This is a genomic window from Desulfoluna sp. CLI2B (genome assembly GCF_056847375.1).
The window spans coordinates 3360974-3418644 of sequence record NZ_CP186557.1 but is presented as its reverse complement, the minus strand read 5'-3'; the positions used below and the strand labels follow the sequence as shown (position 1 = coordinate 3418644).

53 protein-coding genes and 1 riboswitch (2 of these 54 running past the window's edge) are annotated in these 57671 nt (G+C 56.3%); of the genes, 10 read left to right on the top strand and 43 right to left on the bottom strand.

Translation table 11 applies throughout. The features are described 5' to 3' along the window. Positions 1 to 1077, top strand: the 3' portion of a protein-coding gene (gene dbpA / locus ACOYW2_RS16165) for an ATP-dependent RNA helicase DbpA (protein ID WP_482767168.1). The gene continues 303 nt to the left of window position 1, outside the view; the window shows 1077 of its 1380 coding nt (coding positions 304–1380); its start codon lies beyond the left edge, outside the window; the stop codon is at positions 1075 to 1077. A 561-nt stretch (positions 1078 to 1638) separates the two neighbouring features. On the opposite strand, the gene ACOYW2_RS16160 is transcribed toward dbpA, so the two are convergent. The 14 genes from ACOYW2_RS16160 to ACOYW2_RS16095 all read right to left on the bottom strand — a co-directional run bounded on the left by ACOYW2_RS16160 (position 1639) and on the right by ACOYW2_RS16095 (position 10724). Further along, the gene (locus ACOYW2_RS16160; RefSeq protein ID WP_482771042.1) at positions 1639 to 1962 is read right to left on the bottom strand and encodes a hypothetical protein; all 324 of its coding nucleotides are present in this window, start codon (positions 1960 to 1962) and stop codon (positions 1639 to 1641) included. Positions 1963 to 2032: 70 nt separating this feature from the next. Next, positions 2033 to 2200 carry a hypothetical protein gene (locus ACOYW2_RS16155; RefSeq protein WP_482767167.1) on the bottom strand — a complete coding sequence of 56 codons (168 nt, stop codon included), beginning with the start codon at positions 2198 to 2200 and terminating at the stop codon, positions 2033 to 2035. Between the two features lie 4 nt (positions 2201 to 2204). Beyond that, positions 2205 to 2939: a sulfatase-like hydrolase/transferase gene (locus tag ACOYW2_RS16150; protein ID WP_482767166.1), complete on the bottom strand. Its 735-nt coding sequence runs from the start codon at positions 2937 to 2939 to the stop codon at positions 2205 to 2207. Between the two features lie 245 nt (positions 2940 to 3184). Further along, positions 3185 to 3496, bottom strand: a complete 312-nt coding sequence (locus tag ACOYW2_RS16145) for a hypothetical protein (protein WP_482767165.1) — start codon at positions 3494 to 3496, stop codon at positions 3185 to 3187. A 465-nt stretch (positions 3497 to 3961) separates the two neighbouring features. Continuing rightward, on the bottom strand, positions 3962 to 4168 hold the full coding sequence (locus ACOYW2_RS16140) for a hypothetical protein (RefSeq protein WP_482767164.1): 207 nt from the start codon (positions 4166 to 4168) through the stop codon (positions 3962 to 3964). Further along, a complete protein-coding gene (locus ACOYW2_RS16135) occupies positions 4152 to 4424 on the bottom strand; it encodes a hypothetical protein (protein ID WP_482767163.1) in 273 nt (90 codons plus the stop codon). Before ACOYW2_RS16135 ends, ACOYW2_RS16140 begins: the two co-directional genes overlap by 17 nt. Beyond that, positions 4421 to 4588 carry a hypothetical protein gene (locus tag ACOYW2_RS16130; protein ID WP_482419055.1) on the bottom strand — a complete coding sequence of 56 codons (168 nt, stop codon included), beginning with the start codon at positions 4586 to 4588 and terminating at the stop codon, positions 4421 to 4423. Before ACOYW2_RS16130 ends, ACOYW2_RS16135 begins: the two co-directional genes overlap by 4 nt. Positions 4589 to 4661: 73 nt before the next feature. Then, positions 4662 to 4823, bottom strand: coding sequence for a hypothetical protein (locus ACOYW2_RS16125; RefSeq protein ID WP_482767162.1), 162 nt, complete (start codon positions 4821 to 4823; stop codon positions 4662 to 4664). A 363-nt stretch (positions 4824 to 5186) separates the two neighbouring features. After that, positions 5187 to 6293, bottom strand: coding sequence for a patatin-like phospholipase family protein (locus ACOYW2_RS16120; protein WP_482767161.1), 1107 nt, complete (start codon positions 6291 to 6293; stop codon positions 5187 to 5189). A gap of 570 nt (positions 6294 to 6863) precedes the next feature. Further along, positions 6864 to 7631 (bottom strand): ABC transporter ATP-binding protein, encoded by a 768-nt coding sequence (locus tag ACOYW2_RS16115; protein ID WP_482767160.1) that lies wholly within the window; start codon positions 7629 to 7631, stop codon positions 6864 to 6866. Beyond that, positions 7628 to 8467 (bottom strand): ABC transporter permease, encoded by an 840-nt coding sequence (locus tag ACOYW2_RS16110; protein WP_482767159.1) that lies wholly within the window; start codon positions 8465 to 8467, stop codon positions 7628 to 7630. The genes ACOYW2_RS16115 and ACOYW2_RS16110 overlap by 4 nt, the downstream gene beginning before the upstream one ends. 107 nt (positions 8468 to 8574) lie before the next feature. Next, positions 8575 to 9696, bottom strand: a complete 1122-nt coding sequence (locus ACOYW2_RS16105) for a CmpA/NrtA family ABC transporter substrate-binding protein (protein WP_482767157.1) — start codon at positions 9694 to 9696, stop codon at positions 8575 to 8577. A gap of 326 nt (positions 9697 to 10022) precedes the next feature. Beyond that, the gene (locus tag ACOYW2_RS16100) at positions 10023 to 10370 is read right to left on the bottom strand and encodes a peptide chain release factor family protein (protein ID WP_482767156.1); all 348 of its coding nucleotides are present in this window, start codon (positions 10368 to 10370) and stop codon (positions 10023 to 10025) included. Positions 10371 to 10472: 102 nt separating this feature from the next. Then, positions 10473 to 10724, bottom strand: coding sequence for a hypothetical protein (locus tag ACOYW2_RS16095; RefSeq protein WP_482767155.1), 252 nt, complete (start codon positions 10722 to 10724; stop codon positions 10473 to 10475). 521 nt (positions 10725 to 11245) lie between these two features. Here ACOYW2_RS16095 and ACOYW2_RS16090 point away from each other — a divergent pair. Continuing rightward, positions 11246 to 12136, top strand: a complete 891-nt coding sequence (locus ACOYW2_RS16090) for a LysR substrate-binding domain-containing protein (RefSeq protein WP_482767154.1) — start codon at positions 11246 to 11248, stop codon at positions 12134 to 12136. Here the strand turns inward: ACOYW2_RS16090 and ACOYW2_RS16085 are convergent. Next, positions 12108 to 12401 (bottom strand): hypothetical protein, encoded by a 294-nt coding sequence (locus ACOYW2_RS16085; RefSeq protein ID WP_482767153.1) that lies wholly within the window; start codon positions 12399 to 12401, stop codon positions 12108 to 12110. The genes ACOYW2_RS16090 and ACOYW2_RS16085 overlap by 29 nt on opposite strands. A gap of 1210 nt (positions 12402 to 13611) precedes the next feature. Between ACOYW2_RS16085 and ACOYW2_RS16080 the strand changes: the two genes are divergently transcribed. The 3 genes from ACOYW2_RS16080 to ACOYW2_RS16070 all read left to right on the top strand — a co-directional run bounded on the left by ACOYW2_RS16080 (position 13612) and on the right by ACOYW2_RS16070 (position 22382). Further along, on the top strand, positions 13612 to 20655 hold the full coding sequence (locus ACOYW2_RS16080; RefSeq protein ID WP_482767152.1) for a LamG-like jellyroll fold domain-containing protein: 7044 nt from the start codon (positions 13612 to 13614) through the stop codon (positions 20653 to 20655). Between the two features lie 43 nt (positions 20656 to 20698). After that, positions 20699 to 21790 carry a hypothetical protein gene (locus ACOYW2_RS16075; protein ID WP_482767151.1) on the top strand — a complete coding sequence of 364 codons (1092 nt, stop codon included), beginning with the start codon at positions 20699 to 20701 and terminating at the stop codon, positions 21788 to 21790. A 64-nt stretch (positions 21791 to 21854) separates the two neighbouring features. Then, positions 21855 to 22382, top strand: coding sequence for a hypothetical protein (locus tag ACOYW2_RS16070; RefSeq protein WP_482415532.1), 528 nt, complete (start codon positions 21855 to 21857; stop codon positions 22380 to 22382). Between the two features lie 84 nt (positions 22383 to 22466). Here the strand turns inward: ACOYW2_RS16070 and ACOYW2_RS16065 are convergent, their stop codons facing one another. The 3 genes from ACOYW2_RS16065 to ACOYW2_RS16055 are packed head-to-tail and all read right to left on the bottom strand — an operon-like array spanning position 22467 to position 24622. Further along, positions 22467 to 23147 (bottom strand): 4Fe-4S binding protein, encoded by a 681-nt coding sequence (locus ACOYW2_RS16065; RefSeq protein WP_482767150.1) that lies wholly within the window; start codon positions 23145 to 23147, stop codon positions 22467 to 22469. A gap of 21 nt (positions 23148 to 23168) precedes the next feature. Further along, the gene (locus tag ACOYW2_RS16060) at positions 23169 to 24017 is read right to left on the bottom strand and encodes a HoxN/HupN/NixA family nickel/cobalt transporter (RefSeq protein ID WP_482767148.1); all 849 of its coding nucleotides are present in this window, start codon (positions 24015 to 24017) and stop codon (positions 23169 to 23171) included. Between the two features lie 5 nt (positions 24018 to 24022). Continuing rightward, the gene (locus ACOYW2_RS16055) at positions 24023 to 24622 is read right to left on the bottom strand and encodes a DUF1007 family protein (RefSeq protein WP_482767147.1); all 600 of its coding nucleotides are present in this window, start codon (positions 24620 to 24622) and stop codon (positions 24023 to 24025) included. A 453-nt stretch (positions 24623 to 25075) separates the two neighbouring features. Then, a riboswitch (cobalamin riboswitch) is annotated at positions 25076 to 25272 on the top strand. 147 nt (positions 25273 to 25419) lie between these two features. Between ACOYW2_RS16055 and ACOYW2_RS16050 the strand changes: the two genes are divergently transcribed. Further along, positions 25420 to 26262, top strand: coding sequence for a helix-turn-helix domain-containing protein (locus ACOYW2_RS16050; protein WP_482767146.1), 843 nt, complete (start codon positions 25420 to 25422; stop codon positions 26260 to 26262). Between the two features lie 163 nt (positions 26263 to 26425). Here the strand turns inward: ACOYW2_RS16050 and ACOYW2_RS16045 are convergent, their stop codons facing one another. From ACOYW2_RS16045 to ACOYW2_RS15935, 23 genes are all read right to left on the bottom strand, one after another. Then, positions 26426 to 27868 (bottom strand): pilus assembly protein TadG-related protein, encoded by a 1443-nt coding sequence (locus ACOYW2_RS16045; protein ID WP_482767145.1) that lies wholly within the window; start codon positions 27866 to 27868, stop codon positions 26426 to 26428. Between the two features lie 521 nt (positions 27869 to 28389). Next, a complete protein-coding gene (locus tag ACOYW2_RS16040; protein ID WP_482419037.1) occupies positions 28390 to 28677 on the bottom strand; it encodes a hypothetical protein in 288 nt (95 codons plus the stop codon). A gap of 3 nt (positions 28678 to 28680) precedes the next feature. Next, positions 28681 to 29580 (bottom strand): tetratricopeptide repeat protein, encoded by a 900-nt coding sequence (locus ACOYW2_RS16035; protein WP_482767144.1) that lies wholly within the window; start codon positions 29578 to 29580, stop codon positions 28681 to 28683. Next, a complete protein-coding gene (locus tag ACOYW2_RS16030) occupies positions 29570 to 30481 on the bottom strand; it encodes a type II secretion system F family protein (RefSeq protein WP_482767143.1) in 912 nt (303 codons plus the stop codon). The genes ACOYW2_RS16035 and ACOYW2_RS16030 overlap by 11 nt, the downstream gene beginning before the upstream one ends. Before the next feature lie 449 nt (positions 30482 to 30930). Then, the gene (locus ACOYW2_RS16025) at positions 30931 to 31884 is read right to left on the bottom strand and encodes a type II secretion system F family protein (protein WP_482767142.1); all 954 of its coding nucleotides are present in this window, start codon (positions 31882 to 31884) and stop codon (positions 30931 to 30933) included. Further along, positions 31881 to 33230, bottom strand: coding sequence for a TadA family conjugal transfer-associated ATPase (locus tag ACOYW2_RS16020; RefSeq protein WP_180143583.1), 1350 nt, complete (start codon positions 33228 to 33230; stop codon positions 31881 to 31883). The genes ACOYW2_RS16025 and ACOYW2_RS16020 overlap by 4 nt, the downstream gene beginning before the upstream one ends. Further along, positions 33227 to 34432: a CpaE/TadZ family protein gene (locus ACOYW2_RS16015; RefSeq protein ID WP_482767141.1), complete on the bottom strand. Its 1206-nt coding sequence runs from the start codon at positions 34430 to 34432 to the stop codon at positions 33227 to 33229. The genes ACOYW2_RS16020 and ACOYW2_RS16015 overlap by 4 nt, the downstream gene beginning before the upstream one ends. Before the next feature lie 3 nt (positions 34433 to 34435). Next, positions 34436 to 35245, bottom strand: a complete 810-nt coding sequence (locus tag ACOYW2_RS16010) for a type II and III secretion system protein family protein (protein ID WP_482767140.1) — start codon at positions 35243 to 35245, stop codon at positions 34436 to 34438. Further along, entirely contained in the window at positions 35151 to 35882 is a 732-nt protein-coding gene (locus tag ACOYW2_RS16005) for a pilus assembly protein N-terminal domain-containing protein (RefSeq protein ID WP_482767139.1), read from the bottom strand. The genes ACOYW2_RS16010 and ACOYW2_RS16005 overlap by 95 nt, the downstream gene beginning before the upstream one ends. 11 nt (positions 35883 to 35893) lie before the next feature. Next, positions 35894 to 36946 (bottom strand): Flp pilus assembly protein CpaB, encoded by a 1053-nt coding sequence (gene cpaB / locus ACOYW2_RS16000; RefSeq protein WP_482767138.1) that lies wholly within the window; start codon positions 36944 to 36946, stop codon positions 35894 to 35896. 179 nt (positions 36947 to 37125) lie between these two features. Continuing rightward, the gene (locus ACOYW2_RS15995) at positions 37126 to 37512 is read right to left on the bottom strand and encodes a TadE/TadG family type IV pilus assembly protein (RefSeq protein ID WP_482767137.1); all 387 of its coding nucleotides are present in this window, start codon (positions 37510 to 37512) and stop codon (positions 37126 to 37128) included. Between the two features lie 41 nt (positions 37513 to 37553). Beyond that, the gene (locus ACOYW2_RS15990) at positions 37554 to 38027 is read right to left on the bottom strand and encodes an A24 family peptidase (protein ID WP_482767136.1); all 474 of its coding nucleotides are present in this window, start codon (positions 38025 to 38027) and stop codon (positions 37554 to 37556) included. A 5-nt stretch (positions 38028 to 38032) separates the two neighbouring features. Then, positions 38033 to 38245, bottom strand: coding sequence for a Flp family type IVb pilin (locus ACOYW2_RS15985; protein WP_092212348.1), 213 nt, complete (start codon positions 38243 to 38245; stop codon positions 38033 to 38035). A gap of 286 nt (positions 38246 to 38531) precedes the next feature. Then, positions 38532 to 40307 (bottom strand): Lcl C-terminal domain-containing protein, encoded by a 1776-nt coding sequence (locus ACOYW2_RS15980; RefSeq protein WP_482767135.1) that lies wholly within the window; start codon positions 40305 to 40307, stop codon positions 38532 to 38534. A 108-nt stretch (positions 40308 to 40415) separates the two neighbouring features. Next, positions 40416 to 43361: an Lcl C-terminal domain-containing protein gene (locus ACOYW2_RS15975; protein WP_482767134.1), complete on the bottom strand. Its 2946-nt coding sequence runs from the start codon at positions 43359 to 43361 to the stop codon at positions 40416 to 40418. A 357-nt stretch (positions 43362 to 43718) separates the two neighbouring features. Beyond that, positions 43719 to 43967 (bottom strand): hypothetical protein, encoded by a 249-nt coding sequence (locus tag ACOYW2_RS15970; RefSeq protein WP_482767133.1) that lies wholly within the window; start codon positions 43965 to 43967, stop codon positions 43719 to 43721. Between the two features lie 553 nt (positions 43968 to 44520). Beyond that, a complete protein-coding gene (locus tag ACOYW2_RS15965) occupies positions 44521 to 45483 on the bottom strand; it encodes a hypothetical protein (protein ID WP_482767132.1) in 963 nt (320 codons plus the stop codon). A gap of 1554 nt (positions 45484 to 47037) precedes the next feature. Next, positions 47038 to 48390 (bottom strand): glycerate kinase type-2 family protein, encoded by a 1353-nt coding sequence (locus ACOYW2_RS15960; protein WP_482767131.1) that lies wholly within the window; start codon positions 48388 to 48390, stop codon positions 47038 to 47040. A 22-nt stretch (positions 48391 to 48412) separates the two neighbouring features. After that, entirely contained in the window at positions 48413 to 48631 is a 219-nt protein-coding gene (locus ACOYW2_RS15955) for a tetratricopeptide repeat protein (RefSeq protein ID WP_482767130.1), read from the bottom strand. A gap of 690 nt (positions 48632 to 49321) precedes the next feature. Continuing rightward, entirely contained in the window at positions 49322 to 49981 is a 660-nt protein-coding gene (locus tag ACOYW2_RS15950; RefSeq protein WP_482767129.1) for a GntP family permease, read from the bottom strand. Next, on the bottom strand, positions 49933 to 50667 hold the full coding sequence (locus tag ACOYW2_RS15945) for a GntP family permease (RefSeq protein ID WP_482767128.1): 735 nt from the start codon (positions 50665 to 50667) through the stop codon (positions 49933 to 49935). The genes ACOYW2_RS15950 and ACOYW2_RS15945 overlap by 49 nt, the downstream gene beginning before the upstream one ends. Positions 50668 to 50695: 28 nt before the next feature. After that, complete coding sequence (locus tag ACOYW2_RS15940) at positions 50696 to 51535, bottom strand: MBL fold metallo-hydrolase (RefSeq protein WP_482767127.1); 840 nt, start codon at positions 51533 to 51535, stop codon at positions 50696 to 50698. 25 nt (positions 51536 to 51560) lie between these two features. After that, positions 51561 to 52253 carry a FadR/GntR family transcriptional regulator gene (locus ACOYW2_RS15935; protein ID WP_482767126.1) on the bottom strand — a complete coding sequence of 231 codons (693 nt, stop codon included), beginning with the start codon at positions 52251 to 52253 and terminating at the stop codon, positions 51561 to 51563. A 1448-nt stretch (positions 52254 to 53701) separates the two neighbouring features. On the opposite strand from ACOYW2_RS15935, the gene ACOYW2_RS15930 reads away from it, so the two are divergent. The 3 genes from ACOYW2_RS15930 (at position 53702) to ACOYW2_RS15920 (ending at position 55617) form a co-directional block, all read left to right on the top strand. Continuing rightward, a complete protein-coding gene (locus tag ACOYW2_RS15930) occupies positions 53702 to 54145 on the top strand; it encodes a hypothetical protein (RefSeq protein ID WP_482767125.1) in 444 nt (147 codons plus the stop codon). A 126-nt stretch (positions 54146 to 54271) separates the two neighbouring features. Further along, complete coding sequence (locus ACOYW2_RS15925; RefSeq protein ID WP_482767124.1) at positions 54272 to 54625, top strand: Imm8 family immunity protein; 354 nt, start codon at positions 54272 to 54274, stop codon at positions 54623 to 54625. After that, on the top strand, positions 54622 to 55617 hold the full coding sequence (locus ACOYW2_RS15920) for a hypothetical protein (protein ID WP_482767123.1): 996 nt from the start codon (positions 54622 to 54624) through the stop codon (positions 55615 to 55617). The genes ACOYW2_RS15925 and ACOYW2_RS15920 overlap by 4 nt, the downstream gene beginning before the upstream one ends. 185 nt (positions 55618 to 55802) lie before the next feature. Here ACOYW2_RS15920 and ACOYW2_RS15915 read toward each other — a convergent pair whose 3' ends face one another. Both ACOYW2_RS15915 and ACOYW2_RS15910 read right to left on the bottom strand, forming a co-directional pair. Next, a complete protein-coding gene (locus ACOYW2_RS15915) occupies positions 55803 to 57053 on the bottom strand; it encodes a tyrosine-type recombinase/integrase (protein WP_482767122.1) in 1251 nt (416 codons plus the stop codon). Positions 57054 to 57126: 73 nt separating this feature from the next. Continuing rightward, positions 57127 to 57399: a hypothetical protein gene (locus ACOYW2_RS15910; protein ID WP_482767121.1), complete on the bottom strand. Its 273-nt coding sequence runs from the start codon at positions 57397 to 57399 to the stop codon at positions 57127 to 57129. Between the two features lie 221 nt (positions 57400 to 57620). Between ACOYW2_RS15910 and ACOYW2_RS15905 the strand changes: the two genes are divergently transcribed. Continuing rightward, a protein-coding gene (locus ACOYW2_RS15905) for a hypothetical protein (RefSeq protein ID WP_482767120.1) crosses the window boundary here: on the top strand, positions 57621 to 57671 show its 5' portion. 351 nt of this gene lie beyond the right edge of the window; 51 of the gene's 402 nt are visible here — the first part of the coding sequence; its start codon is at positions 57621 to 57623; the stop codon falls past the right edge of the window.

Here is a 57671-nt window from a genome sequence, read left to right as displayed (position 1 = left end):
ATCGTAACCATCTGCGGAGGCGTTCCCTTCAGGCCCCAGCAGGTCTCCCTGGAGCACCAGGCCCATATCGTTGTGGGAACCCCGGGTCGCATCGAGCAGCACCTGCTTCGGGGGACCCTTTCCCTGAAGCATCTCACCACCCTTGTGCTGGACGAGGCGGACCGGATGCTTGATGTGGGCTTTGAAGAGAGCATCATGGCCATCATGGATTATGTGCCGGGAAGGCGCCAGACCCTTCTTTTTTCGGCAACCTTTCCGGAGTCCATCCTGGGGCTGAGTCGCAGATTCCAGACCGAGGCAGAGCACGTGTCCGTGGATGTTGCCCATGAAGAAAATGCTATCTGCCAGCGTTTCTATGAAACAAGCTGGGACGCCAAGCCCGAGGCCGTGGCCGGGATTTTGACGGCCTACAATCCGGTGTCGTGCCTTGTTTTCTGCAACACCAAGCTGCATTGCAAGGCCCTTGCCTCCTCGTTGCAAAAGAAGGGGTTTTCAGCCCTTTCCATTCACGGGGACATGGACCAGAAGGAGCGCACCGAGGTGCTGGTGCGCTTTTCCAACGGAAGCTGCCCCATTCTGGTGGCAACGGACGTGGCGGCAAGGGGCCTGGACATCAAAGGACTCGATGCGGTGATCAACCACGACCTTCCCTTTGAGACCGAGGTGTATGTCCATCGCATCGGCCGCACGGGACGTGCCGGGGAGGAGGGACAGGCCTTTTCCTTGCTGACCCCCAAGGAGAGGTTTCGCCTGAAGGAGATCAACGCCATGCAGGAAACCGATTTTGAGCCGTTGGATGCCGCGGCCCTTCCTGTCATCGACGGCGAGGCTCCGGCCTCTCCCATGGTGACCCTGTCCATCAACGGCGGGCGAAAGAGCAAGCTCCGGCCCGGGGACATTTTAGGGGCCCTGACCAAGGATGTGGGCATCCCGGGAAAGGCCGTGGGCAAGATCGACTGCTTTGATTTTTATTCGTATGTGGCCATCCGTCGCAGCGAGGCCCACAAGGCCGAAAAAGGCCTTGCCGGGAAAAAGATCAAGGGGCGGCAGTATATCATTTACCGGCACGGGCAGTAGGGGCACGGTGAAGAGCCCTTTTGGGCAAACCCCTCATGCAAAAGCCTCCGGCACAAGAGCCGGAGGCTTTTTTTGTTTATGGGATACCCCATGTATCGGTTTTTGTTTTTGGGTAAGCACGCCGAGGGCGTGTGCAAGGCGCTCTGTTAGTTACCGGCCCCCCAGCTTCGGTCGAGGTTATCCCACTCGGGGACCTGCATGATGGCTTCACGCGGGTCAAAGGGAAGTTTTTTGGGATCTAAGCGGGGTTTGGACGCTTCAACAGACTCCGGCCGTGCATTTTCGATGTTCTTAGGGGAAGTTGTTGCTCCTTGTCCGGGTACGCAGATTTCATCATGAGGTGGCGGGCCTTCATGATGCTGAACATGGGCTTGGTCGTAAACAGCTGGAGCATGTGGGGATTGACCTCCCGCGGGTCGTTGTAGAGATCGTAGAACTCGGCCCCGCTGAGACCCGGTACGGCGTTGCGCCAGTCCCGCTTGTAGCGGCCTTTGACCGTGGCGGCGAGTTCGTCCCCGGTGTAGATAAAGACGTAATCACGCCTGCTGTGGGTATCCCCTTTCAAGAAAAGAGCCGTCTGGTCCACCCCGTCGATGATGCGGTCCGTGGGGATGTACTTCGTGGCCCCTCCGAGACGGGCAAAGGTGGTGAACAGGTCGGTCTCGTGGATGATATCCCCCACAATCTGGCCCGGCTCGATCCGCGCGGGCCGGGCCATCGGGCATGGGCGGTGACGCGTACGCCCCCTTCAAGGAAGTCTCCCTTGCCCCCGCGATAGAGGGTCTCAACCATGCCGGGGGGGCCGTTGTGGATCATGGGGCCGTTGTCGGACATGAGGATGACCAGGGTGTTCTCTTCAATACCCAGGGCCTTGAGCTCTTCCATGAGTTGGCCGACGTACACGTCTAAGCGCGCCAGGCCCTCCTGCAACAGGCCTGCAGAGGCCGTTATCTTTTCAGGAAATCCGGTAAAGGGCGTCAGCGTCACTGTCGTAGAAGGGCTTTTTTGCCTCTACATTTTTTTTCATGAACACGCTGAGTCGTTTCTGGGATTCGCCGTCAATGGCGATGTAGTCTTTCAGGTTGGGGGGCGTGCCCCACTCGTTGACCGGTCCGTCTTTCACCCCCTCAAGGGCCCAGAGTGTCTGTCCCTTGGGTCGCCAGCCCTTGTCGTGCGTAGGGGTCGTCCGGGATAATCAGGTGGTTGAGGCTGCCCAGCCAGATGCCTCCGGCTCGCTCGATGTCGGGGATATATAAGCTTGGGACCTGGTTGTAGGGGGTCCAGAGCGCTTCGTCAAAGCCCTGCTTGTTCATGTAGCTCGATTCAACATCCCCTAAATGGGACTTGCCGTAGAAGGCCGTGGCGTACCCGGCCTGGCCCAGCACCTCTGCCATGGTCACCTCGTCAGCTGCCAGCCCGCCGTATTCGTAAGGGAACCCCACATTGTACATGCCGTTTCGTACGGCGTGCCGACCGGTCATTACCGCGGCTCGGCTCGGGGTGCAGGAGGGCTCGGTGTACATCCTGGCAAAGTAGATTCCTTCGGCCGAGAATTTGTTCATGTTCGGTGTTTCCCAACCGCGGGTCTTCTGGATCTGGGGGACCCCGATTTCCCCTGCGGCGGTGTCGTCCCACATGATGTGGATGATGTTGGGCGGGGTGCCGTGTTTCTCCTTTAACTCGGCCAGTTTCTTGTCCAGTTCTTCGTCTTCAGTGGCCCATTTTTCACCGTGTTGCGCTTCCAGGACGTAGTATTCGGCGTCGTGGATGATCGCTTTGGATTTGGCCTTGGCCGGGCCGCAACAAAACAACACGGAAAGGCTCAAGGCAACAACCACGTTCAACAACTTGTGCCTGCTCATGGTCCATCCTCCTGTGCTTCGGATGATCGTTTATAGCTGTGACGATGGTCTTATTCTGAAAGCATCACGCGGACAGCGTATGCTGAAGAAAGTAGGGTGCCGAAGGGTGCAGGGAGGGGCGTCAGCAAGAAAATCCTCCGGGGCAAAGCGGGTGCCTTGAACGCAGGACAGCAAATCTGTTCGCGGCACATCATTCCAGGGCGTGAACGGACAACGGGTGCAGCTCGGCAATGAGGGGTCGGGCGCTATTGAGCTGGCAGCCTTACGAAGGCGACATCATAGGTGGCGTTCTGGATGGCATGGTAATATTCCCCTTCCAGGGCGTCTTTCTCCTTGTTGTATTTCAGAAAATAACGTGATCCCGGGTAGTGCCTGTCCTGAAATTCAATAAACAGGTGGACCCTGTTTTGCCGGACAGTCCAATTCGCCTTGTGGACATGGATGCTGCGGGGATTGAAATAGGACGAATGCATCGCCCCGTCGGGGCCGATGTCGCTGATGGAAAGCCGATAGGGTGCGTCCTGCCTGACCCATTGCCCGTTCAGCCGCTGGGCCATGGACAGCTCCCTTGTCTCCGCAGACGATACCTTTACGGGGGTATGGACCAGGAACAGGGCAAGGACTGAGAGAGAGCGCCATCAACCCGATGGGTGACATGTTTTTTGTTCGTTTCATCGCTGTTCGTCTCTTTTCTGGAAGGGTGGCTTGTGAAGGGCATGGGACCCTTTCGGATCCCCACGATGGCCGGGATGATGCGGTTCAATGCCTTGGATATTTTTCAGAACTGCAGGGGTAAATGAGGTGCTCTGCGTGAAGGTGGGTGAAAATTTTATAAATATTTACAAGAGTTTTTGGCGGATGTCAATGCGCTGAGGGACGACTGATGGGTGTCGGGACGTCGCTTACGGAGAGCTGATCCGTGCAAGGGCGTTGATCCTTTGGGGAGGCGGCATTGTCACGGCCCGTCCATGCCGCCTTTGCTCCCTTCAGGTACCAGGCCTGCCGGTGCCCGGCGCAGGCCTTCAGCGCCCAGGTATCCCAGCCTGTTCCATGATAACCGTGGGCAGGCCTGCCGGGTTGTTTCCGCCGTCTTCCCGCTCGACAAACCCGAAGCGTGCGTAGAGGGCCCGTGCGGCGCGCCCTTCGGGTACCGAGTCGTCAAAGGTCTGGACGACAGTGTTTTTTTCTGGGTTGAGGCGGGCCAGAGCCTTTTCAAGGAACAGCGCCAAGGCCTCTTCCCCGATGGGCCCCAGAAACGGCAAGCCATGCGACCTCGTTGGTGGCCGGGGAGATGACAACGCCTCCGGCAAGGGGGGCGTCCGTCTCCAGCCGAAGGCAAAAGGCGTTTTCGTCTTTGATGGCCTGCTTCAATGCGGCTTGGAACGAGGCGTCGTCGGCCATGGGCCCGAAGAGCGGCTCAACCTCCCGGGCCAGGGCGAGCCAAGCCCCAAGATCCGATGCGATGGCTGTGCGTACGTCGGTCATGCCTGTATCTCGCAGGCCATCTCATAATAGTGATTGGCGTTGAATTCGAATTCGTTGATGATATCGAGGCCGAGCTTTCGCGTATGCGCCGCGTGGGACCTCGGGTTGTTTTTGTTCACAAAGGTGACCAGCACCGGGTACCGTTTTGCCATGGTCTCTTTCATGAGGTGAAAGACGCTTTCCAGGACGCCCTGGCCCCTGAGGCGCTTGTCGACGCAGATGGGACCGTACTGAAAATCACCTCAGCACCCGGCCGTGGTAGGTCAGCTCGGGGAGCCCTTTGATCATGTGGGCGAACATGGGCCATACCGACCAGAATTCCCAGGAGGCCGCCATGGCGTAAGCCACCACCTCGTTCTCCTCCTTTGCAATGAACAGCCCCTGTTCCCGGGTGATCAACGCGTCCAGTTGGGCCTCGGTAAAGGGGGTGGTGACAAAGCCGTCATTTTTATCTGCCTCGTCGATGGAGTCAACCTGGTATCTGTAATGAAGGCGAAACCGTTAGCTCGATATCCGATGGGTCAGCAATCTTTACTTCCACTGTCATTCCTTCCGTTGTTGCGTGTGTCCTGTCTGGCAATCCGGACGCAGATGGCCCGGCTTATCACTGTATGGCTGTGCGGGCGACACCCTTCGGAAACAAAGGGGGGATTCGCCTGATTGAACCCGCATATTTCTTCAATACCTTAGAACCATTCATGGAATAAACCTGTTTTTTTATGAAAAAGCAAAAGGAGGTCAGGGGCCTACCCGACGTGATCGTTAGAATGTCGAAAAAAATTGATCTTGCTTTAAGTCCACGGTGGACCGTTTCCCGATGGACTCGTAGTTCTCCGAGAGCCAGGCCTCTGCAGTGGCGCGGCCCCGGTTGAACAGGTCCGTGAGGAATCCCCAGTCGCTATTGAATTTGCTGGAGACCTTCAGGTCACACAGGATCCTGTCCGCCCGTATGGAGTGCATCAGCATGTGCTTCAGGCGGCCCTTGTACTCGTCTTTGAGCCAGCCTTCCTCTATGAGCTTGGTGATAAAGGCGATGGCCCGCAGCTCTTTGAGCAGGGAGGCGTTGAAGGTGATTTCGTTCAGGCGATCCGTGATGTCGCTGGCGTCTGTGGGGAGTTCTTCCCGGTCCATGGGGTTGATGTGGATGATCACCACGTCCCGGGTGTCGGTGTGGTAAAACAGGGGGAAAATTGCCGGGTTGCCCATGTAGCCGCCGTCCCAGTAGTGATCGCCGTTGATCTTTACGGCCTGGAACAGCTGGGGCAGGCAGGCCGAGGCCATGACCACATCCAGGGTGATCTCGTCTGTGGTAAATATCCGGACTTTTCCGCTCCTGACCCTGGTGGTGCTGATGAACAGCCTGGTCTCCTGGCAGCGGTTCAGTACCTGGAAGTCCACGGCTTTGTCGAGGATATCCCGCAGGGGGTTGATGTTCATGGGGTTGAACTGGTAGGGAGAAAAGGCCCGGGTCATGAGCTCGAACATGTTGAATGAAAACGAGGTGTCCATGTTCCAGGTGCCGCTCCATGCCTCCCAGGGGGCCTGTTGCATCGGGCTCATGATGCGGGCGGTGTCGCTGATGGTTTTCCAGAAGTCGTACAGCGCCTGCCTGGCGCCGTCGTCCCCGCCGACCATGTTGCCGTAGGCATACACCACAGCATTCATGGCCCCTGCGCTTGTTCCGCACAACCCGTCGATTCTCAATCGTCCGTCCTCAATGATCCGATCCATGACGCCCCACGTGAACGCGCCGTGGGCTCCGCCACCCTGAAGGGCCAGGTTGATGGTTTTTTCATGGCTGCCATTTTTTTCCGGGATCGGGCATCCGCAGTCGTCACTGGCGGGGGGCTTGTTTTCCGGCCTGCTCATAGGGGCTCCTTATTTTTTGAAAGAGGCAAGGGATGGCCTTGCCCAGCGGCAATGACGTCTTCGTGTGGTTCACGAGCGGTTTTTTGGCGATGAGTCCGTAGGAGATGTGGTGACAGTGTGTTGATAAATGGGTGTGGTGTATTCTTGTATTTAATTTAACATGTTACTCGAAGCGTTCTCAACGCCTGCGAAAAAAAACCTTTCCGCTGTTTCAATGGATTGCCCGAAGGATGAGCAAACCGAGAGTTACATTTTGTGTCTTTGAACTATCTAATTATTCAGAGGGTAACTGCTTGTAATGATTTCCTATAAGTGCGTAGTTATTAGGGCCGGTGCAAAGGGTTTTACCGAAAAGAAAGAGACCTTTGAACTGCCTGAGCCCGCAAACACCTCTGGAGGATAAGCACTCCTCCTCGGAACGCCCCAAGACGAACAAAAAAAGCCGCACCCTTTGAGAAAAAGGGTGCGGCTTTTTTTGTGATGATTCAGGCGATACCGGTGACGGTTCTCAACCAGCTTTCAATGTGGCACACCTTGCCGCCGGAGGTATGTCGCTTAATTCTTGACCTCTTATCGCTCGGGCTCCAGCTCTTTGAGGATATGGTCCGTCAGCTCTCCGAATCGGGGCATGGAGCGGCGCCGTGGGCGCTCTAAGTCCACGTCCAGTGTGTTTCGAATCCTTCCCGGGCTTCCGGTCATGATCACGATGCGATCGGCCAGGAAGACCGCTTCGTCCACGCTGTGGGTCACCAGGACAATGGTTTTGCGGGTCATCTCCCAGACATTGAGCAGCTCCTGCTGCAGGAGGATGCGGGTGTGGGCGTCCAGGGCGCCGAAGGGTTCGTCCATGAACAACAGGTCCGGGTTGGTGGCCAGGGCCCGGGCAATGGCCACCCGCTGCTTCATGCCCCCGGACAGCTCATGGGGGTAGGCACCGGCAAAGGGTGTCATGCCCACCATGTCAAGGAACTCCATGGCCCTGCCGTGGCGGGTCTCCTTGTCCGCACCGGCAAACCTTAATCCCGACGCCACGTTGTCCCGGGCCGTGAGCCAGGGAAACAGGGAGTATTCCTGGAACACGAGGCCGATGTGTTCACACGGTTTGATGACAGGGGCGCCGCGGTAGTGCACCGTGCCTTCGGTGGCCTTTTCAAGGCCCGAGGCGATGCGCAGGATGGTGGACTTGCCGCACCCCGAAGGCCCCACAATGCAGGTAAACGAGTGCTCCTCCATGGCCAGGTTGACGTCGGTGACCGCCGTGACGGTTTCTCCGCGCCTCGTGGTAAAGGTTTTGGACAGGTTCTCTATGGTGACGATGTTCTGTGGTGCGTGGGTCATGGGTTGGACTGCCTTTGCCAGCTGAATTTTTGCGTTTCAATGCGGTGAAAAAGCCTGTCCATCAGGGCCCCCACAACGCCGATGGAGACCATGCCCGCGATGACGATATCGGTTGCGGCCAGGGTAAAGGCGTGGGTGATCATGTAGCCGATGCCGGACAGGGAGCCCGGGAGCATCTCTGCGGACACAAGGCACATCCACGCGATGCCCAGGCCAATGCGCATCCCGGTGATGATGGACGGCATGGCAGCCGGAAGGAGCACCCGGGTAAACACCTGGGCCTCGCTTGCCCCCAGCACCCGGGCCGAGTCGATGAGGGTGGGGTTGACATGCCGTACCCCGTGGATGGTGGAGGTGAGGATGGGGAAAAATGCTCCGATGGCGATGATGAAGAGCATGGCAAAGGTGATGTTGTTCAGGGTCACAAAGAGCTGGCCTGTCTCTACTCCCGTGAGGGTGGCCAGGCTGGAGACGCCGAACCACGCCATGACCAGGGGGACCCAGGCCAGAGGAGGGATGGGCCGGAAGAGGTTTAAGAACCCGTTGAAAAATCGAAAGGCAAAGGCGTAGTACCCCATGACAATGCCTAAGGGCACGGCGATGAGGGCCGCCGCCGAGTACCCGATGAGCACGCGTGTGAGGCTCACCAGGACGTTGTCTATCAGAGAACCCATGCTGATGAGGTCATGGGTGGGGTGGGCCAGAAGCCCCGCCACCTGGTCCATGCCCGGCAGGATGACCTGGTTGGCGATGCGCTGGGAGAGAAAGGCCCAGGCCAGGGCAAAGAGGGTTGGGGCCAGAAAGGGCAGGGAAAGGGATATGACGTTTTTTTTCATGTTGATTCCAGACATCTCACCAAGGGCCGTGGTGCTGTTTTTTGAGCTGAATCGTTACAGGCCTTGTCCCAAAAAGCGGGGAACAAGGCCTGTGGCAACCCGAATGCTTACTTTTTGACAAAGGAAAAGTCATAGAGGAGGGGCGTTGCGCTCTTTAAATCCTCCCCTTTGAGCACGCCGCGGAATTTGTTCATGCGGTTGAGCATGGCAAGGAAGACATCTTCGCCTTTGAGCCAGTTTTCCGTGGGATCCGTGGTGTAGATGATGGACGATTTTTCAACGGCCTTGGCGGGCACGCCGATCCATTTTGCTGAAATCTGGGCGGTTTCAACCTTCTCGGCATTGCACCAGGTGGCGGAGGCTGCCAGGAGGTCTGTCATGGCCTGGACCACGGCGGGGTGGGATTTGATGAGGCTGTCGCTTGCGCCCAGGGCGCAGCAGGGAAAGTCCGTCCACTGGCCTTTCGGGGGCAGGTCCCTTGAGTTGAGGGCAACATGACCGACCTTACGGAACTCTGCGACGGCAGGATGGGGGGCAGGGCCAACCCAGCAGTCCACCTGACCGCTCACAAGGGCGGGGATGAGGTTGGCCGTGGACTTCAGGTCCACCATGAGGATGTCCGCGTCGATGTCGTTGGGGTTGCCCGTGGTGGTGAAGCCCGCCTCCCGAAGAGCTCCTTCAAAGACGATGCGGGGCGCGCTGGTGGGGGAGTGGTAGCCGATTTTAAAGGGCACCTTGGAGGCCTTGATGGCAGCAGCCACCTCGTCGTACCCGCTGATGGTGCTTCCCTTGGGAAAGACCATGCTCAGGCCGTCCACATGCAGGGGGCAGAGCATCTTGACCTTGGTGCCTTTGTCGATGCCGCTCATGAAGGCTGTGCTTGAGGCAAGGCCCAGATCCAGGCGGTTCATGGCAAAGAGGGTGGATGTCTCGGATCCGTTTTTGGAGACAATGAAGTTGATGACGGCAAGGGGGGTGCCGTCGGCGGCCATGAGTTTGTATTTTTGCTTGGGCACCATGGGGGCAAGGTATGCACCGCATTCTTTGAAGGCATCTCCCCTGTCGGCGGCAACCATGAGGGGGGTGTGGTGCGTGGTGAAGATGTATCCCATGTAAAGGCTCGGGATCTTTTTGGGGGCCGCGTAGGCTGCGGATGCCAGGCACAGGGCCACGATCAGGGTGGTCATGGCTGTTCTGGCAAGGGTTCGTGCAAGGGGACGGGTGTTCATCGGTATGCCTCCGGTCATGGTGCTTTGGTCCTTGTCTCACATGGATAAAGCGGGGTGTTTGTTTTTTCGGGCTCTACTGCCCCTTTGGGCGCATGCGAGACAGCTGAACCCGCTTTCGGACTGGGGAACGGTGGGGTTGCTGCACGTGGTTTTCAAGGGGAATTGCCCGTGGAATGGGAAGGAAAATAGGAAACTCGGGAAGGGAAGTCAAAATGCTTATATTGATGTTCTGTTGAAAACCGATAGAAATTTTCAATGATGATGCGGTGAAGGGGGCTGCTTTGACGGGAGCCGCCGGGAGGGGAGTGAACCTCGGGGTTACGGTATCAGGGGGTGGTCTTGGAGCGGCTGCGACGTTTTCGTCTCTGTTTCTGGCGCCTGATTTTTTCGGCTGCCGCATCAACCCGTGATGTGCCGTTGAGGGTCTCGTCGATTTTATCCACAAGGAGCCTGAGCCCCAGGAACCGGTTGAGGGTTTGGGACCGTTTGGCACCGTATTTGACGATGATCCCCGTGGGACGGTGCTTCAGGTGAACGCAGGAGGCCACCTTGTTGAGGCGTTGCCCGCCCCGGCCCGATGAGCGGATGAAGGTCTCTTCGATGTCTCCGGGTTTGATCCCCAGGGCGTCCATCCTTGCCTTCAATTCTTTGAGTTTTTTATCTCCCGGCCCCATGGTGTCCTGTGCGTATCTGGCGTTGTGGTGTGGGGGTGCCTTTTCCGTACCGTTTACGGGGCACCCCTTCTTCAGTCCGTGACCGCGCCCAAAGGTACCTCGTTACAGAGCGCCTTCCACAACGGCGCCGACTCCCTTGATTTTGGCAATGGATCCATTGCCGGGGCAGGCCACGGTGAGGTTGCCGTCCCGGTCCACGGCAATGCCCGTGGGCCTGCTCAGCCCTTCGGCCACCAGGGTTTTTGTTCCGTTGGGGCAGATGCACTGGATGGTGCCGTGGGAGCCTTCGCAGCATACAGCTTTGCCGTCTTTGACGGCAGACCCGGTGGGTCCGCAGCGGCAGGGACTGTGCAAAGTTATTCGGGTACATCAGGATCACCTGGCCGTTTTCCGGGGTCGGCGATATAGAGGTTTCCGCGCGCGTCGCACTGGCGACGGGGGACGGGGGGGCCTGGACCGCTTGGTAAAGGAGATCTTCGCAGCCGATGCCCGTGGGGCCGGAGACGTGTCATCGGCACGGCAGGCCGTGGAGAAGGACGTCAAGGCAACGGCAAGTCCCAGGAGAAAACAGCAACGTGTGGCAGTGTGTGAATAGCTCATCTTTGTCTTCCTCGTTTCATGGTCTTGCCCGGATACTTCACGAGTCGAGTGTTTCCATCGTCAAGGCGTAAGAGCTTCAGATGTCGCGTTTTATCTCATCGCCAGGATTCGATGGTTTTCTCATGAAAGGTCCAGGTTGGGTTGCTTCCTTACATACAATGTGGTGTATTGATACGTCTAATATATGTTTGTGTGGTGATTCATATGAATTTCAAATCGATCTTCCCTTGAGGCAACCTCTCTCGGTTTCAATGGGAGCGAAGGAGCAATTTTGTATGGAACTGAGGCAACTGAAATACTTTCTGGCTGTGGCCGAGGAGCTGCATTTCGGCAACGCGGCCCGTCGCATGAATATCTCGCAACCCCCCTTGTCCCAGCAGGTCAAGCAGCTGGAAGAAGAGCTCGGGGCAAAGTTGTTTGAGAGGACGAGTCGGTCGGTGGCCCTGACCCCGGAAGGTACTTTTTTCAAGGAGGAGGCAAGAGCTATCCTGGAAAGGCTGGAGCGGGCAGGCGATACCGTGCGGGCCATGGCCCGTGGTGAGGAGGGGGCGCTCTCCATCGGCTTTGTGGTGATCATCAACCAGAGCCTGTTGCCGGAGGTGATCCTGGACTTTCAGCAACGGTTTCCGAAGGTTCGGCTGGACCTCAAGGAGATGACCACTTCCTGCCAGCTGGAGTCGGTAAGGAACGGGAGTCTGGATATCGGGTTTATCCGGTACCACAATCAGGACCTGAGCGGGCTCTGCAAGAAAACATACATCAAGGAAAACTATGTTCTGGCCCTCTCGGACCGGCATCCCCTGGCCAGGCGATCAAAGATCAGCCTGGGGGAGCTCACCGACGAGCCCCTGGTCATGTTCAAGCGAGACAACCTGCCGGCCCTGTATGACGAGATCGTTCAAACGTTTACCCGGGCCGGGATGAGGCCCCGCATGGTGCAGGAGACCAACCGGCGCCTTACGGCCATTGCCCTTGTGGCCGCAGGCATGGGGGTGAGCCCGGTGCCGGAGTCCACCCGTCGCCTGGGGCGCGAAGGGGTGACCTACCTCCCCATCGTGGAGTCCTTACCGGAGATTGAGGTGGCGGCGGTCTGGGCAGACAAGGGGGGCACCAGTGTTCTGGACTCTTTTGTGGCGGTTATGGAGTCGCATCGCCACCGGGTCTGAAGGTGGCCCAGCCACCAACGGTGCCCGCCGCAAAGAGGCCTCCCACGGTTAGGGCGGCCGCGGACATGACCACGAACCTTGGCGCGATGGGGATGGAGGTCACCACAACCCCTGCAATGACGAGAACCTCGGGAATGAGAACAAGGCCCCTGAGGATATAGATTCCGCTGATGATGATCAGCATCTGACGCAACCAGGGCAGGCGTCTGACGGTTCCGGCCCCGGACAGGGCGTAGAGCCCGAACAGGATCAGGAATCCGCTCACGAAAAAACTCGTTCCTATCAAGGCGGTTCTATTGCCCACAAGGGTCTCCGGGGCTCCGAAATAGAGGCTGATACCGGATATTTCACGAGTCGAGTGCACCCATATTCAAGGCATCAGAGCTGCAGATGTAGTGGTTTACCTCAAGGCTCTGATAACGCAGAAGATGGGTGCACTCGGCTCGCCCGAAGGGTGAGAAAATCGAGCAGACAACCGTGAAGTATCTTTTGTGTTTTTGAACTGTCTGAATCTCTAACAGTAAGAGCCTGTAATGATGATTAACGGCTTCGGTTTGGCCGTTTTCTCATGAAATATCCGGTAGAGGGAGGGGGAGAGGGATAGCCCTGCTTGAAAAATCGCCAGTGCAAACTGGAAGATACCCGATGCAAGCAAGATCTTCTGTGTCGTTGTCATGGATGCGGCTCCCTGTGGTGTTTTTTTGCTTGGCTCTCCTTGATGAAGGCAGGAGAGTCATTTTTTTATGTGCTCATAAAACTAACATGTTAACTCAGTATGGGACAATGGTGTGTCCTGAATAGTTAACTTTCTTATTGCTTGACCTTCAGATGTCAGGGATTTGCCGGATTTGTTGTTTTTGCGGGATGTTCCTTCATGGGTGATAGCTGCTGCCGATGCCCGACGGGTCCTGTGAGTATTCCAGAAATATAACGTGAATGACGCATTTGATTTCTGTCTGCGATTAATGATTGATTCGTTAAATAATCTATGTTAGTGCTTACGAGAAATAGTTAAGTTCGCTTCAATGTCCTGTGATGCTTTTTATGTCCAACCTGTTTAAATGCTGCTTTATCTATTGCAGCGCTGGGGCGCTCGGTGTCCCCTGTTTCGCGGATAACATGTCTGATGCGAAATTCTCCGCGAGCCTTAATGAACCCTGCGGTTTTATATCCCGGATTAAGATAAAAAACCTCCCGGCAGACTTTCCTGATGCCTTGCCATGAAGGCTCCTCGCCCCGGTACGATAGGGGCGGGGGGCTGCCGGTGGCGGGTCGGTCCCTGTCGCCCACGGTGGTACTTACGGGATGAAATTCATTGTTCTACAGTGCGAAATACCCCAAAAAATAATCTGTTCGCGAAATTCGCCGATGCGTGGGGCATGGTGGCGGCCGCTGCCCTGCGCCGACACGCGCCGGGACTGTTGCGACGCACACCCACAACCCAACGTCGGACTCTTTCTATGGAGGGCAAAGGCATGGCGGTTTATTTCAAGAATCTTGTCACGTTGTCGTACTTGGGCCGGGTCGTGGTTTTTGGAAACAGGAACACGACGGATGAGAGCTCCAAGGAGATCTTTTTCAACGTCCTGGACCTGCAGACCACCTCTGAAAACGACGCCTTTGACTGGACCGGCTTCAAGCCAGTCGTGTTCACCAAACAGCTTCGGCCCGCCGGCATGAGCCTGATCACCCTGGACGAATCCGAGTCCCTGTCCATTTCGCCTGCCGAGGCCCCTTTTCGCGTGGTCTCCGACGAGAAGTACATCTCCATTTTTCGCCAGTCCACCTACGGCACCCTTTACGTGAACCGGTTTACCCTGGTGAGTAGCCCGTCGCGGCGGGACCCCGACGTCACGGAGTTCTCCCTCCAGCCAGCTTGGGAGGTGCGTTTTGAAAAGAGCGGCAAGGAGGATGTGCCCGCCAACGAAAAAGACATCCAGGCGTATCTGGACCCCGAGGGCAAGCCCTTCCTTGAGCCCACCATCGAGCTGAGCATGGTGACGGACATGACCGCAGGGGAGTTTGACGTCTCTCTGTTGCCCGTGATGAATTCGGATCGGTTCTGCTGGCAGTTTACCGTGCTCAACAACACCTCCAAAAAAATCGACCTTTACAACATTCCCGCCGATGGAAACAACCTCTTTGACCTCACCGGGAAAACCGTGGGCACCGACAACAAGCTGCACCCGGACAAGAGCTTTTCGGTGAAGGTGACAAACGGGTCGGATGTCTCCTTTGATGTGACAGGCGCTCCGGCCGCCTCTTTTTACACCAAGCAGGAGAAGGTGGTGGGCCCCGAAGGGGAGACCTCTTCCGTTAAGCGCTCCGGCCGGTTCATGATGGCCTTTGCAGGGACCCACGGAGGCACGGTCTCCACGGCCCTGGTGGATTCTGCGGTGTCGGCGGCCGGGACCCTGGCCGATATCCCGGACGAGCTGACGGCCTCCCTCATCAGCGAGGCCAACTACACCCTTGCTTTCAGCGACATTGCACGGGTGGGGCTTGCTTCTCCTTCGCCCAACCCCTTGGAGATCAGGGGGGCGTTTCAGTTCAACACCTGGATCTACCCCAAGGCCGCCACCGCGGGAAAGCAGTTTATCATCGGGAGCATCGACGACAGCGCCGAGGCATCCTCCGCCCCCTACCTCGCCCTGGTGGACGGGGCGCGGCTGGAGGTGGGGTTCGGTGACGGCACGAAGCGCATCTCCTGCCAGACCCTTCAGCCCCTGGTGTCGGTCAACAACTGGTTCCATGTGGAGGTGACCTACAGTGGCAAGGGGGCCAACCCTTTTACCCTGACGATTAACAGCAGCGGGGCCCCTTTAAGCGATGTCACCGCCGATGCCGAGCCCTCGGGCACGGCCCTTTCATCCATCGGCGCCCAGGGAAGCGGCTTTGTGGGGCTCATCGACAGGACTGTCGTTTCCGTGGGCGGAAGCGAGGTCTGCTCTTTTGAGTTCAACGAGGTCGACTACGGGCAGTCGCCGCCGGTGACGCCCAACAGCACCTCGGGTTCCACGGTGAAAGGCGAGGTGTACGGTGCCACCCTGGAACCGTCCAACAGCCCGCTGGGCACGAACACCACCGGGGAGCTGGTCATCGACAAGGACAACCTGAGCATCTACGCCGGGGTGGCGGATTTTCTGACCCCGGCATCGTCTCCCTATCTCATGGAGGGCTCAGACGGCCTGGTACACCTCTACTATGCCGACCACGACACCGATGAGTTTGCCGTGGCGCACTACGCCCTGGACACCTCCCGGGCCTCCTTTTACGCCAACTGGGCCGCGGACGCCGCCCATGACAGTCAGGAGGGCCTGGTCACCTTCATGGCCGTGCGGCCGGGCTCCTACGTGAACAGCGCCACGATTTCTGTTGCCAACTCCTTTTCCACGGCACACTGCGATGTCACCATGACCCATACCGTGTCAGGTACCACCGAGACCTGGAAAGGGGTCCCGAGGTCCCTGGACCGCCTGGTGGCGGTCTTTGCAGGGGATGCCTCGGGGTCGCCCAACGACAGCACTTTAAGCTCGGGGGCCACGGTGTTTTTTGATTACGCGGGCCTTTATCCCGGCGTCTGGGCTCCTTCGGACAATGCGAGTTCCCCGGAGCACTTTGTCTTTATGACCCGTTTTGAAAGCGGGCTGCCCCTGGGCTCGGTGGAGATCCTCGACAACGCCTCGGCTGTCCCGGGCACGGTGAACGTTAACCTCACCATCAACCCCGATCACTGGGCCGCAAATCCCTCGGGGAGCCAGTCCATCACCCAGGCCTGGACCGCAGTGCCCGTGGGGGCCAGGCAGTTCGTGGACGTGATGAACGGCAGCGCCTCCTCCTACGACTACAGCGATGCCGGTTTTTCCAACTGCGACGTCAAGTACCTGGATGCCAGCCTGAGCCTGAGGGCCGAAGCCTCGAACCTTTTGACCGTGTTTGTCCAGAAGAGCCACATCAGCGATTTTGCGGTGCAAATCGCCGGGACAGGCCAGGCCGACTGCGACATGACCGTCACGGCCGGTGGGGCAAGCTATGCGTTTCCAGGGATCAGCCGGGACCAAAACGAGATGGCGCTCCTGCTCAACGGCCAGGGGGAGGCAGGCCACTATCCCGACGGGTACCTGGCCAACGTGGCACCCTGGGTCATGGCCGTCACCGACGGGCTGCTGGCCCACGTGTCCAATCAGGACAGCAAGGCCCCCACCGAGAACATCCTGGCCGGGGCCATGCTCTTTGCCCAGTTTTTCACCGGAAACATCGACTCCGAATCCCGGGTCGTTCCCCTTGCCCAGACCACTGCCACCATTCAGCAGCAGGGCAAAAGCCAGAAAGGCTCAGATGTAACGGTGCTCTCCGAGGGCTCCGGGCTTTTTGCCGCCGTGGCCGACACCACACCCACCAACGGCGCCGTGGCCGTGGTGAAAAACACCGCCCAGGCCCCGGCCCTTACCCAGGGGACCGACGGCGGATGGATCAAAGAGCCCAACCGCTTTGCCCTGGAGGTCAACAAAACAACCTCGTCCCCCAATTACGTCTCCTTTGATGTCTCCAGGGGGCACATGCCCAGCGAGGTGCTGGCCATTGACGGCGATGTCACCCTGGAGGCCTGGGGCCGTCCTGTTCCCCCCACGGGCGGGGAGACCATTTCAAAGCTGCTGAGCTACCATGTGCACGGCAACGTGGACAACCCGGACAAGGACTTTCAGTACATGATGGGCTACGAGAACTGGTATGTGCCGAGTTTCCGGGCCAGCACCACGGTCTACTCCTCCATCATCCTCAACGAGGGCACGCCCAACGACATCACCCTCCACGGTTTTGTCCGCATCGATTCGTCGGCCCGGGACGACGGCGACCTCTTCGGCATGACCACCAACCAGCTGGTGAAGGAGTACCTGCGGGTCTATTCGGATACCTCCGGCAGCCTGAGCGTCTCCTTTGCCGGAACAAAAAGGATCTCCGGGTCGGCCCCCACCGACACCTGGACGGCCGTGGGCATGACCCTGCGCACCGTCAGCGACACCGAGGTGGAAATCATCCTCTATGTGGACGGGAAAAACCAGGGTTCGGCCACGGTGACCCAGAATTTCACGGATTCCCTGGGTACGCTCTACGGAGGCGGGTACCTGGACACCGGCATGCAGATGAAGATCAATCAGCTCGCCCTCTGGCCCCGGGCCCTGGATCCCATCTCCATGGAGCGCCTGGCCGAAAGCGGGGTCTCCCAGGTAGTGAACCCGCCCCTGGTCTGCCTGAACTTAAACGACGGCCTGGACACCATGGTGGCCAGCAACTCCAGTTACCTGGGCTCCGAATACAACGGCACCTACCAGAATCTGGACAACTCCTCCTGGAGCCAGGACGGGGGGCTCTTCATGAGCCCCTTTGCGGCCAACGATCAGGAGGCCCTGGTGGCAAAGGACACCGGCAGCAAGGCCTGGACCCATTCGGCCTTTGTCTTCCGTCAGGGCTTCTGCCTTGAGATGATCGACGAAAACTACGTGGATTGCGGCGGCGACTCCAGCCTGAAGATCGTTGAAAAAGGGGCCATGGAAGCCTGGGTGAAACCGGCTGAAGAGGCGGGGATCTATCGGATCATCGCCTCCAAGAACGGAAGCTACACTCTGGGGCTTTACCCCGACGGCACTGCCTTTTTCGAGCTCTCCATTGAGTCGGGGGATGCCGCTCACACCCTCACCGTCAAGGCCTCTTCAGCCATCGCGGGCGGGCAGACCGGTTACCTGACGGCCACCGCCGAGATTCGGAGTATCGATCAGGAGTACGTGGACGGTCAGCCGGCCAAACCCCAGAAATACGGGGTCTACCTTGATCTCTACGTGGACGGCGCCCTGTCCGGTTCCTTTAAAAAAGAGGACTTCGACAAGCCGGTCCAGACCAGGGAGTCCGACGAGCACCTCTACCTGTGCGGTTCCCCCAAGCTTAACCAGATCTACCATGGCAAGATCGGTGAGGTGCGGTTCTGGAACCGGGTGCTGGAGGCCGATGAGATTCAACAGGCCTTTCTTACCCACCGTCCGCCCGTTAATTCCGACGGCCTGATCTCTTACTGGCGTTTCTCCGAGATGAAGGGGCAGACGGCCTTTGACAGCAAGGACGTCAACAACGCCACCATCACCAGCGGGGAGCTGTGGCAGCTCTTCCCGGAGATCGCCACCACCGTCTTTTACGTGGACGGGGGCGAGTCCAACGTGGAGCACGTGCCCGTGGCGGACCTGGGCGGCTACGGCGACCAGGGCACCTTCACCCTGGGGACCTCCCTGGTGAGCAATGCGTCCCGGTACCCCCTGAAGGGGGGCATGGACGAGGTGAGGATCTGGAAGGCCCAGCTCACAGGGGAGCAGATCTCCGACAACATGAACCGGACCCTCTCCGGCGCGGAGACGAACCTGGCCGCCTACTGGCGCTTTGACAGCGGGTCGGGCCTGGAGGTGGGGGACCGCACCGGCCGCGGCAACACCGGCACCTTTGTTCCGGCAGATGTTGCCACGGGCCCGGCCTGGATTGCTTCGGACGCTCCCATCAGCAATGAGGCGCCCGTGGTCTACAATGCCCTGAACGGCATCAAGACCCTGGCCCTGGCCCGCATCACGGGGCAGCCCTCGGTGATTGAGTACAGCGATCTCCAGGTCAACGCCTACGGCGATGTGTTCAGCGTCATGAAACGGGCCTATATTTATGAGGACAAAGGAAGCGGCCAGCAGGTGCTCTACACCGGGTTCAAGGTGGGGGATCTGGACACCATCTACATCGGCCAGGTGCAGACCAAGCCCTCGGTCATCGGATTCATCGAAGGAGCGCCCCCGCTGCCCAGCGAGAACCAGACCTTCCCGTATTGGAACTATCCCGCCTCGGATAACAGCAACTATGCCGGGGCCACCTCCGTGGATATGACCGAGGCCAGCGAGGTGGAGTACAGCTTTTCCGCATCCCAGAACGACGGCTCCCGTCTGACCTTCGGAAGTAAGCTGGGCATCATCAGCGAAGGGGATGTGAAGAGTTCGGTGGGCCTGGGCGTGGAGGCGGAGACCACCCTGTTCGAATACGGGATCTCCGGGGGCGGCAAGCACAGTTTTGAACTGGCCAACTCCACGATCCAGGAGAGTTCCCTGAAGAACCGGACCTCCATCAGCAAGATCAGCGCCTTCCGGCCCGGGGGCTCCTGGGAGAGCATCTCCGATATGGTCAACGATGCCGTGGGGCTCCGGTTTATCACGGACAACGCCGGGGTGGCCATCGTCAAGTCCGGCACCGCGGACCTTTACATGCTGGCCATTAAGGGGACCCGCACCCCTGTGCGGTACAGCGTGGTGCCCAACGAAGACATCCCCGAGGACATGAACCTCATCCCCTTTCCCATCAACAACCGCTACATCAAGCAGGGCACCCTGGACGGCAAGATCGGCCTGGAAAACGATCCGGACTACCCGGACGCCAACCTGGTCCGGGGCAGTTACTTCAAGCCTGTGGAGGCGTACTCCCTCAAGCGCAAGATCGAGCGCAAGGAAAAAGAGCTGGAGGGCTACTACGAGCAGTTCGCAACAGACGGCGGCATGACCATCGAGGACTTTACGGCCAAGATCAAGGACAACCCGGCCTTTGACTGGTCCCGCAAGATCTCCAACCGCAATATCGTCAACACCTACGTCTGGTCGTCCAGCGGGGCCACCTACGCAGAGCAGACCTCGGTGATGGATACCTATTCGGAGACCTTCTCCGGGGTGGAGCTGGTGGACAACGGGGGCGGGCTTTTTGTGGAGACCAAGATCAACAAGCCCATCGGTCCCTTGGCCGAGTTTGACCTGATGTTCAGCGTCAGCCTCGAAAAGACGGCCACCAAGGCCAAGGAGGCGTCCCAATCCTTTGACCTGAGCTGCTCGGCCAACGCGGAAAGCACCCTGGTGGCTCCCATCGTGAGCGAGCAGGGCGGCAACCCCCACCTCGACGGCATGACCACCGAGCTGGCACCGGGCAAGGTGGACGGCTACCGGTACCTCGCCTTCTACCTCACCCCGTCCGAGGAAAATTTCCAGACCCTCTTTTCTACGGTGATGGATCCTAACTGGCTCCACAACAGCGTGGATGCCAACGCCGTGGCCCTGAGGCAGGCGTCGGTGGCCGAAAACGGCTGCTGGCGCATTTTGTATCGGGTGACCTTTGTGAGCCGGATCCCGGCGAAATTCCAGCCCGTGAAGTCCGAGACCCAGCCTCCCAACATCGATCCCCCGGCCAACCTGGATTTCAACGTGTGGCTGACGCAGATCGTGGAAAAGCTCGTGGACACGGACACGCCCACCCCCGAAGAGATCGGCAGCGCCGTGGCCCAGACCCTGGGCACGGACTCTTCGAATGTCGGTGTGCTGGGGGCTGTTTTGCCCTGGTGGACGGCGTTTCTTACCGCCGCGGAGACCTACGGCTCCAAGGAGTACAAGGCCTTGCTCACCCTGAGGGAGGACCTGTTGCGCTACATGATCGAGAAGTACGAAGCAGACCAATTGTGATGTGGGGTTTACCCCACCAACAGACAACCAAGGAGGCGTCAAAATGGCAGACTCAACATGGGATGGCTTGCTCCTGAGAACCTCATTGTCCGACGACGGGAGCCTGCCCAGGAAAGTGACCTCGAGTTCCCCGGACGTGATCTGCTCGGGTTCCGTTCCCCCGGAGAATCCCGATCAGTACGTGGACCCGGCCAATTACAGCAACGGGTACTCCAATAAGATTTTTAACAACGTGAGCAACTACTTCTACATCCGGGCAAAGAACATCAGCAGCACAGCCCAGGAGAAGTTCCTGCACGCCTACTGGGCCCAGAGCAACCTGATCCTGCTGCCGTCCATCTGGAAGGACAACTACATGCGCACCTCCTCCAACGCGGACGGGGTGAAGGTCAAGGCGGAGAACAAGGGCGATATCGTGGCCAACACCGAAGACGCTTTTCGCTGGGAACCCACCACGCCGGACCCCGATACCCACTATTGCATCGTGGCCCAGGCGTCGGACTCCATCGACCCTTCCGTGGGCGTTCCGGAGGATAACTTCGAGAGCGCCGCGGCCTGGTCCGACTGGCTGGCCCAGAGGGGAAACTGGGCCTGGCGAAACACGGTCTACGTGGCTTCAGACAGCCCGGACCTCACCCAGACCACAGGCCACAAGATCCAGATCCCCGGAGACCCCGTGGATCCTCCGCACCTGTACAACCTGTACATCAAGTGCACCAACGTGCCCGTGGGATGGTCCTTCCAGTTTACCAGCGGCACGGTCATCGAGTTGCCCCCTGGCTACGAAAACCCTGTGGACACCCTCACAAAGCCCAAAGCCGATGTGACCAACCCCAACGACAACATCGGGGGGCACTGGTACCTGCCCGCCCAGTTCATGACCAATATTTCCGTGAGCGTGTGGTTCAACGGTATCCCCCCCAACTCCGACACCAAGTGGCAGCTGAAGATCAACGAGGTTACCGACGACGACACCCTGAGCCTCTACACAACGGCCCTGCCCATTATGATGCATGACGAGCCCCACCCCAAGGTCCTGGAGTGGCTGGCCCACAACGAGCTTCACGCCACGTCCCGGGACATTCCCATCGGCAAGGAAGTGGAGTGCGGCAACATCAACTTTGACCTGATTTAACGACAGGCACGGCCATGGGCATGCCATGACTCTTTCGACCCTATAACACGCAAAGGAGAAGGCCATGAATACCATAGACGCAACCATCAGGTTCAAGGGGATCGATGTGGTCGCCGGGGCCACGGGAAGTTTCTTCAGTCTGGCCGGTAAGCAGACGGCAAGCTACGCAGCCGTGACATCGGTTGCCCCGGATGAAAACGGGGATGTGGCCATTGATATCGCAGCGCAGGTCAGTGACGCCCCGGATTTTCAGGCCCACTACGCCTACAGCCAGCTCTCGGCTCCGGAAAACCTGGTTTTCAAAGTTGTGTTCAGCGGGGAGTACCCCATGGACGGGGAGTTCCAGATCGCGAGCAGCAATTTCGACGGATTCAACGTCAACCGGGGGCCCGTGGAGAACAAGGAGCTCAACGCCAGCACCACGGCGACCTTTGACACGGATCTGGATTTTTGTATCTGGCTCGGGGACCTGCCTATCTCGGGTACGGCAAGCGTCTCCCTTAAGTTCTACAAAATCGTGAGCGACCCCAGCGGCATTGACAAGCAGGTCAAGATCGCCGAGAGCGTCCTGACGTTGAACAACAAGACATGATGCCCTCCCTCGGGGCCGGTTGTTTACGGCCCTGTGCATAAAAAACACCTCTTCGGGCATGGGCCCGGGGAGGTGTTTTTTTGTTTAGTCCGTCCGGGGGAATGAAAGGGGCATGGGCCGTGTTGACTCGACCAGGGAGATGGCCCCGACGGGGCAGGTGGTGACGCAGAGGCCGCAGCCTGTGCAGGCATCGGGATGAAATACCACCTGATCGTTCTCAAAAATACGGGCTCCGAACACGCATCGGTCCACACACTCCCCGCAGTGAACGCAATCGTTCATCTGCGTGACAGCGACATAGTCTGAGTGGGCGATGAGTTCCTTTCGCCCGGAGTCGCGAATGATCTGCAGCTCATGGCAGCAACACGGGCAGCAGCTGCACAGGGCATACAGCGCATGGTCCGGCCTGTACAGGGCCAGGTGAACGAGGCCGCATCGGTTGGCGTGTTTCAGGATTTCCTTGGCTTCAGAAAACTCAACACGGCGGGCTTCCCCTTTTTCAATGCATGCCTCGGCCATTTCGTCGAAGAGCAGGCAGACCTCAAGGGGGTTGTTACACCGTTTGTATCGGACCCTGCATTCGCACGCCTGAACCGCTACGACTCTTGCCGTGCGCACGATCTCCGTTACCTGCTCTGTGGGGAGCACCCACTGTTTTTCCTGAACCGATTCGGAGACGGGAATCACCCGTGATGAGTGAGAGATCCTGCGTGCCTTGAGCCATTTGTCATAGGTTGCGAGGCGTTTCGAGAGATAAGAGTCCATGGGCTCTGCTCCCCATCAGGGTTAAAGCCCGGTGAGCATCAAGGCCCCGAGGGCTGTGAGCGCCGTGCCGGAGACGGCGGTGAGGATTCCCGGGAGGCGTCTGGGCCGTGCTGAGGTGGTCTTCAGTCCGGCGTTTTTTCCTGCCACCACAAGGATCACGGCGGCGGAGATGGTGGCGGCCATGCCCAGGGTGATACCAAAGGCCATGAGGATGCCCAGGTGGGTGAGGTGAAGGCCCATGGCAAGGAGCATGACCGTGACGACACCTGGGCAGGGGACCATGCCGAAGGCAACAGCGGCCAGAAGGCCCCCGGCTTTTGGGGCACTTTCCTGATGGAGCTTGGGCCGTGCCGCTTCGTAGATGCCGGAGAGCAGGAGAAAGAGCCCCAGGAGGATGACAAGGGTAAAGCTCACCTGGCTGGTGAGCCGGGTGGCGTCTTTGAGGCCGGTGGTCATGCGGATTTCAAGGAACCATTTGATGCACAGCACGGTGAGGATCCCGGAGAGGCCGTGGCTGAAGGCGACGATGTTGCCGAAAAGGACCCCGTCTTTGGCTTTGCGGTTTCCGTGGAGCATGTAGGCGGTGGCAACAGCCTTTCCGTGGCCCGGACCGGCTGCGTGGATGGCTCCGTAGAGGATGGCAAGTCCCAAAAGCGGTGCCAGGGCAAAGAGGTCGGGGGCGGCGGCAAAGGATTTCAGGGTGGCGGCCATCTCGTTTCTCATCTGGAACTGGATGAGGATGAGCTTGTGCATGAGGCGTGCCCCAAGGCCCGGCGCAGTATCCGGGGGGCCGAAGGCGTGGGCCGCAAGGGGGCTTAAAAGAACCCATGTGAAGAGGGCAGGGGCTGCAGAGCGGATGCGTGGTGTCATGGGTGTTACTCCTTACCGGAGATGGAAACAACGGCTTCGATGGGGTGAAGCATGCCGAAGTAGTATGATTCTTCCGTGTTCTCCCTCAAGGTGAACCCCATGCCCTGGGGCACATCCCCGGAGAAGGTGAGGGGGGCGTCTTCTGAGAGAAAGAGGGCCGAGTAGTTGGTGGGATCGTACTGACTTAGCCGCAAAGGCTCTCCCTTTTCAGGCTGCGGGGAAATGGGGATTGAAAAGCGATACACCACGATGCCGTCCTGGGCCTCGCAGTTGAAAGAGGCAATGGTGACGGCGTGATTTTTGGTTCCGCTGTGGGTGATGAAGGTGAAGTAGTGTTGCTCGGAGAGGTAATCAAAGGCCTCGGATTTAAGCGTGTTCAGCTCTTTGGGGGAGAAGGTCCCGTCGCCGTTGGTGTCGTAGTCTTCCAGAATCATCGCTGAAAAGCCGTCGTCAAAGGCCCAGTCTACATCCAGGCGAACCGGTTGCTTTGCCTCGAAGCAAAGGGTCATCCGGCTGGTGATAAAAACATGGGGGTGAGCCCCTGGAAAGGACAACGGGGCAAGGGTAAAGATAAGGGCCAGGGCAAATACTAAGGGAATGCGCATGAAGACGGTTCCTGCGTGTTAAAGGTTACTTCGAATCGTTTCGGTTCTATATAAAGTGGGTGGAACAGGGAGCGCAAGGGAAAAAGGGCGGTGGGCCGAGTTCGTCGATCCCGGGTTTTTCGCCGGAGACTTTCGCCGTAAACATTTGTGGTTAACGGATGTTGCCGTGAGCCGTCCCCTGGGGACGGCTGCCTTCGTTGGAAAACAAAGGGTGATACTTGCCGGTAACGCGCATATTGTCCTGTGTTTGTCGAAATTTATCTTTGACCCGTGTGCCGCTTTTCTCCTTGACAAATCAACGGCGGGGTCATTATAACTTCATTTACTCAGGTGATGAAATAGATTGCCTGGTACGATACACGCCCTGCGGATGAGATGTTTCCCGCATGCATCAGTGGTGGGCTCCCGATGTCATTTCTTTACGCTGCATAAATATAGATTGATACAACCTAAAAATTTGTTTGACGTTCAGGTTCCCCGGTCTCGTGATGTCCCGAGACCCGGGCTAAGAGGGAATCCCGTGAAAATCGGGAACGGTCCCGCCGCTGTAACTCCTGCAAACCTTTCAACGCGTTGTGCCACTGGGTCAAACCGGGAAGGCCGTTGAAAGGGGGGGAAGTCAGAAGACCTGCCTGGATGTATCGGCACGGAAAGGAATGATCCATGATCGTTCCGAAGGCCTCGAGGAAGGTCTTGTGCAGAGTGTGAGTCTGTGGTGAGGATGAAAACGGTTCCCCATATCGATGCATGCATCGGTATGGGGTTTTTTTATGGGATTTCTTGAAGCAGGTAGCACGATGAATGAACGAGAGTTGTTGAAACGGCACCTGCCCTTCGGCAGGCTTTCTCCTGAGGCCCTTGATCGCGTGGTCTCGGCGTTTCAGTCCTATCGGTTTGCCGAGAAGGAGAAACTGGTTGTGCAGGATGAAGTGGCGACCTGGGTTGGCTTTGTGGTGTCCGGGAGCATTGAGCTTCGCATCAAGCGGTTTACCGGAGGGGATCTCTCCTTTGGGTCCCTTCGGCGCGGGGATTTTTTCGGGCTGATGTCCTTTGAACCCAAGGGGATGTCCATTGCCAGCGCCGTGGGTGCCATTCCCGGGGTTGTGCTCATGGCCAGGCGCGAGGCCTTTCATCAGATGCTGGAGACGTTTCCGGCATTGAAAACCTATTTTTACAAGATGTCCCTGGACAGGGTCTGGACCGCCTACCAGAGCCTTTACCAGGGAAAAGCCGCCGAAGGCCCCGGTCCTTCCATGCCGGGGTGCGCCGCCCTGGAGGTCCAAAAATCCATCGATTTCATCGACCGAAATTTCATGAATCCCATCACCCTGGAGGAGGCCGCCAAGGCCAACGGCATGAGCAAGTTTCATTTTTCGCGGATTTTTAAGGACAAGACAGGAATGTCCTTTAAAGAGTACCTCAACATGCGGCGAATCCATGTGGCGAAAAAACTGTTCATGGCGGACAACCTCAACGTGTCGGAGGCCTGCTACCAGGTAGGCTTCAACGATCAATCCTATTTTTGCAGGGTGTTCCGCAAGCTCGAAGGCTATACCCCGTCGGAGTTCAAAAAAATATGCACCGGGCAGTTTCCTGCCCGGAAACGGGGGGAATCCCATGCCAAGGTGGTGTCGGGGTGAATGCCGGGAAGGGACTGACTTGAATGATAAGGGCAAGTAAGAGGTCTCGGTTGGCCCGGAGACTCCAGGCGTGCTTATGTCGATGGCATATGGAAGGCTGCTATGTCTTGACCATGGTGCATAAATGCACCCTACGGGCCGTGGTTTTTTGCATTGGCTGGGGTTAATGGACCTTATCGTCGGATAGCTCAAGGCGGCCGTGCATGAGAAGGGCCGCACTGCAGGGGGGGCCGAAGGTGCCGTTGATATAGTTCTTTTCTGATGAGAATATGCCAGAAGTGTGCCCTCTGAACAGAATCTGCCCCTGTGCAATGATATTCAAAAAGTTTTCATGGGTGGCAACTCCATTCCAACTTGTGTCAACGTACTTAACAGAAAAGTTTTTTTCTGTTCGGAACACAACCCCTTTATACCCATCAAGAAAAATGCGGCTTGAACTGCCGCATTCAGGCGATCCGATATCTTTTCTACAATATATGTATGCGCTGTCATGGCCGTTTCCTCCCATGGTGAAATCAAGGGCATTTCCCCTTGCGTCAAAGTCAATTTTAAGCTCAGAGGCAACAGTAAAATTATAGGCATCGTAATCGTTGTCGCTACACGTTGCGAAAAGAAACAAAGTCGCCTCATCATCAGCGTTTTCAGCACTGAAATAGTATATTTGGCCATTATGGTCTCCACGATGGAGGCCGAATACATAATCAGTTTTATTATCAAGCCCATGGCGGTAGAGGGTATTGCCGTGTTCGACAGGTATTTCTGACTTACAATCATAATCTCCGTCAATTTCAGGCCATTGATCTACGGTGTACACGATGCCGTTGGCTCTAAAATAGTCCCAGTCAATGGGGCGAACATCCAGAACTGGTCGTGCTCCCTGGAGCCCTGAGCGGCAGTTGACGATTTTTCTTCCTGCGGTGACGAGGGTGTTACCGGTTATCTCCACCGGCCTGATGAATGCAACATCTCCGTTTGCATGAACGCTTCCCATGTTTCTGAATATAAGCTGATTTCTGCGAAAATTGTCTTGGCTTCGAATGTCCGATATTTGGTTCTCCCCGTGGGCCAGGATACCGAAACGCCGCCGAAACGCCACGGAAGCCACGTGGACGTCGACATTTTTTTTCTTTTCCAACTCTCCCATAAGAAGGGATTCTCTGACAGTCAGGGACACTTTGACGGCGTTGACGTACTCGTCGGCGGGAAAATCGGGTTCTCCTTCGGCTGCAAATTCTTTGTAGACGAGAAAATCATCGTAGGCGTCGTTCTCATCGTAGTATCCCCGTGTGATCTCCACCTCGTAATTTTGCGGGAAGTCCTCATCAATGGCAGGATCCTCCACGGCTTCTTTTCCCGGAAACAGATTCTGGACAAGGACCTTGCGGGCACGGGTTTCGGGGTCTCCGTCACAGAGGTGAAGGGCCCCAGCCATGGCGGCGGTGTCCACGCAGTTCTGGAGGGTTCGTTTTTCGCTGAAGAGATAGCCGGATTCGATGACAAGGGCGAGCATCATCAACAGGGCTGTCATGAAAAAAGCCACCACAAGGACGATGGAGCCTTGCTCGTGTTTTTTGGGGGGGCTTGTCTTGATTGCTTTTTTTACCATATGCACGGTTCTTTCAAACAAACGTCGGCCTTGCCCGGATATTTCACGAGTCGAGTGCACCCATGTTCAAGGCATCAGAGCTGCAGATGTAGTGGTTTACCTCAAAGCTCTGAAAACGCAGAAGATGGGTGCTCTCGGCTCGCCCGAAGGGTGAGAATAGATAGGCGAACGTCGATTTACATTTTGCATTTTCAAAATAGCCGACATTTTTATTATATCCATCAGAAATCATGACATTTTACATTTGGATGGTTGTTTTCTCATGAAATATCCGGGCTTGATGCTCGTTTGGGCGATGGGTGTATTGGCATCACCCTACGAAAACCCTTGTCCCTTGGAGCGCCGCACTCCTGTGCGGCACGGGTAACGACGGACTAAAAAGCCGCGCCGGAGTGCGGCGCTCCGTTTCGGTGGATCTTTCGTAACCATTCAGCCTATCCCGGATATTTCACGAGTGATATGCCTCCGGCAGCCCTGCCGGAGGCTTTTTATCTCTAATCAACCATGGGATTTGTGAGATATCAATCGGCCATGATATCGGCGTCGCTGTCTTTGGTGTCGGAGTCTGAGTCGATCTCTTTCATTGGGTGCTCGTACTTGTTTTTGTAGATGGCGTTTGCCAGGGGCCCGGGCATGGTGGTGACGGGGGCGCGATTGATCGGTGCGTCGGGGTTCATGACCTGGGCGTGAAATGCCTTGGTAAAGGATTCGCCGAACTCAGGGGCGATGTGCTTCGGGGCTGAGCAACCTGCGAGCAGGATGGCCACAAAGGAGAGGGGAACGGCAAACGCTTTGGAAAAGGGGATCATGGTTCAGGGTGCTCCTTTGGTTGCTGCAATGTTTTTCTGGGCGGCGGACAGGGTGGGGTCCATGGCAAGGGCCTGTTCGAAAAAGCCGGCTGCCTGCTCCGTATCGTGCGCCAGGGCGTGGATGGCGCCCATGTTGTTCAGGGCCTCGGCAGGTTTCATGAGTTTGCTCAGCAGGGCCATGGCTTCGGCCTCCCGTCCTGCCACGCCCAGGCAGATGGCGAGGTTGTGCCGGGCCAGGAAAAAGGTGTCGTCAAGGGCGATGGCCCGGGTGAAGCAGTCCTGGGCCAGGTCGAGGTTTCCTGCGCACAGGTGGGAGAAGCCCATGTTGTTGTAAACATCGGGGCGCGCCGGGTTGATTTCAATGGCTTTCCGGTAGTGGGCCTGGGCCGCGCCTGGGTTGCCGGTGAGGTCCAGGGTCATGGCCAGGCCGTTGTGTGCCGGAGCGTAGTCCGGCTCCCGGGTGAGGGCTTTGCCGAAACATGTTTTTGCCTTGTCGTAGTCCTTTTTCTCCCGGTGGCAGCAGCCCATGAGGTGGTATATTTCAGCTTCTTCTCCCCTCATCGCCAGGGCTTTCTCCAGCTGGACCAGGGCAATGTCGTGATACCCCTTGCTGATCATGTCCTTTGCCAGGGCGAGGTGGTTGGGTTCGGGGCACTTTTGTGTCATGGCCGGAGACAGTCCCCGTGCCATGGCGTCGTCGGGCGAGAAGGCGGGGGGCGTCTTCCCGGCGCAGCCGACAAGCAAAAGGCAGCCGACAAACAAGAGACAGTTGATACGAAGATTTGTGAAGGATGTCGCTGTGGTGTGCCCCGAGGGACGAGGGGCAGATCGCAGAGGCAATCCGTTTTCAAGGCGGCTCACCTTGCCGCCGGAGGCATCGTTTTCTGTCTGGCTAAAATCCATGCTTGAACCTTTCGATGAGGTTGATGATGGCCGGGCCGAGGATGATGATCATCAGGGCGGGCATGATGAGGCCCACAAGGGGAAAGGTGAGCTTTGCGGCGACCTTGCCTCCTTTCTCCTCGGCCAGCTGTTTTCGCTGTTTTCTCATGGACGAAATGGTTGTGCGCAGGGCGTCGGCAATGTCCGTGCCGAATCGTGCGGACTGGTTCAGAACGGTCACCACGCTGCCAAGGGATGAGGAGCCGTTTCGTGCTGCAAGGTGTGAGAGGGCTTGGGCTCGGGGCAATCCGCTTCGTGTTTCGACAAGGTAGAGCTCGAACTCCTTGGCGAGGGTGGGAGTGATGGAGGCAAATTCGCCGCTGATGCGGGCAATGGCCATGTCAAAGCCCAGGCCGGAGTCGATGCAGATGATCAGGAGGTCCAGGGCGTCGGGAAGTTCCCGGAAGATGTTTTTTTTCCGTTTTTTTATTTTCCAGGCCAGGGCCCAGGCCGGTGCCTGGTAGCCCATGCCTGCGGGAAGAAAGGCCAAAAGGGGCGAGCCGCCGCTGCCCAGGGCCCAGAGCAGAGCCAGCACCCCGAAACATCCGGCAAGTCCTGCCCGGAGTCCGAAGAAGAGGGCCACGGCCGAGGAGTCTCTGTATCCTGCGTGGTTGAGATGGACTCGCAGGGCAGAGAGGGTCTCCTCATCATCCGGCGTGGTGAAGCGGCCCAGGGGGTAAGTGAGTTTGAACCAGAGCCTCTCCTCCAGAGTTTTTTCCTTGTGCCTGGGGCCGCGTTTTTTTCCGTTGAAACGTCGGTTGAGCCGCATGCGGAGATAGGCCTCCTCCAGCCTGATGTAGAGAATCATCAGAAGGACGGTGACGCATAAAAACGTGATGACTGCCAGGATGGAAGGGGTCACAGCGTATGGCTCCGTATGTGTCGTGAGGTATGGACAAAAAAAAGCAATGCCTCCGGCGGCGAGGTGAGCCACCTCGAAAGCATATTGCCCTTGCGCTTTGTCCCTCGTTCCTCGGGCCAAAGCGCAAGGGCCTTCGGCTCGGGCTGCGCCCGATATGGACGCTGATGGTTCATGCGGATTGGATCGCAAGCTTCGACGTTACAAGATACGTTGTCACCACTTGCCCAGTGTTGATTTAACTGCATTGCCTTCTATGGTTAAAGTAGCCAGGAAAAACCTGCCTCCGGCGGCCAGGGGATGATCCCCAGGACCCCAGGTTGCGAAAGCCCTCTCCCTTCGTTCCTCAGGGGCAGAGCTTCCGCGAAGGCTTCTGCGAAATTGAGCAAAACCTGTTTGTCAAACTTTTCAAAAGTTTGGCCCCCGGCAGGGCCGCCGGAGGCATCTTGGCCTCAGACGTCGAGTTTTGTCATGGCGCGCATGACGATAAACCCCGTGATCTCAAAAAGGACCGCTGCCACGAGCAGGTGCTGCCCCGTGGGGTGCGTCACAAGGGTCCGGATGTAACCGGGGTTGAGCAGCCATGTGACGAGCCCGAAGACCGGGGGCAAGAGGCCGATGACCATGGCGCTGAGGCGTCCCTCGCTGGAATGGGCCTTGATCTGCCGCTCCAGCTGAAACCGTTCCCGGATGGTGGTGGACAGGCCGGAGAGGATGGCCGCCAGGTTTCCGCCGGTTTCACGCTGGAGGATAAAGGCGGCGCAGAAAATCCGGATATCGGGCACATCGGCAAAGCGCTCTTCAAGGTGGTTGATGGCCTGTTTGAAGGGGAGGCCCATGGCGATCTCTTCGTAAATGAGGGTGACTTCCTGCCCCAAAGGATCTGGAAAGCTCCTGCCGGCTTCTTTGAGGGCTCCGTCCACACTGTGACCCACCTTGAGGGAGCGCACGATCATGTCCAGAGCGTCGGGAAGCTGTTCCACGAGGCGCCGTTCTCTTTGTCTCTTTTTCCAGATGACCACCCCAAAGGGCAGGGCCATTCCTGTGCCTGCAAGGAGTGTGGCCACCGCGAGCTGTCGAGTGATCAGAAGGAGGGGCAAAAACAGGAGGGCACCGGCTCCTGCGGCCCACAACACAAATCGTTCCGGGGAGGTTGTGACGCCTGCGGTCACAAGGATCGACTCCAGCCTGGACAGGTCAAAAAGGGCGGAAACCAGCTCTTCTGCGGCAATTTTCCGGGGGTTGTTTTTTAAGGCCGGGGCGTGGGGTGCCGAGGGTGAGGTTTCCTTTTTAAGGGCGCGGATGAGGGCTCGGGCTTTGCCTCGCTTGCGGTCTTTTTTGAAAAAGTGAAACGCCAGGGCAAAGAGGCCCGCATCCACAAGGAGCACCGGAATCCAAAGGCTCATGGTGACACCTCCAGGGACGTGGAGAAGGCCTCGGGATCCAGGCGGATGCCGAAGCTTCGGATGTGGTCGGCATACCGGGGTGTGTGGCCTTCGCCTTTGAAGATTCCCCGTATGGCGCCCCGGTCATCCATGCTTTGCTGCTCAAAAGTAAATAGGGGCCGGGTGATGACGGTGTCCCCTTCCATGCCCATGACCTCTGAGATGGAGGTGATGCGCCTTTTGCCGTCGGCCAGGCGCGCCAGCTGAACGATGATGTGAATGGCCTGGGAGATGAGGCGCCTGATGGAGACTTCGGAGAAAAAAGCGTGGCTCATGCCGGCCATGATCTCCATGCGTGAGATGGCATCTGACGGCGAGTTGGCGTGGATGGTGCTCATGGAACCCGGATGGCCTGTGTTCATGGCCTGGAGCATGTCCATGACCTCGGCCCCCCTTGTCTCCCCCACGATGATGCGGTCCGGTCGCATACGAAGGCTGTTTTTGACGAGGTCGGTGAGGGTAATCTCGCCTTTGCCTTCGATGTTGGCGGGCCGGGATTCCAGGCTCAGGGTGTGGTGCTGGTTGAGCCTGAGCTCTGCGCTGTCCTCGATGGTGACGATGCGTTCATGGTCCGGGATGTGGGCGGAGAGCACGTTGAGCAGAGTTGTTTTCCCCGCGCCGGTGCCCCCGGAGATGAGGATGTTGAGCTTGGCGTGGACGGCAGCCCGGAGAAAGGCCATCATCTCCTTTGTGAAGGTCTGGTTGGCGAGCATCATGGCCTCGGACACGGGCACGGCCCCGAATTTTCGGATGGAGAGAAGGGGCCCGCTTAACGAAAGGGGCGGGATGATGACGTTGACCCGGGAGCCGTCGGGCATGCGCGCATCCACCATGGGAGAGGCCTCGTCAATGCGTCTTCCCACGGCCGATACGATCTTGTCGATGACCTGCATGAGGTGGTCGTTGTCTCGAAAGGTGATGGGGGTCAGGTGCAGCATGCCCTCTTTTTCCACGTAGACCTTGTCGTGGCCGTTCACCAGGATGTCCTGGACGGTCTGGTCGTTGACCAGGGTGTCGATGGGGCCGAAGCCCATGATCTCGTCCATGATGTCCGAGATGAGGACGGTGCGTTCCCGGGCGTTCAGGGGGACCTTGTCCGAGGCGGTGATGTCCAGGAGCGCGGTTTTTACCGACGCGGCCAGGGCCTCTTTGGGGAGGTCGGTGAGGGTGTGCAGGTCCAGCCGTTCCACGAGTTTCTGGTGGACGCCGGACTTGAGGGCATAGAACGCTTCGGAGGTCATGGCGTTGGATGCCGTTGCGTTCAGGCCGTCGGCTGTGCCCTGTCGGATTCGGTCCCTTAAGGTCATGATGCGGCTCCTGCACGGGTCGGTCGCAGGTGGGCCGCGGGCCTGAAGCGAAAGGGCCAGGGCCTTTTTTCCCGTGGACGGGACGGATCCTTACCCCCAAGGACCCGGTGAACAAGGGCCTCCACATCGCGGCAGATGTTGGCGTGGGGCTGCATGGCGTGCAGGGTTTTGCCTGCCATCAGGGCCTCGTGGCAGATCTTTCGATTATGGGCAACGGTTCCGCAGACGGGAAAGCCAAAGATCTCTTCCATGTGATCGGAAGAGATGTCGTGCCTTGTGCTGTACCTGCTGGCCACCACGTGGAGGTTCTCTTCATCGAAGAAGAGGTCCTGCAAAAGCCGGAGGGTTTTGGTTGTGGCCTTGATGGCCGGGATCTCCTGGGTGCTCACCAGCATCAGGTGGTCGGTCTGCTTGAGGGCACCGACGGTTTTTTCCGAGAAATCATGGGGCAGGTCCACGATGACGTGGTCGAAATAGTGGGTGAGCAGGTTCAGCATGCTGTCGATATCCGAGGCACTCAGGCTCTCGGCGTCGCCGATCTCCTTGGTGGTGCTCAGGACGTAGAACCCGCTTTCATGCCTGGGGATGGAGGAAAAGAGCAGGTTGGCGTCCATTCTCTCCAGGTTGTCCAGAAGGTCGAAGGGGGAGAAATGGGACGGGAGGTCCATGAACCCTGCGGTGTTGCCGCAATAGAGGTCCAGGTCCAGAAGAAGGACTCCGGCATCCGTGGTCCTGGCCAGGTGATCGGCCGTGGCCAGGGAGAGGGTGGTGGTACCCTGGCCGCCCCTGGCGCTGAAAAACGAGAGCACGGACCCGGCCCGGGACTCTTTGCCTGTGCGGGCAAGGGCCGACAGGATGGCCGGCAGCAGGGTGTCCCGTTCTTGAAATCGCCTCACGAGAAAATCGGTGACGCCTGTGCGAAGGCCCTGCCTGATCAGGTCCGGGTCTTTGGTGTCTGAGATGAGAAAGGTGACGAGGTTCGGGAATTCGTCGATGACCTCGGTGAGCTCCGGGTGGCCTGCACCATGGGGCCCATGGGCGAACACAAAAAGCACATCCGGGTTTACGGCGTGAACCAATGCGGTGAGGGTGGTTTCCCCGCGGGATACCTCAACCTGGATCAGGGGGTGGAGATCGGCTGCAAAGGTCTTTTCCGCACCGTGTCCGTTGCCAATGATCAATCCTTGGAGTTTGTGTGCCATTTCTTACCTTGCAAACCCTACATCCCCCACAAACACAGGGGCAGGCGGGCGTGAGACATGGGGGTTTTTGGTGTCTCCCTCTTCATGGGAGGGCCTGGTGGCGGAGGTGCCGTAGGAGAGCCGGTTGAGCATGAAAAAATCCATGTCGCTGATGCTGTCATGCATGGTCTCCCCGGGCAGGGTGGGCCGTTCGTCTGGGTTTAATGGCCTTACCAACCTGGGGGTGACCATCACCACCAGCTCGGTCTCTTCCTTGGAGTACTCCTTGCTGGTAAAGATCCCGCCGATGACGGGGATGTCTCCCAGCACCGGTACTTTTTTGACACTTCGGGAGCTCTCTTCCTTGAGGAGGCCGGCCATGGCAAAACTTTGGCCGTCCCGCAGGGTGAGGGTGGCCGAGCCCTTGCGGGTCTTGACCCCGGGGACAAACACGCCTCCTGATTTGAGAAGCCGGTAATCCAGGGAACTGATTTCCGGTTTGATCACCAGGGAGATGACCTCGCTGTCGATGATGGTGGGGGTGAAGTTGAGCTTGACCCCCACCTCCTTGAACTGGATGGAGATCTGCCCGGACTCTCCGGCCACGGGCACGGGAAACTCGCCGCCCACCACAAAATTGGCTGTCTGGCCCGAGGTGGTGACAAGGGTGGGGGTTGCCAGCAGGCGCATGAGCTCCTGGCCCTTTAAGATACTCAGGATGGCCGAGGCATTTCCCTTTTCATTGGTGACGGCGATCTGAAAAGCAGAGGCAAAGGGGGAGGTGATGTTGGATGCCGACGCGGAGATTTGTGAACCGGTGTTGGTGCGGGCCATGTTGGCCGAGGCCGACCCGTTTCGAGCGCCTGATCCCCAGGGACTGGTTCACGAGAAATCCCAGCCCCATGCGTTTGAGGCCGGTGCGGGAGACCTCGGCGATGGTCACCTCCAGCTGCACCTGCTGGGCGCAGCGGAGTTCGATGAGGTTGGTGATCTTGAGCACATGGGCGGAGACCACGGTGAGGACTCTGTCGAGTTCCTGCTGGCTCTCCACGGACCCGGAGAGGGTGACGCCGTCCTGGCTTCGGGTGACGCGCACCCTGGCATGGGGCACAAAGGCCTTGAGCTGGGACCGGATAAAATCGATTTTTTTATCCGAAAGATAGACGGACACCTCGTAGACGTCGGCCCGGCTCTCTTCGCCCTGTCCGTACCAGAGGACAAGGTTCGTGGACCCGGGCTTCTGGGCGATGATGAGTACCTGGCGCGGGGTGACGAGCTTGACATCGGCAATGTCCGGGTTGGCGACGGAGATGCTGGTGACCTTCTTGTCCGTCAATTTAACGAAGGACTTGTTGGCTTCGATGAGGATCCGGCATCCTGAGTCGGCAAAATCCTTGCACGATGAGGCTGCGCAGGGACGGACACAAAACAGGAAGACAAGGGCGTGAAACAGAAACAGAGAATATTTCAAATCAGGCTCCGCTAGTCGTGGGTATAGAATATTTTGTTGGACGATTTTGTTTTCCGGTAAATGGTGACGCGGTGGACCTCTTTTTTATGGGCCAGCATGTCGATGACGTACGCCCCTTGAGTGTCGGTGCGTGTTTTATCGGACCGGTTCCTGCTGATGAGCCGGAAGACGGTTTTTTGCGAGGCGTCGGACACCGCCGCGATCATTTCGGCCTCATGGGGCTTTACCAGCAGGGTGACCCGATGGGCGGCCTGCCCCGGGGACGGCAGGTTGTTCAGCACCTTTTCGGAGCTGAGCACCTCGATGTTCTGGAGCAGGGTTTTCGAGGAGTGGTGAAAGGCGGTGGCCACCCCTTCGGAGCCGGGGTTGTCCGTGTCCCCGGTGAACCCGCCGATTTTGCTTGTGCCGATGAGGTCAACCCGGTCCCCCCGTTCAAAGACGCTGCAGATACCGTCGTCTTCCCGGACGGTGAGGGTGATGGCCCGTAAGCCCTCGGGGATCTCGGCGCTTAAGTCTTCGGGTTTCTGGAGCAGGTGTACCCCGGAGTGGGGAGAAAACCCGGCGTTGTATCTTTCCACGGGCTGGTGGTCCTCCGGGTTGACGGCCAGTAGGGAGATCTCCCCGGATGCGGCGGCAGAACTCAGGGCCGCCCCTTGCTCCGGCGTGACAAGGAGGCTGACGTTCCAGGCCTTGGTGAAGGTGCGGGCCTTGGCGGATGTTTCGGTTTCCGGGTAAGCGCTGAGGATGGTGACCCGCTGCAGGACGACCCGGGAGAGGTGGGCGAATTTCTCCTTGGGGTCGCTGCTCGTGACAATGACATCGACGATATCACCGTGTTTCAGCTTTTTGGAGAGCCCCGACGTAGACGTGACCTGCACGCTGATGGCCCGAAGGCCCGGCGGGATGCTTCGGGTGTAAGAGGGGGGCGCTTTGGCCACGGTCGGGGCATGAACCGCTGGGGGGGCCGCAGCCGATGTGCTGAAGCTTTTCAAGACCGCCAAGGAGGCGATGCCCCCTAAGGTGACGGCCAGGATCAGTGCGATGATGCCTCGAATGTGTCGCATGGGTGCCTCTTTTTCTTCGTGACTATTCAGGACAAAAAAGCCTCCGGCGGCCTTGCCGGGGGCCAAACTTTTGCCAAACTTTTATGATCTGGGTTTGACAAACAGGTTTTGAGGACGAATTCGGCTCAATGGAACGTCATCGTATGATAGTCGATTTCAACTGAGGAGCATGCCCCTCTTCAAATATCGTGAAACACCATGACGGCCCGTGCATTCAGCTTCGTGGGCACCATGAACTCCGGCAGAAAGCCGGTGAGCTGGCTGACCTTCAGGGCAGGCACGCTGACCTCGATGCGCCGGGGGCCTTCAGCATCCCTGGCCGTGATGGTGACCCGGATGTCTTTGTCCTGATTCAGTTTATAAACCCAGAAAGCATCGGCCACGGCCTGGCGAGCGAATGCTTCGGGGTCTTCTCCGTAGGCGTTCCACTCCCGCGCCTCCACGGCGGCCTTGGCCCCTGTGTACACGGCATCGGTGAGCACGATCCGGGTGGTGAAATACCAGCCGTACTCGATGATGAGAAACAGGATCATCAACAGGATGGGGAGCAGCAGGGAAAATTCCACGACCACAGCGCCCCTGTTGTCGTCTTTGTATGCCCGTCCCCTCATCCCAGGGGGACCCTGCCCATGAGCAGGTACGCCGCGTATCCCGCGGCCATGGCCAGGGAATAGGGCATGGTGGCAGATGGCCTGGTCCATGGACCAGCGGGTTTGTTGCCGCATCGTCTCTCTTTTTGGTGTTTTACATACGGCACAAGGGCCATGGCTCCCCCTGCCATGGCGCCGTAGAGAAAGATCGAGAAAAGGGCATAAGCACCGACCCAGGTCCCCGTGGCCACCAGCAGCTTGACATCTCCCCCGCCCACTCCCCCCAGTACAAAGGGAATGAAGAGGCATGCAAGGCCTGTGAGGGCGCCCTGCACGCTCCAGAGGGCCCCGGGTGCTCCGGACTGGAGGGTGTGGAAGGCAAGTCCCCCCAGGGCCGCAGAAAGGGTGAGGGTGTTGGGGATGACCCTTTCCTGGAGGTCCGTGCAGAGGGCCGCTGTAAAGAGTGCGGCACATGCCCATGCGCTGTTCATGGCGACTAATACGTCCCGGAGGATTCGTCGGAGGTTGCCACGGTTTGTGCCGCGTTGCCCAGCTTGTCGGAGATGGCGGTGAACAATTCAGTGAGCTGGGTGCCGAAGAGGTTGAGGGCGCCCACGAGAACCGCGGCCATCACCCCGACGATGAGGCCGTACTCAATGGCGGTGGCTCCGCTTTCGTCGTTCCATAATGTACTCATCAGTTTGATCATATGATGCGTCCTTCGTCGTGTGTGAGGTGCATGGCGGTTAAGATAGTCAATTTCTGAGTAAAAAGCTGGGACATAGTTGCGGTATGTTGTGAATAAATTGCGGGGTTGATTCTCTTTGTCGGGGGGAGCCATGATCGTGGTCATCCGGCAGGGCCCCCGGAGTCAGATGCTCCGGGGGCCGAGGGCTTTGCAGCCAACGTGGCGTCGCCACATCCGGGCCCCGGACTGGGCAATCCGTGGCCGGTAAAAAGGGCATGAGCGTGACGTTGTTTTTGTATTTTTATGCTCATAGCGTTTCAAGGCTTCCGATAAAGCACCCCCCGGATGTATCCCCGTCTGCCGCCTTCACGGACCCTTCCCCATCGCTTTGCTTTGTGTCGTCGTCGATGTTTGTAAAGGATACCTGTGTGGGTGCCAGAGCAGCAAAGCCGCTGGTATCCTTTGTGAACTCCGTGTTGACGGAGACGTTGACGTAATAATCCTGGTTGCCGTCGGCCTCGGTGTCGTCTTTGCCAGTGACCGTGACATACTGGGTGTCGCACCAGTTTTCCGATGAAAAAAAGAGGGCCTTGGGCGTGACCCTGGCTTCGGTGTCGTCGGAGCAGGTCACATCAAAGGCCACGGTGTTTTCAGGGGCCGTGCTCAGCTTGACGTCGATGACTGCCTGGGACCCGATTTCCCGGGTTGTGTCGTCATGGGGGATAGCGCAGAGGTATTTTCTGCACTCAGTATAAAAGATGCCCGTGCTGGACCCTCTGGCTGTATAAGCCCCGTGAAGGGGCATTATTTTAAGGACTCCGTTGACGTCGTCCTGTTCGGTGACGGTCCATGAATACGCTCCGTCGTTTGGCGTGTCATCCGTTATGGAGGCAAAGGACTTTCCACCGTCGCAGGAGATGGCAATGGCGACATTGCCGGGGATCTCCGGGCTCGGGTTCTCCCAGGTGATCAGCATGGTATCCCCTTTGTGCCAGGTGGAACCGGGTTTAGGGTTTGTGATGACAAGGCCCCCCGGCTGCAAGGCCTGTCCTCCCCTGACGGCTCGAACCCGGAAGGCGTCCCCGCTGTTGTCCTGGGAGGTTTTAAAGCCACGTTTGGTGACACCGTGCTGTATATCAACGGCCCATGCCATGGTTTTTTTCCCTGTCTGGATAACAGGCGTAACCGATGTAGTGGACGACCAGTAACACGCCGATATTTCGCTGTGGAAGGCAATGACTGAGTTCGTGAAAACGGGCATATGGAGCATGGGCTGTTCTGTCCTGGTGTAATCGATGAGGGTCAGCAGCTCTTTGATCGTGGGCAGTCGCCAGTCGGTGTAACCGCCGATTTCCAGATCGTTGCAGTACGCTGCCGCCATGTGCTGGTGCCATTTGTCGCTGGTGTTCTCCTGGGTCTTCAATTCCCAGATGAGGCCGGTGTTGAAATCGGTAACCGTATTGTCCATGTTCAGGTGGTATCGGCTCGGGTTGGTCAGGGGGGTGCCCCTTACGGCACGGACTGTGGCCGCTGTATCCGGGTTGGTGGTGTTGGAAACGTGTCCGAGAGCAAAATTGAGGAGGTAATACTTTGTAACGCCCTCCACTTCGCTGGTGGTTGACGACCAGTAGTGACGCGTCTTCTGGGTGTTGGGGAAAAAGTCGGTGTCGACTGCCGGGCCGTCATGTTCGAAGTCGACCATGGCGTGAAGCTCAAGGATGGTGGGTAGTCGCCAGTCCCGGTGCCCGCAGAATGCCTCGGCGTTGAGCCCATCAATGTACGCCAGGGCCTCGGTCTGGGTGACGGTTTCTTCTAAACTGGCCGCTGTTTTTACCTCCCAGGTCAGCCCGGTGGCATGGTCTGTGACCGTTTTGTCGCTGTCTGTTTTTGAAAAGGACGGTGGGTTGATGAGGAAGTTGCCGTCCTGCCCGTAGAAGGGCTGGCCCGGAGAGGGGCAGGCAATGGGGTTTCCTTCGTTGTCAAAGCAGGTGGTTTGTCCGGTGTCCGAAACGGCAAAGGCCCATACGGGGAGCAAAGGAAGGCTCCAGAGAATCAGGGCAAGGGCAATGTGTTTTTTCTTCATGGGAAACCTAAAACGAGTGAGTGAAAATGAATGGTCACATATATGGGGCATTGCACCGGGAGGAGCGCCCACGAGCCCTTCGGTTGTGTTGCCGGAGGGCTCATGGCGTCACGCATTACGGCAGACCGTGATGCAGTGATTGGATAAAGCAACCGGCGGCTCCATATGGCCCTGGCCTTCGGGACTCTTGGATACATTGTCGGAGGATGACGGGGCGTCGCTGCTCTTGAAGGGGACCTTGGTGGCTGCGGTGTCTTTGTACCCGGTTGTGTCTGAGGAGGCTCCGTTGACGGATAGCTGAACAGTCACCTCTTTTTCACCGTCCTCCTTGCTGTCCGGGACACCGGTGACCGTCACCGTCTTTTTTTCATTCCAGGTCTCGGGGGCAAAGACAAGGGTAGCAGGTGAGACGGAGGCTTCGGCTTCGTTGCTGCTCGTGACATCTACAATGACGTCTCCGTCGGGCACGGTGCCCAGGGCCACGTGGAAGGTTGCGGAACCGCCGTTTTCAGTCACGGTTCCGGAGATATTCCCTACGGTGAGAGCGATTCGTTCCCAGTCATTGTTGTCGACATTTTTGACATCGTAAATGATGCGTTCAGGAGCGTCCGTATACCCCGTGGTGTCTTTTGTCTCCGATTTGTTTGGCCGGATGATTATCTGGAATTCTTCGGGGACCATGGGGTCTTCGATGATGAAGTCGTCCACGCCGGTGGCGGTGACAAATTGATCGTCCCCCCAGTTAAGGGGCGTAAAGACAAGCTGCTGGGGAGAGACTACACCCTCGGTTGTATCCGTGGATTCGATATCTACGGTAACGTTGGCGGAAGGCTGCGTCAGTAACCGAACCGAGAATTGTGCAGTTCCTCCATCTTCTGTCAGGCGCAGATGGTTGTATCCCTCGGTCCAGTAGTCTGTGACAAAGAGCCCCGGGTCGGTGTTGAGGCAGGTGACATGGACGCTTTTTGACTCGATCGTCTTATAGCCACTCTGGTCCGTGGTTTTGTCGATGTCCACTTCCACGGAGAGATCAAATTGCTCGTCTACTTTCGGGAAACCGTCTTTTTTACCGGTTACGACCATTTTCTGGGGAAGACCCCAGTTTGTAGGGGAAAAAACCAGTTCTGCCTTGTTGAGTTCGTATTTGTGGGAATGGATACTTTTGAATTGTATGGTTACGTTACCTGTGGGCTTTGACGTGAGGTGAACGGATATCTTTGCTGAGGTACCGTCTTCGGAGATAACAATTTTGTCGGGGGTGACCACAAAGTCTGCTGTATCGTTGTCGTCATTGATCAGTGTTATGAGGGTCGGCTGGATGGTGGTGTAGCCAGTTGTGTCCGTGGTGTGTACCTGGTCGACCGTCGCCAGGGCATGGTAGGCAACCGATCCGTCGACGACATGATCGTTGGTCCCTGTGAGCGTCACGAGTTGCGGCTGGTCGTAATCGTCAGGCCCAAAGGTCAGGGTGCCGCCTTGGGAGACAATTCCTTCTAAATGGTTGTCACTTTCAATGGAGAGAACGACCGTCCCGTCGGGTTGTGTGTTCAGGCAGACGGGAATCGTTGCGGTTAATCCGCTTTCACTCGTGTGCCCGGATGGATCACCGAGGAGGAGTTTTACCTGGGGGCCGATGCGGAAGAGGCCCTGGCTCGTTCCCTCTTGCTCATGCCCCGCAATGGTGGGGGTGATGCGCAGCATGCAGTTCACGGAAGAGATGTCCGGCGGGATTTGCCAGGCGTAGGATCCTGTGTTTTCAGCCGAATCAGTGACCGTCGTATAGTGTTTCCCTCCGTCGGTGGAAAAGTCGATGACCACGTTTCCCTGTGTGGCTTGATGGAAACCTATCCACTTAACAAGGAACTCTTCACCTGGCTCAATATCAGCGCCTTGGCGTGGAGAGGTGATCGCAAGGTGCCCATCCTTGATGGGTTGGCCGCCTCGGACGGCGAGGACGCAGGAACCATATTGCTCAGCGTTTACCATAGAGTTCGGGAACTTGAATGGATAGCTTTTGAAATACATGAGAATCGGGCCCAACTTTTTGGTATTACTGTCTGGCTTGGTATATTTTCCGAATGTAGACGTCCAGTAAAAGTTATTAGAACCGGTTTGGATGTTGGGGAATACTCTATCGTAGACTAAGTTATTCACACCTTGAAAGTTGGTAAGGGATATCATTTCTTTGCATGTGGGAAGCCGCCAATCTGTATGGCCTGCTAACTGTAGAGATGCACAATAGTCAATTGCTTGTTGCCATGTGTATCTGATAGGCGTTCCTTCGTTATCATACTTTCCGGTACGTTCCAGCTCCCACATAATGCCTGTGGCTGTATCTGTGATGGTACCGTCCCCATTGTTTGTGAATCGAGAGTCACCCGGTTGTCGGTTACCACTGACTGCACGTAGAAGCGGACTGGCACGGTAGTCTGGGTGTGGATTGACTTTGTAGGCACTGGAGAGCATGAATGATGAAAAGGCTAACGTATAGAGCTTATCTCGTCTCGGGGTGCAGGACCAGTAAGGGGCACCCCAGGAATAGCCCTCCATGCTTGTTTGGGTATTTGGGAAGATATCTGTAGATAGTTTGATCTCATTATTTTGGTCAATTCGAGTAGTTAGTGAAATGAGTTCTGGGAATGTTGGCAGCCGCCAGTTTGTACGGCCTGCATATCCATGTTCATTGAGAGTGTTAATGTAATTGTTGATATAAAGCCTGGGGTCGTTGTCGGGGGCATCCCCCCATTCGTACGTGAGCGCTTTGTTTTCTTCACTTTTCACTTCCCAAACAAGGCCGGTGACGTTGTCTATAGCCGCAGCCCATTCGGTAGCGTCGTCAGGGAGGATAGATCCGTATTCATCCAGTTTTGTATAGGACATTGGGTTGATTGATACAGAACCATCTTGTCCTGTCCCATGGCAGGGAATTTCATCTCCTGCAGCGTCGTAGCACAGGGTTTGGCCTGTATCGGGCACAGGGGCTGCCGAGGCAGGAGAACATAAGAAAAACAGGAAACAGGTGGACAGGAAGAACAGGCGACTAAAGGGGTTCATGGGGCACCTCCCAAATTTTCGTCCGACATATGTGGATCATGGCCGGTTGCAGAACAAAAATCCGCAATCACGGCGTCTCTGTACGCTTTGTCTGGGGGGAGGAGACCGAAGGCAGCGGTTATTAAAGCAACACGCATCATCAACTGCTTGCTCAGATGCTTGCCGGAAACCATGGGCGTTCATGCAGTGACGGCGGTTTGCTAAGGTTCATGCGCCTTGGCCAGGCACATCCTTCTCATCTGTCTTCGGGTTGTTCAGTGATACCAGAGAACCGATACGCAACCTTTTAATAATTTGCGGATAATGCGAACTTATTTGCTTGGTGGTGCACTTTTTTATGCTGCGCATGGCTGGCGTTTACTCCATGGTTTGGGCTCCATGGTGCTCCGGCAGGACCGCCGCGCCGTCTTCATCGCGCAGAAAGGTCATCTGCCCTTTGATGCCGCCTCCGATCACCAGGGAAAGGGTAATGGCCGGGGCGTCTGTGAATGTATCCAGATAGATCTGCGCAAGCTCTTCCATGACGGTGGGAATGCCGCGGTCAAATCCCTCGGGGCGCGCCATAAACGCCACGTAGCCCCGGCTTTCGGCACTCGTTGATTCCACTCTAACGCGTTGAGCGTCCGTTGTTTTGAGGATATATTCCTCGTATTGTTCGGTAAGGGCCTCAAAGGTGGTGGGCTTGGGGACGTTTTGGGTAGGCTTAGGTATTGTGGCTAAAAGTTTTTGGGTGGGGATAGCATGGTGATTGGTAATTGCCGTTGAATGTGCGGAGGCTTTGGACTCGGGGGGAGCGGTAAGTTTGGGTGCCGGGTTGTCCCGGTCATCATCCCAAAAAAAGAAACCGGTTGTTAAGAGTGCCAATAGTGAAAAGAATACGATAATTGAAGTGACGTGTTTTTTTTTGGGGAAAAGAAAAAGCATTGTCAAACAACTTAGGATTCTAGCGCCTTCCATCGGAGGCTCATATAATTAAAGTGCGGTGAAGAGAGCATGCACCATGCCGGTGATCGGCTATGGTGCATGCTGGTGAAGAGTATGGGCTCCAGGCAATAAACAGTCATCTTATTGAGGATGGTGAACTGTTCTTGTGGCGAGGCATATCAGTATGCCTGGTACCGCGTTCTCCTCCCGGGATCCTTGTATGGATTATTTGGAATCAATAATAAGGGGCGGAATTGTCAATGCGGTCGTTGAATAGTGCCTGATCTGCAGCGTTGACAGTTCCGTCGGAGTTCATGTCTTTAACTGCATCGCTTGTGTTGAGAGCCGCAGTTAAAGCATCTTCGTCGTCAATGTCGCAGTCATTGTCGTTATCAAAATCCCCATCCGCCATGTTGCCGTACATGTCCAGGTCTGCGTCGATCTGGTTGGCGTTGGTTGTGAGGTAGGCGTTGTCAAAGCAGTCCGGGATGCTGTCCGAATCGCTGTTGGTATCATCGCCAAGCCCGCTTACGACGTCCGGGCCACCGCTGCCCCAGGCAAAGTCCTGATCCACGTAGAGGCGATTGCCGGTCATGGATGAGCTGGTGGGGTTGTAATGGCCCCCTGCGGCGAGGTTGGAGGCACCGTCGTAGGCAAGGCTTTTCTGCCAGTCGGTTTTGGCGGAATCAAAAGAGCCGTTTGCAATTTTCGTCATGGAGGTGGGCGGGTTGTTGATGTCCGTACAGGCGTCGATACGGAAGACAAATCCCAGGTCTGAGTTAAAGTTGGCATTCCATGACCCGTTGGCCGTGACGTAGATGTTGCCGTCGGGGTCTCTCTCCAGATCGTTAGCCCCGAGGTAGGTATCGGCAGAGTTGCCTCCGGCGGGGATGGGAATGCTGCTGATGGCGTCCGAGGCGGTGAGGATGGTGCTGTTGGTTACTGCGTTTCGAATTTGTGCCGCGGAGTAGAGCCGGACGTATTGCCTGTCCGTGGGGCCGGAGGTCGTGTAGGTGCCGGTGTAAAGGTTGCCCTCGTCGTCAAAGGCAAACCCGCAGGAGTAGCCGCCTACGTCCACGATTTTTTGGAGGGAGCCACCGGAGCGGATGAAGATGGCGTGGGGCTCGGTCCAGGCGTTGGTTTCTTTGCCCGCAAAAAAGGGAACGCTTCCAAGGGTGGAGTCGGTACTCCACTCCACCTCCCAGCACCCCGGGCTGGGAGACTGGCTGGCGTTAGGCGGTTACGCAATCGCTCATGACGACAGCGGATACCGGTCTGCGTCGCTGATGCGTGCCGGTCATGGAAGCCAGACGGTATCCGCTGACCGTTGGCAAGGGGGGTGGGGTCGACTTTGACGGCCTGGCAGTAAATACCTGATCCGTAGGGGTTAACATCGGCAAGGGTCAGAAGGTGGCCACCAAGGTACGAGTACATGTTGACCTGGACGCTTTTGTTGCTTCCGTCCCAGGTGCCGTCTTCACACTTGAGGATGCTTCGGGCCTTGGCTGCGGCCGTGCCGGTTGCCTGCTGGGAGTAGACGATGTCGATACCCCCGGAGTAGGATTTTCCGGTCATGGTCGCCATGGTGGAATCGTAGACATCGTAACCCGTTTGACCGGTAAGGCCGGCAACGGCATGGGATGAGAAGAGAAACACACACGACAGGGCGGTAAGGATCATTCTGGGAATGGCTTTTTGTTTCATACTTTCCTCCGAAATTAGAATGGATTTTTTCGTCACGCGTTTAGAAACGGGTGACATAAACGACGACGCCCGGAGCGTTTCGCCGGTTGTGCAATGGTTTTATTGGTTCGGATCGCCTTGTTTTGCAGTGGTTGCGATGCCCTTTTACGGTCAGGGACAATGCGTCCATGGTGAAGAGGCAAGGATGTGATTCAGAGATACCAGCGCGTCAGAATAAAACCTTTTACTTTGTTGCGGATTCTTAAGAGTTATTTGCTTTTTTTGTCTTGGCAAACATCTTGGAGGAGGCTGGGGGGAAAGGGGCGGTGTTGCGATGTGCGGCTTGGTGTGTGCGGGTTTTTGTAACTATTCAGCTTATATCGCCAGTGGCTAAACGTTTGCCTGATATCATAAAAATGGGTTTAACAAACAGGCCTTAATCGTTCTTCTTGAATGATGTGTGGGCTTGGTATCGTTTGGCCACGACGTTCAAAAAAATCGAGAAAAATCGACCGAAACGGAGCGCCGCACTCCGGTGCGGCTTTTTAGTCCGTCGCGACCCGCACAGGAGTGCGGGGCTCCAGGGAACAAGGGTGTTCGGGGGGATGTAAACAGGCCAATGGCCAAAGCGCATTGGCAATTTGTTTTCAAGAGGCATACCTTGCCGCCGGAGGCTGTTTTTTTTTGATACACAGTGACAAGGCATTGCTTTGATCTGGTCGTTTTCGCATGAAATATCCGGGCTAACGATATTCTGGATGGGGGGTAAGTGAGGATGTGCGGCTTCTTGGCTGGAGGCGCTTTTGCCGCACCGGAGTGCGGCGCTCCAGATTTTAGGCTCTAAGTTCGAAGGGGGAGAAAATCGAACAGAAAATAACTTGAATAGATAATGTCTTGAAGGCGAATGTGATTTTCCCCGAGGATTCCGCCTACGCCCTTGTCGACGTTTCACCATGCCTCCGCCGTCTGTGGGCTACGGCGCGACAAGCGATGGGGAAAGCACATTCGCAATTTGCTTTCAAGGTGGCTCACCTTGCCGCCGGAGGCATGTTTTTGGTTTTTTTACGTTCTATGTCACGATAAGCACCTGCACATCGCACACATTGGTGTTGGTGGGCCCGGTTTTGAGAAGAGCTTCACTTTGTTCAAGGGCGTTGTAGCTGTTGTTGGTGTCCAGATGGTGCTGGAGGTTGACCCCGGCTTCCCGGGCCACTTCCAGGCCATGGGCCGAGGCGATGCCCCCTGCGGCGTCGGTGGGGCCGTCGTTGCCGTCCGTGGCCCCGGAGAGGAAGACCACGTGATCGTGGAGTTCGGGGCGGTTTTTGAGTTCGTTGAGAAAGGCCAGGGCCATCTCCTGGTTGCGACCGCCTGTGCCGTCTCCTTTCATGGTCACCGTGGTCTCTCCCCCGGCGATGATGCAGGCGGGGGATGGGGCCAGGGTTCGGTTCCTGTGTTGTTCCGAAGCAATACCCAGGTAGAATTTGGCCGCCTCACGGGCTTCTCCTGTCATCTGGGAGGAGAGAATGATGGCGTTGTACCCCAGGTCCCGGGCCTTGCTGCGGGCTGCTTTCAGCGCCTGGAAGTTGGAGCCGATGAGTATATTTCGGGTCTTCGCAAAGGAGGGATCCGAGGCCCCCGGTGTTTCGGGGATTTCTCCCTTGCTCCCTCTGGTCAGGAAGTCGAGGACCTTTGGGGGCAGGGCGTCGTGGATGGTGTATTTGTCCACAATGGCAACGGCCTGGGAAAAGCTGGACGGGTCCGGGGCGGTGAGGCCCGAGGCGATGGCGTCCAGGTGGTCCCCCACCACGTCCGAGAGGATCAGGTTCAACGAGTCCGCCGGGTAAAGGGCCTGGGCCAGGCGGCCCCCCTTGACCCCGGAGAGGTGCTTGCGGATGCAGTTGATCTCCTGGATCTCGGCCCCGCAGGCCAGCAGCGCCTGGGTGACCTGCTGTTTGTCTTCCAGAGAGATCCCGCTGTCCGAATAGGGGCAGCACATAAGGGCAGACCCCCCGCCTGAGATGAGGTTGATGACCAGCGTCTTTTCGTCGGCATCGCGGCAGAGGGAGACGATGGATCGGGCTGCCTCCACGCTTCTGGCATCGGGGACCGGATGTCCGGCCTCAAGCAGGCGCACGCGGGAGGTGGGTTCGGTGTGGCCGTATTTCACCGCCACCAGCCCGTCGGTGATGCGCGTTTCCAGAACCTGCTCCACGCCCAGGGCCATGCGGGCCGAGGCTTTGCCCACTCCCACCACCAGAATGCGTTTGTATCGGTCCAGGTCGAAGGTGAGGGGCCCGCCATCTGCCTGAACGGTGAGGACGCTTCCTTCAAGGGAGAGTTTCTGGTGGATGAGCCCTTCGGGGTCCACATCGGAGAGGGCGGCCTGGAAGATGGTTTGTGCGTCTTGGATGGTCTGGTTCATGGGTGTGCGGCCTCCATAGTTTTCAGGACTCGGATTTCAGGGCTTTTTTGAGATTTTCAGCATACAGGGGGGCGCCGGACAGGGCCGTAATCTTACGAAAACAGGCGGCCGCCCCTTCGGGGTCCCGGTTTACCTCCATGCGAAGCACCCCCAGGTTGTTGAGGGCCTGGATGTTGGTGGGATCCTTGGCTACAGCCTTTTCAAAGGCGCTTTCGGCCACGGCGCTTTTTTTCTTTGCCATGCAGGCGATGCCCTCCTCAAGGAGGCGCTGAGACTCCTGCAAGGGGGCCATGTCGTTGACGGAAGCGAGCAGGGCCAGGCGGTGATCCAGCCAGGGCGCATCCGGGTGGTCGTCGGAGAGAGCCCGGCATCTTTCATACCACGTGATGGCGCTTTCCTTTTTTCCCCACAGGTAGCCCAGGTCCCCAACCCCGCACCATGGCTCATGCCGTTTTTGTTAACATCTTCTCTAAAGGCCACCTCGGCCTCCTCAAACCGTTTGAGCCCCATAAGGCACAGCCCCATGTTGTAATAGGCTCCCGGGGTATCCGGGCAAAGGGCTGCAATCTTACCGAAGTATGTCAGGGCCTTTTCATAGTCTTGCAGCACAAAGGCGTTGAGGGCAAATCGTTTGTAGAAAAACAGACGAATGAATGTCATGCCTTATCCTTATCTTTGCCTCCGGCGGCCCTGCCGGGGGCCAAACTTTTGATCCGCCTTCGCCCAAGGGCTGCGGCGCGACAAGAAAGTTTGATAAACAGGTTTTAAAGTCCATTCAGGCGAACCTTGTAAAAAATCGATCCGCCGGTGTCATCACGGTTAACCCAAAGGCCCTTGCGCTTTTTTCAGGTGAACGAAGGAAAAAGCGCAAGGGCAATGAGCTTTCGAGGTGTTTTCGCTATCGTGGCTTCGCCACCCTCGCCGCCGGAGGCTACAACATGACCATGGCCAGGGCCTGGATCACGGTCATGGCCACGATGCCCTGGATCAGGGTGACCCCTGTCTGGCACTTGTAGGCCGTGGAGGTGTCCATGTCCGAGAACTGGGAGACCACCCAGAAGTAGCTGTCGTTGGCGTGGGAGACGGTCATGGATCCTGCTCCGATGGCCAGCACCACCAGCACCTTGGCCAGCTCCGAGGTCATGCCCATCTGCACCATGAGGGGGGCCACCATGGCCGAGGTGAGGATCATGGAGACCGTGGATGCGCCCATGGCGGTCTTGAGGAGCATGGCGATGATAAAGGGAATCAAAAGGCCCAGGTGCATCTGGAGCAGGGAGTTGCTCAAGACGTCTGCCAGGGGCAGCTCGCGGAGCACGAGTCCCAGCGCCCCGCCCGCGCCGGTGATGGCCAGGATGGAGGCCGAGTGGTGGATCCCTTCGGAGATCCAGGCAAAGGAAGCGCCCTTTTCTTCTTTGGGGATCAGGCTGGTGGCCAGAAAGACCCCCAACAGAAGGGCGGTGACCGGGTTGCCCAGGAAGTCAAAGAAGGTCTTTACCACACCGGAGCCAAAGGGGGCGGCGGGAAAGTCGGCAATGGACTTCAAGGCAATGAGCACGATGGGCAGGACAATGGGAGAGAAGCTGTGCACCGCCCCGGGAAATTGTTCTTGCACTTGTCCAGGAGGTCTTCAAGGGAGACCTCGGGACTTGCCGCGATCTGGTATTTCACCGCCACTTTCATGGCGTAGATGTAACCGGCCAGCATCACGGGAATGGAGACAAGAAATCCCATGAGGATCACCAGGCCGAGGTCCGCCGAAAGGGTGCCTGCCATGATGATGGGGCCGGGGGTGGGGGGCACCAGGCAGTGGGTGGCGTAGAGGCCTGAACTAAGCGCCGTTGCCATCACCGCCAGGGAGATGCCCGACTTTTCCGCAAGGGCCCGGCTGATGGGGGAGAGGACCACAAAGCCGGAGTCGCAGAAGACCGGGATGCTGGTGACATACCCGGTGAGGCTCATGGTGAGGGGCGCTCTCTTTTTTCCCACCAGGGCCAGGATGGCGTTGGCCATGGTGAGGGCCGCGCCGGTTTTTTCTAAAATGGTGCCGATGATGGTACCGGCGATGATCACGATGCCGATGTTGCCTAAGATCCCTCCAAATCCTTTTTTAATCACCCCGATGGTTTTGTCCACGGGCAGGCCCGCCAGGAGCCCCACAAAATACGCTGCCAGAATGAGCACGATAAACGGGTGCCATTTGAACTTTGAGATAAGCACGATCATGCCCACGATGGCGACAAAAATAATACCGAACAGAAACAAACCGCTTGCCATACTTCAACCTCCCTCATCACCCGGGGCGTTACCCGATCCTCAGGGAACTCCCCGTTCTGTTGTGAAAAAAACGACCGTCCGCCTTCTCAAGGGCTGCCATGGCCTTGGGGCCGGTGCAGTGGGACACGCCGATGGCGGCGCATTCCAGCCCCTTGAGATAGGAAACGGTCGAAGTCATGCGTCGGTCGTCGGCCTCAACGAGGTGCGTTCCACCGACCACCGCATAAATCGTTTTGTGAAGGCGAGCTTTCACCGTGTCGATCATGTTCATGATCCCCGGATGGGCACAGCCCAGTATCAGCACAAGGCCCTTGTCGGTTTCCACGGCCACCATGAGCTCATCGGCAAAAGTGTCGTGGACGAGCTGCCCTGATTCCTCGAACACAAAGCGGGTGTTGGCCTGTTCTTCGGGGTGGGTTTTGTCGAAATCGGAGATGACATAGACACCCGGGGAGATCTCATCCACGCCCGGGGCTGCGAACCGGATGCTGCCCTTGGACGCTTCCACCTCGGCCCGTGTAAACCCGTTGCCCAAAAACTCGGTGCGCGCCCCGTCCGTGCTGTATTTTGCCCGGAAAAAATGGGGGTGCACCACCAGCTCCACCTCCTTGCGCCGAAAGGGGCTCTTCAGGAAATGGGGGACGCCGCCGCTGTGGTCGTAATGCCCGTGACTCAAAATGATGGTCTGGGCGCGGAAGGGGTCCAGGTTAAGTTGTTTGGCGTTGTTCAGGAATGCATCGGATTTGCCCGTATCAAAGAGGAAGCTCTGCCCGTCTTTTTCGATGAGAAATGAAAGACCGTGCTCACAGGTCAGCCCCAGGTGCTCTCCCTGCCCATTTTCTACGAGAGTTGTAATGACTACGCCCATCGGTACTCCTTTTGCGGCCCGGGTGTTATCCCTGGCGCTGCATGTAATCCAGAATCTCTTTTTCTGCGTTCTCCAGGTGTGCCGTCATCACCTTTTCGGCGCGTTTTGGGTCCCTTGCCTTGATGGCATCAAAGATCGCCTTGTGCTCGGCAACGGTGCGCTCGGCCCGTCCCGGAATATTCAAACTGGAGATCCACCCTTCGCTCAGGCTCTCGGCCATGGTCTTCATCAGGATATACAGGGGGCGGTTCCGGGTGGATTTGGCCAGGGCCAGGTGAAAGATCCTGTCTTCCTCAATGATCCCCTCCCGTGTTTCCGAGGCCACCTGTCGGGAAAAGGCGTCCAGGGTGTCCTCCATGGCTTCGAGGTCTTTTTCATCGGCCTTTTCCGCAGCCAGGGACGCGGCTTTGGGTTCTAAAATCCGGCGCATCTCAAAGTGGTCCCGCAGGTCCGCCTCGTTGGATTGCAGCCAGGCTGCAAAGGTGTTGACCCCTTTGCTGATGGGGTCGCTCACAAAGATCCCTTTGCCCTGGCGGACCGTTACCTTGCCCGATATTTCAAGGATGCGAATGGCCTCGCGCACCGAGGCCCGGCTCACATCCAGTTTTTTGGTCAGCACGTTTTCGGAATAGAAACGATCTCCGTCGGAGAACCCTTCATCCCGGATCATCCTCTGGATTTCGTTTACGATCTGCTCTGACAACCTGGCTCGTTTCATGGGGGCTCCCATTTTCTGTTGATGGATGAACTTGTATACTTGTCGACTTGTCAGACAAGTTAAGGCTACCACCCTCAACGGCCCCCGTCAAATGAAAATAACAGGATTATATTCGGGGGATAGGGCTATAGGGGAGAGGTTACCGTAACCCTTTGATGTTTCGAATCGGCCATGGCGTTTCCTGCGTTTGGCGTCCCTTCATACCGTATAATGAGCTCGTTTGATGGTGCGCAAGCACACCCTATGGGGTTCCATGACCGGATGCGATGGAGGCAAAGGTAGGGTGCGCTTGCGCACCGCCGAATCTCCGAGGTCGGTGATGAAATCTATTGTACCGGGAATTTTCTTATCTCTCGCACGTGTGCCGGGAAGTACCGGTTCATGCAACGCGTGGTCCAGGTTGAACAATCCCGATATTTTATGCGTCGAGCGTACCCCTATTCAAGGCATCAGAGCTGCAGATGGTGTGGTTAACCTCAACGTTCTGCTAACTCGGCAGGTGGGCGCAATCAACTGGCTCAAAAGGTGAGAAAATTACAAAAAAATCAATAAATTACATCTTCTGTGTCTGAGGCTGTCGTTTTTCGTGAACTATCCGGTTAAGCCTCTTCCACCAGACAGGCGTTGTGTTTCAGGCGCTCTTTGTTACGCATTTAGTCAAACCGCCAGGGTTGGAAAGCGGACTGAAAAATACCTCCTTGCAATTGTTCAATCCAAAGAGTAAGAATTTACCAGTTTGACGAAAAGCAGGCAGTCGTCTTTGGGTTGAGCATTCAGCTGAATGTTTAAATATAGTAGCATAACCACAAAGGTAACATTGTTAATAATGAAAAACGCCAATTGCTCGTGTGCGACTGTCCAAAAATGCTTGAAATATAAGAATATGCGACAAAATCGTCCTGTATTCCGACATGATGCAGATTATGGGACAAGGCTGTCGGTTTTTCCCTGTGAGAAGGTGTTATGGGACAGATCGGTTCCCAATAAATGGAATACGGGACATGATGGTCCCATATTCCCAGGGATTGATGGAATATTAGACAATAATGTCCGTATTTCCCTCTGAGAGGGTGTTATTGGACAAAATTGTACACTAATAATTTTTAAGCCTGAGGAATCTATGAACTTAAGTGCATACTACAAATCTTTATCTGATGAACTAATATCGCTCAAAGATCGAATCCGGTACATAATCCAAGGTGACCATTGGCAGACAGACGGTGAGTGGAAAGAAAGTGTATTGAGGTCCGTTTTAAGGAGACACTTGCCTTCATCAATAGAAGTAGGGTCAGGCTTTGTGATTTCCCCAACCGCTCGCACAGAGGACAAATGGATTCTATGAAGCTGCATCCCCGGTAATATTTAAAGAAGGAGACTTAGCTTTTGTTCCAACAAATGCCGTCCGGGGTATTATTGAGGTTAAATCCAAGATTCCAAGTGTCTCTTTTTTGATAGAAGCCCTTACAAAACTATCCGACAAGGCAGAATTTGTAGCAAAGAATACACCTGACGACTTTGAGAAACCATTTGTTGGATTGTTTGCATATGAAAGTTGCAATATCAGTGCTGATCGGATTGGAGAGTCTTTATTAATCGCATCTCAGAAAGTAAACTCTAACCCAGAAGACCGAATAGTTAATCATGTTTCAATTAATTGCAGACAGTTCTCAAAGTACTGGCCCAAAAATCCGACAGAGCCCTTTGAAGAGAGTTATCGTAAGTGGCATATGTATGATTTACCAGAGAAGTCTTTTGGATACTTCATTCAAAATGCGGTCCATTCTTGTTCCTCTAATAATTTGTTAGGAGACTCTAAGTTGTGGTTTCCTAATGAGGGGAAAGAGCCGTCATTGACCGAAGTTACGGCATTATTATCAGAGCTTACAAACTGATGGCTTAACAAGTTGCTAAACTCGGACCGGGCTATGCTGCCCGCTCCTCCAGTGTTTCCGTAATTCAAACATTTTCGCTTCCAGGCCGGTGTTGCTCTGCGCCGCCCGGCCGGTTAGCTTTGCGTTATGTGCCCGGTATTAAATATGAAGCCACTAATATTAAGTTTCGATTGCGTTGATTATGACCCTATTGACTTATGGGTTCCTGAAAATTGTTATGATGTAGATTTTTGGATGAATTTCACTATCGGCTACGATCAAAGTGGCGGTAACAATTTCTTATTACATGTTGTTTCTCCGACTAATTTACAGGGGCCCGAGTCTGATAAATATGCAATTGTTCTTACCGAATATAGCTGGAATTTGGTTTTAGAACGAGTCAACAATATTCTTGAGAAGTGTCATGGGGATAACTGGGCCGAGATATCAGAAAAGTTATCAAAGCACATGTATTGGGAATTTGAGAATTACAAACCGTGAAGCAAGTTTTAGTTGCTCAGCACATAACAAATCATTACACCGGATCGGGCTACAGCTGTACTTCGCTGAGCGCTCTCGGTTTTCGTGCAATTTTGGCATATTCACCGCTGTCGGCCTACGCCGCCCTCACCGGTGAATTCAAGCGTTCGGCATTTTTTAGGTACGATATAATTTCTATGAAAGCTAAAATATTTAATTCATATAGAATTCTTCAGAATGATTTAGGCAGAATTGATGCGTCATTTGCATACATCGAACTATGTTTGAGATTCTTTTCGGAATGCGCTTCACATTCTGAAAGCCCAATTGAATTTACCAAAGAACAATCTGAAAAACATTCGATCAGAGTTAATTTACTCGACGATAAAGATTCACAAAAGAGTGTTTACGGTTCTGCAATTATTTCTATTCACTCTGAATGGGATGGTTTCTTATCTAATTTGATTGATGAGCTACCTTCATTTAATCAACCGGTTATTGATAAAAGCCAAAAAAGAGATGGAGAATCGAGACTCGATTTCTTTTTTAACTCTCTTAAGTCTAATGGTATTGGCATCAAAGCAAACTTGCCAATTATTTTAATTGATCTCTGTGAATACTTACGACTCCTTAGAAATCATTTCGCACATAAAGACAAAGTTATTGGAAAACGATGTAAAGACATATTCAATAAAATACAGAAAGTTGAGAACCTACCAGACAAGTTTGGAGACTTAAAATTATCAAAAGAGTGTGGTGATCTAAAATTTGATGATGTACTCATTCTAACTATAGCAGTTAAAAAACTTGCCGAAGAGATATGTAATTTTTTAGCACCAGATCCAGATTTTTTACTCGATCACCCAGAAACACAAAAATTTATAGAAATGCAAAAAATCACCAAAAGAAAAGTCACAAAATCCAGCATACAATTATTCCTTTTCGATAGGTTTGCTCTTGACAGAAAAACAGCCGAAAAGTTAGTAGAAAACCTAAATGAGGCGTTGGTGTAATGGTTGCATACCCCCTCGATGTACCCTTGAGCTATGTTCGAGGGTAGATCAAGGGCGAGGTGTTGGTTCGATTCCCGCCGCCTCCACCAGTTATAAGGCCTGTTAAATCAGGTGGTTAAGATAGTCTAAAAGCACCGTTTTTAAGCAATGTGGCGTAAAATGTGGAAGTTTTACGAGGGCCACGCTTAAGAGAGGTGCTTTTTTGCGTACATGTCTTCAAATTTCCCACCGTCATCCTTCCTCAGCGCCGGGATAAACCGGGCATACACCGTGTAAACCATCGTGAGATCCGAGTGGCCCAAGGTTTTGGCCACCCATCCGGGCTGTTCCCCTGCTGCCAGGGCCCAGGAGGCGAAGGTGTGCCGTATCTCGTACATCCGGCGGTGGGCCATGTCTGCGCGCTGTTCGGCCCTCTCCCAAAGCTGGCGCATCTTATCCTGGTTGATGGGCCTGCCTGCCATGTTGAGGAACACATACTCACTCTTCAGGTGAGCCGTGAGCTTCTTCTGGCGCTCCAGGATCTCCCACATGGCCGGGCGAAGCTCGATGCTTCGGCGGCTGCTCTCCGTCTTCAGGTCTTCCTTTTCAAGCCCCTTTACCCGGCTCAATTCGATCTCGATGTAATCGCCATCGATGGCCGACCATTTCAGGGCCACCTGTTCCGAAGGCCTGAGTCCTGTGTTGACGGCAAACTCAAAGTAAGGCTTGTACCAGGGCCGAATAAATCCCATCAGCTGCTGCCACTCCTCCATGGTGAAGGGGTTGACCTTGGATTTTTTCCGCTTGGGCATCTTCAGCGTGATGAACGGATCCGGCATGGCCCATTCATACTCGGCAAAGGCATCGGCCGTGATGGCTCTAAGCGGGATGAAGACGTTGTTCAAGGTGCTGGCCGCAAGCGGTTTGCCGTATCGGTTCCGCATGCCGGTGAGATGCGCCAAGAACCGCTTCATGGTCATGATTTTAAACTCTGAAAAGGGCATCTCCCCGAAGTAGGGCAGGAGATAGAAGTCCGCGATCTTCTGATAGTCGCGGATCTTTCCCACGGTCATGCCCGGCTTCATCTCCTTCATCCACTTGTCAAAGTAGCTGCCGAATGTGATCTCCTCCGGCGTTGTGTTCAACGTGCGCCCTTCCAGAAGGGTGAAGTGGTCCCTTTTCTTGCTGTACGGAAAGGTGTAGGCGAACTCGAACTCCCCTCCCGCAATCTCCACATGGATCTTGTCCAGGAAGAGTCTCAGCTTCTTGCGGTTCTCTTTGGTGTCGGCAAGCCCGGAGGGCTCCCTCACCCGTTCGTTTTTGTAAAAGAAATAGACGTAGAGTTTCCCGCCTCGTTCGTAGACCGACCCTTTCTTGTTCTGATTCAGCTTGTCCCGCTTCCAGTCTTTCTTTTTCTGGTTGGGGAAGTCGATCAAAACGGCTTCGTTTCCTGTCATGTTGTATCCTTTCGTGCCACCTCCTTTCATCTGTATCAGCAAGACGATACAACACGGGGAAGGGCGATGCCAATTACATATTGATGAGGCAGCCTTCGGGCCTGGGAATGTTTTTGGTCCGTTTCTTAGGCGGTTCAGGTTTCGCATGAAGGCGTGCCTGGATCGCAGGCCAGTAAAAGAGCAGCACACCGGATATGCGGATGACTTCCACGCCCTGCTCAAATTTCCCGTCGCAGTTCCAGTTCAGGATGGTTTTGTGGCTGATCCGAAACACTTCGGCCAGCTCTTCTGCCGTCAGGTAATCTCTCTTCAGCTCTGCAACCAGTTTTTCGTTGATTCGCGCCACTGTTTTTCCTCCTTACGTCCTAACGTGCATTTTAATCTCCAGAGTGTCTCCAGATTACGGGTGCACGCAACCCGTAGTGAGTTCGTATCTATCTATTCAACTTTCGCTTATGAGGTTGAGCTGGTTTTTCCTTGCTGCCTGTAAAGTTGACAAGTTGGTATAGGTTTTATTAGCTTGCCGTTGCGTCTAACTTTTAACTTTTATGATGTATGGTGGTTTAAATGGGATTGCTCGATAGTTTGCAAAAGCTAATCAACGAACACGGAAGCAGT

Excerpts from the sequence above, each read along its gene's own strand:
- ACOYW2_RS16160 (WP_482771042.1), bottom strand. The coding sequence starts at position 1,962 with ATGGAAGAGCTCAAGGCCCTGGGTATTGAAGAGAACACCCTGGTCATC.
- ACOYW2_RS16150 (WP_482767166.1), bottom strand. The coding sequence starts at position 2,939 with ATGAGCAGGCACAAGTTGTTGAACGTGGTTGTTGCCTTGAGCCTTTCC.
- ACOYW2_RS16145 (WP_482767165.1), bottom strand. The coding sequence starts at position 3,496 with ATGGCCCAGCGGCTGAACGGGCAATGGGTCAGGCAGGACGCACCCTAT.
- ACOYW2_RS16135 (WP_482767163.1), bottom strand. The coding sequence starts at position 4,424 with ATGACCGACGTACGCACAGCCATCGCATCGGATCTTGGGGCTTGGCTC.
- ACOYW2_RS16130 (WP_482419055.1), bottom strand. The coding sequence starts at position 4,588 with ATGAAAGAGACCATGGCAAAACGGTACCCGGTGCTGGTCACCTTTGTG.
- ACOYW2_RS16120 (WP_482767161.1), bottom strand. The coding sequence starts at position 6,293 with ATGAGCAGGCCGGAAAACAAGCCCCCCGCCAGTGACGACTGCGGATGC.
- ACOYW2_RS16115 (WP_482767160.1), bottom strand. The coding sequence starts at position 7,631 with ATGACCCACGCACCACAGAACATCGTCACCATAGAGAACCTGTCCAAA.
- ACOYW2_RS16110 (WP_482767159.1), bottom strand. The coding sequence starts at position 8,467 with ATGAAAAAAAACGTCATATCCCTTTCCCTGCCCTTTCTGGCCCCAACC.
- ACOYW2_RS16105 (WP_482767157.1), bottom strand. The coding sequence starts at position 9,696 with ATGAACACCCGTCCCCTTGCACGAACCCTTGCCAGAACAGCCATGACC.
- ACOYW2_RS16100 (WP_482767156.1), bottom strand. The coding sequence starts at position 10,370 with ATGGGGCCGGGAGATAAAAAACTCAAAGAATTGAAGGCAAGGATGGAC.
- ACOYW2_RS16090 (WP_482767154.1), top strand. The coding sequence starts at position 11,246 with ATGGAACTGAGGCAACTGAAATACTTTCTGGCTGTGGCCGAGGAGCTG.
- ACOYW2_RS16080 (WP_482767152.1), top strand. The coding sequence starts at position 13,612 with ATGGCGGTTTATTTCAAGAATCTTGTCACGTTGTCGTACTTGGGCCGG.
- ACOYW2_RS16075 (WP_482767151.1), top strand. The coding sequence starts at position 20,699 with ATGGCAGACTCAACATGGGATGGCTTGCTCCTGAGAACCTCATTGTCC.
- ACOYW2_RS16070 (WP_482415532.1), top strand. The coding sequence starts at position 21,855 with ATGAATACCATAGACGCAACCATCAGGTTCAAGGGGATCGATGTGGTC.
- ACOYW2_RS16065 (WP_482767150.1), bottom strand. The coding sequence starts at position 23,147 with ATGGACTCTTATCTCTCGAAACGCCTCGCAACCTATGACAAATGGCTC.
- ACOYW2_RS16060 (WP_482767148.1), bottom strand. The coding sequence starts at position 24,017 with ATGACACCACGCATCCGCTCTGCAGCCCCTGCCCTCTTCACATGGGTT.
- ACOYW2_RS16055 (WP_482767147.1), bottom strand. The coding sequence starts at position 24,622 with ATGCGCATTCCCTTAGTATTTGCCCTGGCCCTTATCTTTACCCTTGCC.
- ACOYW2_RS16050 (WP_482767146.1), top strand. The coding sequence starts at position 25,420 with ATGAATGAACGAGAGTTGTTGAAACGGCACCTGCCCTTCGGCAGGCTT.
- ACOYW2_RS16045 (WP_482767145.1), bottom strand. The coding sequence starts at position 27,868 with ATGGTAAAAAAAGCAATCAAGACAAGCCCCCCCAAAAAACACGAGCAA.
- ACOYW2_RS16040 (WP_482419037.1), bottom strand. The coding sequence starts at position 28,677 with ATGATCCCCTTTTCCAAAGCGTTTGCCGTTCCCCTCTCCTTTGTGGCC.
- ACOYW2_RS16035 (WP_482767144.1), bottom strand. The coding sequence starts at position 29,580 with ATGGATTTTAGCCAGACAGAAAACGATGCCTCCGGCGGCAAGGTGAGC.
- ACOYW2_RS16025 (WP_482767142.1), bottom strand. The coding sequence starts at position 31,884 with ATGAGCCTTTGGATTCCGGTGCTCCTTGTGGATGCGGGCCTCTTTGCC.
- ACOYW2_RS16020 (WP_180143583.1), bottom strand. The coding sequence starts at position 33,230 with ATGACCTTAAGGGACCGAATCCGACAGGGCACAGCCGACGGCCTGAAC.
- ACOYW2_RS16015 (WP_482767141.1), bottom strand. The coding sequence starts at position 34,432 with ATGGCACACAAACTCCAAGGATTGATCATTGGCAACGGACACGGTGCG.
- ACOYW2_RS16010 (WP_482767140.1), bottom strand. The coding sequence starts at position 35,245 with ATGGCCCGCACCAACACCGGTTCACAAATCTCCGCGTCGGCATCCAAC.
- cpaB (WP_482767138.1), bottom strand. The coding sequence starts at position 36,946 with ATGCGACACATTCGAGGCATCATCGCACTGATCCTGGCCGTCACCTTA.
- ACOYW2_RS15990 (WP_482767136.1), bottom strand. The coding sequence starts at position 38,027 with ATGAACAGCGCATGGGCATGTGCCGCACTCTTTACAGCGGCCCTCTGC.
- ACOYW2_RS15985 (WP_092212348.1), bottom strand. The coding sequence starts at position 38,245 with ATGATCAAACTGATGAGTACATTATGGAACGACGAAAGCGGAGCCACC.
- ACOYW2_RS15980 (WP_482767135.1), bottom strand. The coding sequence starts at position 40,307 with ATGAAGAAAAAACACATTGCCCTTGCCCTGATTCTCTGGAGCCTTCCT.
- ACOYW2_RS15975 (WP_482767134.1), bottom strand. The coding sequence starts at position 43,361 with ATGAACCCCTTTAGTCGCCTGTTCTTCCTGTCCACCTGTTTCCTGTTT.
- ACOYW2_RS15960 (WP_482767131.1), bottom strand. The coding sequence starts at position 48,390 with ATGAACCAGACCATCCAAGACGCACAAACCATCTTCCAGGCCGCCCTC.
- ACOYW2_RS15955 (WP_482767130.1), bottom strand. The coding sequence starts at position 48,631 with ATGGCAAAGAAAAAAAGCGCCGTGGCCGAAAGCGCCTTTGAAAAGGCT.
- ACOYW2_RS15945 (WP_482767128.1), bottom strand. The coding sequence starts at position 50,667 with ATGGCAAGCGGTTTGTTTCTGTTCGGTATTATTTTTGTCGCCATCGTG.
- ACOYW2_RS15940 (WP_482767127.1), bottom strand. The coding sequence starts at position 51,535 with ATGGGCGTAGTCATTACAACTCTCGTAGAAAATGGGCAGGGAGAGCAC.
- ACOYW2_RS15935 (WP_482767126.1), bottom strand. The coding sequence starts at position 52,253 with ATGAAACGAGCCAGGTTGTCAGAGCAGATCGTAAACGAAATCCAGAGG.
- ACOYW2_RS15925 (WP_482767124.1), top strand. The coding sequence starts at position 54,272 with ATGTGCCCGGTATTAAATATGAAGCCACTAATATTAAGTTTCGATTGC.
- ACOYW2_RS15915 (WP_482767122.1), bottom strand. The coding sequence starts at position 57,053 with ATGACAGGAAACGAAGCCGTTTTGATCGACTTCCCCAACCAGAAAAAG.